Genomic DNA, 55,894 nt, shown 5'->3' with positions numbered 1-55,894 from the left:
TCGGAGAATTCACATGGCTTGGTTCGGATGGAAGTCCGGGCGCGCGGTGGCGCGTCCGGCGTTGGGGCGTGTCGGTGGGGTGGCGCGCCCGATCGGCGAATGGCCGCAGGGCTATGAGGCGCAGGTGCGCGCCGGCTATTGCGCGAATGCGATTGCGCAGCGCGCGGTGAAGCTGGTCGCGGAGGGCGTCGAGGGTGCGCCACTCGACGCCGACGATGCGCGGCTGCGCGCGCTGGCGGGCGGGCGCGGCGTGCTGGAGGCAGTGACGGCGCAATTGCTGTTGCACGGCAATGCCTTCGTGCAGGTGCTGCGCGATGGTGACGGACAGGTGGTGGAGCTGTTCGCGCTGCGCCCCGAGCGGGTGAGCGTCGAGCTGGGCGCCGACGGCTGGCCGGGGGCGTATCTGTACCGCGTCGGGGTGCGGACGACGCGGCTCGACCCCGGCCACGTCATCCATATCCGGCGCTTCAATCCGGTCGACGATCATTATGGGCTCGGGTGTCTTGGCGCGGCATCGGCGGCGATTGCGATCCACAATGCGGCAGCGGCGTGGAGCAAGGCGCTGCTCGACAATGCCGCGCGGCCGTCGGGTGCTTTGGTCTATGATGCCGGCGACGGGTCGGTGCTGAGCCCCGAGCAGTTCCGGCGGCTGCGCGAGGAGATGGAACAGGGCTTCGCGGGCGCCGCCAATGCCGGGCGGCCGATGCTGCTGGAGGGCGGGCTGAAATGGCAGGCGATGAGCCTGACGCCGGCCGATATGGACTTTGCCGGCACCAAGGCGGCGGCGGCGCGCGAGATCGCACTGGCGTTCGGCGTGCCGCCGATGCTGCTGGGGCTGCCGGGTGACAGCACGCACGCCAATTACAAGGAGGCGAACCGCGCGCTGTGGCGGCTGACCGTGCTGCCGCTGGCGGGCGCGATCCTGTCGGCGCTGCGCGACGGGCTGGCGGCGGACTTTCCCGATGCGCGGTTGCAGGTCGATCTCGACCGGGTGCCGGCGCTGGTCGAGGATCGCGCGCAATTGTGGCGGATGGTCGCGGAGGCCGACTTCCTGTCGGCGGACGAGAAGCGCCAGATGGTGGATTGGTCGTGAGCGCTGCCGGGGGGAGCGTGCTGGCGCAATTGCTGGCGCAGGGCTGCGACGAGGGCGCGGAGGTCGCGACCTTGCGGGCGATCGTCGAGGAGGCGGGCGAGTTGGGCGCGGTGCGTGCGCTGACGCGGCTCGGGCTCGCTGACGAGGGCGCTGCGGGGGATGTCGCGGAGTTGCGCGAGCTGTTGCGCGCGTGGCGCGATGCCAAACGCTCGGCGTGGCGTGCGCTGGCGGCATGGGTGATGCGCGTGGTGTTCGCGCTGTTGCTCGCGGGGATTGCGGTGCGGCTGGGGCTCGACGGGCTGCTGAAGCCGGGGGCTCTGAAGTGAGGATCGCGGGGTACGCGGCAGTGTTCGATGCTGTCGACCGCGCGGGCGACGTCTTTCGACCCGGCGCCTTTGTCGACGCCATGCCGGTGCCGCTGTTGATGCAGCATCGCGGCGCGCCGGTCGGCACGGTGATCGCGATCGGCGAGGATGCGCGCGGGCTGCGCGTCGAGGCGGCGGTCGAGGACGGCGAGGTGGCGCGGCTGGTGCGCGCGCGGGCGTTGCCGGGGCTGTCGGTCGGATATCGCGCGCGGGCGGTGCAGCAGGGCGCGTGGCGCGCGATCCTGCGCGCCGAGCTGATCGAGGTGAGCCTGGTGGCGGTGCCGATGCAGCCCACCGCGCGGATCGAGACGATCATCGACCTTTGAGTTTTGCGGGGCCCGCGGGGGGCTCCTTTCATGGAGAAGAGCATGAGCGATACGGTGGTGGCACGCCCGGTGCTGGATGGCGCGCGCGTGGGCGGTGGGGCGGCGTTCGACGGCTTCGTGCGGTCGGGGATCGTGGTCGAGCAGAAGGCGTTCACCGGCGCGACCGGGGACCAGGGCGGCTATGCGGTCCCGAAGGAAATCGATGCGCAGATCGACGCGGTGCTCAAGAGCGCCAGCCCGATCCGCAGCATCGCGAACGTCGTGCAGGTCGGCTCGGCCGGGTATCGCAAGCTGGTGACGACCGGCGGCACGCCGTCGGGCTGGGCGGCGGAGACCGACGCGCGGCCAGTGACCGCGACGCCGACCTTCGTCGAGATCGCGCCGCCGATGGGCGAGCTGTACGCCAATCCGTCCGCGAGCCAGGCGATGCTCGACGATGCGCTGTTCGATGTCGAGGGTTGGCTGGCCGGGGAGATCGCGGCCGAGTTCGCCAAGGCGGAGGGCGCGGCGTTCGTCGGCGGCAATGGCGTCAACCGACCACGCGGGTTCCTGCAGGCGCCGACGGCGGCGGCGGGAGACGCGACGCGCAGCTTCGGGACGCTGCAATATGTGCCGACCGGCACCGCGGCGGACTTCGGTTCCAATGGAGCGGAGCGGCTGATCGATCTGGTGCAGGCGCTGCGCGCGCCATACCGGCAGGGCGCGACCTTCGTGATGAACGCGGCGACCGCGGCGCGCATCCGCAAGTTCAAGACCAGCGACGGGCAGTTCCTGTGGCAGCCCGGCATGGCGGCGGGGCAGCCGGCGAGCCTGCTCGGCTATCCGGTGGTCGAGGCCGAGGACATGCCCGACATCGCGGCGGGCGCGCATGCGGTGGCGTTCGGCAATTTCCGGCTCGGCTATCTGATCGCTGAGCGCAGCGAGACCAACGTGCTGCGCGATCCGTACAGCAACAAGCCGTTCGTGACCTTCTATGCGACCAAGCGCGTCGGCGGGTGCGTGTCGAACAGCGAGGCGATCAAGTTGCTGAGGTTCGCCGCCGCCTAGCCTGCGATTGCGCAAGCGATCGCAGGACCCGGCACGGCCGGGCAGCGGAGGGCGGCAAACGCCGTCCTTCGTCTGACGGCGTTGCCGCATTGGTGAGCGGGACGGGTGCGTGGCGAGATGAACCCCGGCCTGCGCCGGGGTGACGGGAGTTTTGACATGACATTGGTGGCGGGAGCGCCCGGCGTGGTGACGCTGGGGGCGGGGGATCGTGCGCTTGCGCTGGCGGCGGTGCGCGCGGAGTTGCGGGCGGCGACGATCGACGACGATGCGTTGGCACTTGCGTTCGTCGAGGCGGCGCTGGGACTGGCGGAGCAGTTCACCGGACAGGTGTTGATCGTGCGCGAGCTGGTGGCGGAGCTTGGTGCTGCAGCGGGGTGGCAGGTGCTGCCCGCCGCGCCGGTGCGCGCGATCGTCGCCGACGGCGTGGCGGTCGATATCGATGCGCAAGGGATCGGCTGGGTGAAAGGCGATAGCGCGTTGCGAGTCACCTTCACCGCAGGAGTGGCGAGCGGCTGGGCGGAACTGCCTGCGCCGCTGCGGCAGGGAGTCGCGATGCTGGCGGCGCATCTGTTCAGCGATCGTGCCGGGAGCGCGCCGGTGCCGGCGGCGGTCAGCGCCTTGTGGCGGCCGTTTCGCAGCATCGCGCTCGCGCAGCCGGTGCACGCATGAAGCGCGCGGTGGAGCGGTTGCGCGCGCGGGTGGTGGCGCGGCTGCGCGACGTGTTGCCCGAGGCGGAGATCGTCACGCGTGACGATGGCGTCGAGATCGGCGCGCGCGGGCTGAAGCGGCGCTGGGTCGAGGACCCGTCGCTGGCGTGGTGGCGGCACTGATGCGCGCGGCGGTGCTGACGCGGCTGCGCGCGCAGGTGGCGGTGACGCGGGTGTTCGAGAGCGCGGCGGAGAAAGGGGCGGTGCCGTTCCTGACGCTGCGCGACTGGAGCGAGAGCGACTGGGGAACGAAGGACCGCGCCGGGCGCGAGCTGCGCATCGGCGTGGCGGTGCGCGACGCGGGCGAAACCGGCGCGCGTGCGATGGCGCTGGCGGCGGACGCGCAGGCGGCGCTGCTGTCGCTGCCGGGCGTCGCGGGGTGGCGCGTGGTGACGGTGGTGCCGGTGCGCAGCGTGCTGGTGAGCGAGAGCGCGGGGCGCTGGTCGGCGCTGGTCGACGTGCGGGTGCGGATCATGGCGGAGGATTGAGATGGCGGCGGAAAAGGGCAGTGCGTTCCTGCTGAAGGTCGGCGATGGCGCGACCCCGGTGACGTACCGGACGGTGGCCGGGCTGCGCACGACGCAGCTGAGCGTCAACGGCGAGGCGGTGGCGGTGACCAGCAAGGATTCGGGCGGGTGGCGCGACCTGCTGTCGGGCGCGGGGGTGCGGTCAGTGAGTGTCGCCGCGGCGGGGGTGTTCACCGGATCGGCCGCGGAGCAGCGCGTCAGGGCCAGCGCGCTGGCGGGGACGCTCGACGATTATCGGCTGACGTTCGAGAGCGGCGAGACGATGACCGGGCGGTTCCTCGTCACGCGGCTCGACTATGCCGGGGATTACAATGGCGAGCGCAGCTACACGCTCGCGCTGGAAAGCTCCGGCGCGGTGGTGAGCGCATGAGCCCGGTTCCCAATCACGTTCGGGGCGAGGCCGCCGTGCGGGTGGCGGGGGAAATGCTGGTACTGCGCCCGACCTTTGCGGCGCTGGTGGCGGCGGAGCAGGAACTGGGGCCGCTGTTCGCACTGGTCGAGCGGGCGGCGGAGGGGTTGCTGCGGCTTGAGGAGCTGGTCGGGCTGTTCTGGCATTGCCGGCATGAGGCACCCTCGGGCTTGACGCGCGAGGCGCTGGGCGAGGCGGTGGTGGCGGCTGGCGTGCGTGCAGCGACCCCGGCGCTGAAGGTGTTGCTGACGCAGATCCTGGCGGGGCGATGACGACCTTCGCCGAAGCGGCGCGGCGGCTGGCCGGGTTGGCGGGAGCGGTGTTCGGGTGGCGGCCGGACGATTTCTGGCGCGCTACCCCCGAAGAATTGGCGGCGCTGGTGCGCGCGTGCGCGCCCGATGCGGCGACGCCCCCCGATGCCGCGACGATCGCGGCGATGCAGGAGGCTTTTCCCGATGGATGACGAGATCGAGCGGCTGGTGATCGGGGTGCGCGCCGACACCGGCGGGTTCGCGCGCGACGTGGCGGCGATGCGCGCGACGCTGGAGGGCGGACTTGGCACAGGGGCGGAGCGCGCCGGGCGGGCGGTGGAAACCGCGCTGGCGCGCGCGGTGCGCACCGGCAAACTGGGGTTCGACGATCTGAAGTCCGTCGCGCTGCACGCACTGGGAGAGATCGCAGCGGCGGCGCTGAGGGACGGTGTTTCGAGCGTCCTGGGCGGCGGCGGCGGGCTGACGCGGGTGCTGGGTGGGCTGCTGGGCTTGCCGGGACGCGCGACCGGCGGGCCGGTGAGTCCGGGGCGTGCCTATCTGGTCGGCGAACGCGGGCCGGAGGTGTTCGTGCCCACCACCAGCGGGCAGGTGGCGGTGCCGGCGGGTGGCGGTGCGCGTGACGTGCGGATTGCGATCACGATCAACGCCGGTGGCGCGGGAGCGCCGGAGGCGATGGCGCGATCGAGCCGGCAGGTGGCGCGCGCGGTGCGAGCGGCGCTGATGGAGGCGGAGTGATGGCCTTCTGGCTGACCGACACGCGCGCCGGGCAGACGACGGGTCTGATGACGCGCTTCGATCCGGTTTACTGGACGGTCGACTTCCCGCGGCCGATGATGGCGGCGGTGACGACGCTCGCCGCCGACGCTTTGCGTGTCGATGCGGTGTTCTACAACCGCAACGATCTGGCCGGGCTGATCTGGGAAAGCGCGGACCGGCACGACCATCCGCTGCTGCGCTACGATATGGTGCGCGACTATCGCGCATGCCGGCTTTCGTTCCGTTGGCGGTCGGCGGGGGTGCTGGCACTGGATGCGGTCAACGGCCCGGTGCTGACGATCGAGGGGCGCGATGCCGGCGGACGGGCGCGGTCGTGGTATGTGCGACTGTGGAATTATGCGCGCGGCACCCCGGAGGATGCGCGGGTCACGATCGACTTTGCGACGCTCGACGGCGGGTTCGTGCTGCCGGGCGAGCGCGATCCAGTGTGGGCGGGTGATATCGACCGGATGTTCGTGTCGCTGGTTGCGCCCGGCTATGATGCGGCGGGCGGGGCATTGGCGCAGCCTGTCGAGGCGTGGGTCGAGTTGAGTGACATCGCGTGCGACGGTGCGGGCGCGATGGTCACGATCGGCGACGTGGTGCTGCCCGAGCACGATCTGCGGATAGCAAGCGGCTATGACGACAGCTATCACCTGACGCCCGAGCGATTGCTGCGCAACATGCTGCAGCTCGGCTATCGTGGCGCGATCGTCCATTACGTCGGGATGAGCCACTATTTTCGCCTGAAGGGCGGGATGGTGGAAGGTGCGCTGAACGTGGCGTGCGCGGCGTGGCACCGCGACTTCGCGGCGCGGGCGAAGCGGCTGGGCTATGAGCTGATCTGGTCGCTGTCCTACGAATTGTTTGATGCGCATTGCCCGGCGGCGTGGAAGCAACGGGCAGCCGACGGATCGCCGGCGCTGACGGGGTGGGTGCCGCCCTCGACGTTGCTGTCGCCGAGCAACGCGGCGGCGATGGCGTATCTGCGGGGCATCGCGCTGGCGTTCGTCGCGATCGGTGCGGCGGCGGGGCTCACGCCACGCTTCCAGGTCGGCGAGCCGTGGTGGTGGGTGCTGCCCGATGGGCGGCCGTGCCTGTACGACGACAGTGCAACGGCGGCGTTCGCGCCGGTGGCGGTCGCGAGCGTGCGCGGCGCCTTGAGCGAGGCACAGCGCGCGACGCTGGATCGCGCAGGGGCGGCATTGGCGGCGTCGACGGCGGCGCTGGTCGCGGCGGTGAAGACGGCGGCGCCAGGGTGCGTCACGTACCTGCTCGCGTACCTGCCGACGGTGCTCGACATCGCAGCGCCCGAGGTGCGGCGGATGAACCTGCCGACCGGCTGGGTCGCGCCCGCCTTCGATGTCCTCCAGCTGGAGGATTACGACTGGGTGACCGGCGGTGACACTGCCGCGAGCGTGCGCGGCGCGGCGGAGGCGACGCGGCGGCTCGGATATCGGCCCGCGCAGCAGGAGTATCTCGCCGGGTTCGTGCTGCACGGCGCGGATCGCGGGCAATGGCGCGCCATCGTGACTGCGGCGGGCGCGGCGCAGGCGCGCGGGGTGGCGGGCGTCTATCTGTGGGCACTGCCGCAGGTGCTGCGCGACGGGCTGGTCTATTGGCAGGAGGAGGATGCGGTGGACGCGTTCGATGACGTGATGTTCCCGCTCGCGCTGGGGCGTGAGGTGGAAGTGACCCCGACCTTCTCGACGGGCGTGACGACCAGCGCGGGCGGGCGCGAGACGCGGCGCGCCGGCTGGGCGGAGGCGCGCACCCGCTATGACGTCGGACCGGGGGTGCGCAGCGAGGCGGACGTCGCGGCGCTGCTGGCATTCTTTCGCGCGCGGATGGGCGCGGCGCGCGGCTTCCGGTTGCGCGACCCGTTCGACTGGCGCGCGACCGACGAGACGATCGGGACCGGCGATGGCGCCACGCGACACTTCGCGCTGGTGCGGCGCTATGGCGCCGCGACACGGCGGATCACGCGGCCGGTGGCGGGGAGCGTGCGCGTGACGGTCGCCGGGGTGGCGACCAGCGCCTTCACGCTGTCTGCGGGCGGCATCGTGACGCTGGACACCGCACCGGCTGCGGGCGCGGCGGTGGCGGCGTCGTTCGACTTCGACGTGCCGGTGCGCTTCGCCGAAGATCAGCTGAGCGTCACGCGCGCGACCTATCTGGCCGGCGCTGCGCCGTCCGTGCCGCTGATCGAGGTGCGGGAGGCATGAGCGACCAGTTGGTGACGCAGGCGCTGTGCTGGCGGGTCGAGCGGCGCGACGGCGTGCTGCTCGCGCTAACCGACCACGATCGCGACCTGACGGTGGACGGCGTGACCCATCGCGCTGCGCCGGGCATGCTGCCGTCGGCGATCGCGCGCGGGGAAGGATTGGACGCCGATACGATGGCGGTGAGCGGCGCGCTGGGCGTCGGCGCGTTCCGGCGCGACGATCTGCTGGCGGGGCGCTGGGACGGCGCGCGGGTGGTGATCGTCGCGGTCGACTGGAGCGATCCGGCGGCGCCGGCGGTGCCGCTGGGCGAGGGGCGGATCGGTGAAGTCGAACTGACCGAGCAGGGCTTTACCGCCGAGCTGCGCGGCGTTCAGGCGCAGCTGGAGCGGCCGGTCAGCGAGGTGACGTCCCCCGCCTGCCGCGCGACGCTGGGCGATGCGCGCTGCCGCGTGGCGATGGCGGGGCGGCGGCGGTTCGCGCGGATCGTGGCCGATGCGGACGCGGCGGTGACGCTCGATGCGGTCGAGCCCGTCGACAATGCCTATGGCGAGGGCGTGCTGCGCTGGTTCGGCGGCGCGAACGCCGGGCTGACGAGCGCGATCGAGCGGTCGGCGGGGGCGGTGCTGACGCTCCGCGCCGCCCCGGTGTTCGCGGCGACGCCCGGCGTGCTGGTCGAGGTGGTGGAGGGATGTGACCGGCGGCTGGCGACGTGCGCGGCGCGGTTCGGCAATGTCGCGAATTTCCGTGGCGAGCCACATCTGCCGGGGGTCGACCTGCTGACCCGTTATCCGGGCGGATGAGCGCGGGCGAGCGGGTGCTTGCCGCCGCGCAAGAACTGGTGGGCGTGCGGTTTCGGCTGCAGGGGCGCGATCCGGCGCTGGGGCTCGATTGCGTCGGGGTCGTGGCGGAGGCGCTGCGGCGCGCGGGAGCGGCGGCCGCGATCCCGCGGAACTATGCGGTGGCGCGTGGGCGGTTGCCCGTCGGCGCGGTGCCGGCGGATTTCGTGGTCTGCGACGGCGGCGTGGTGGGGGACGTGCTGTTGTGCCGGGTGGCGGCGACGCAGCTGCACCTGGCGGTGCGCGCATACGACGGGATCATCCATGCCGATGCACTCGCGCGGCGGGTGGTCGCGCGACCGGGAGCGGTGCCGTGGCCGCTGGAGAGCGCATGGCGCTGGATGCCAGAGGGAGGGTAGAATGGCGACATTGGTGCTGACCGCGGTCGGCAGCGCGCTTGGCGGTCCGGTCGGCGGGGCGATCGGCGGTGTGTTGGGCAACGCGATCGATCGCAGCGTGCTGGCGCCGTCACCACGGCGTGCGGGAGCGCGGCTGAGCGACCTGAAGGTGCAGACATCGTCATACGGCACGCCGCTCCCGCGGATCTTCGGGACGATGCGGGTCGCGGGATGCGTGATCTGGTCGACCGATCTGATCGAGACGCGCAGCGTCGCGCGCGGCGGCAAGGGACGCCCGGGCGTCGAGGGATTTCGCTACGCCGCCTCGTTCGCGGTGGCGCTTTCGGCCCGACGGATCGACGGGATCGGACGCATCTGGGCGGAGGGCCAGTTGCTGCGCGGTGCGGCAGGCGACTGGAAAGTGCCGGTGACGATGCGGCTGTATCGTGGTGACGAGGCGCAGGCCCCCGACCCGCTGATCGCCGCGCTGGAGGCCCATGCTCCCGCGTATCGCGGCCTTGCCTATGCGGTGTTCGAGAACCTGCCGCTGGAGACGTTCGGCAATCGCATCCCGTCGCTGAACTTCGAGGTGGTCGGCGACGCCAGCGCTCCGTCGATTGGTGCGATGGCGGCGGCGCTTGGCGAGGGAGTGGTCACAGGCGCGGGGCCGGGCGTGACGCTGCCCGGCTATGCGACCGGTGCGGAGAGCGTGGCAGGCGCGCTGGACCTGCTGGCGACGATCGCAGGGGGCTGGTGGGTGCCGGCGGGCGAGGCGTTGCGGCTGGCGGATGCGTCGGGTGCGCCGCTGTCGATCGCGGCGGACGCGGGGCTGGTGGAGCGGCGGCAACCGATCGAGACGGTGCCGCAGCGGGTGCGCATCACCTGTTACGATCCCGCGCGCGACTATCAGATCGGTGTGCAGCAGGCGGCGCGGCCAGGTGGCGGCTGGCGCGAGGAGGCGCGGGAAGTGTCCGCCGCGCTCGACGCAGCGCAGGCGCGCGGGCTGGCGCAGGCGGTGCTGAAGCGTGCCGAGCGCGCGCGCGTGACCCGGCGTGTGACGCTCGATACCACCACGATCGGGATCGCGCCGGGTGATGCGGTGCGCTGCGCGGGCGAGACGGCAGTGTGGCGGGTGTCGCGTGTCGAGGTGAGCGGCCAGGCCGTTTCGCTGTCGCTGGTAACGACCGAGAGCGGTACGGCCGCGCTGCCTGCCGACGCGGGACGGGTGGTCGGCGCGCCCGACCGTCCGATCGCGAAGTCGGTGCTGGTCGCCGCCGAATTGCCGCCGCTCGACGACGCGCGGGGCGAGACGCTGCGCGTGGCGGTGCTGGCGAACGGCACGGACCCGGGATGGCGCGGCGCGGCCTTGCTGGCGAGCGACGACGCCGGCGCGACATGGGCCGAGGCCGGCGGTACGGCTGCTCCGGCGGTGGTCGGGCAGTTGGCGAACTCGGCGGCGGCGGGTTCCGCCTCGCTGCTCGACCGCCGCGTGACGCTGGAGGTCGAGCTGGCGCATGACGCGCTGACGCTGATGTCGATCGACGATGCGGCGTTGGACCGCGGCGGCAACCTTGCGCTGCTGGGCGATGAGCTGATCCAGTTTCGCGATGCCGAGCAACTTTCACCGCGTCGTTGGCGACTGTCGACCCTGCTGCGGGGGCGGCGGGGGAGCGCGGCGCAGGCGCACGCTGCAGGCGCGGACTTTGCGCTGCTCGAACCCGCATGCGTCGCGACGGTCGCGGTGGCGCACGCGCAGCCCGGCGACACGATACGGTTGCTGGCAAGCGGGGCCGGCGATCCGGAGCCGGTGGGGGTAACGGTCGCGCTGAGTGGCCGGTCGCTCGCGCCCCCGGCACCGGTGAGGGTGCGCGCCGCGAGGCGGAACGATGGGCTCCACCTGCGCTGGGTGCGGCGGAGCCGGTTCGGCTGGCGATGGCGCGATGACGGTGAGGTGCCGCTCGGCGAGGAGCAGGAACGTTATCGCGTGACGATCGGGGAGGGCCCAACGGCGCGGGTGATCGAGAGCGACACGCCCTCGCTGACCGTACCGGCCGCGATGGTGCCGGCGGACGCAATGCAGGTGGCGGTGCGGCAATTGGGTACGTTCGGCGCCTCGGCCGCAACCATCAGCTTGATCACGGGAGAATGATGATGACCGATGAGGATAGTGCGCGGCTGGGGCTGCCGTTGCTGGCGGCGGGACAGGCGCAGAAGGAGCTGTGGCATAACGAGGCGCTGACGCTGCTCGACCTCGCGGTGCAGGCGACCGTCGAGGAGATCAACCGCAACGCGCCGCCCGCTGCACCACAGCCGGGGCAATGCTGGATCGTGGGTGGTACACCCACCGGTGCATGGAGCGGGCAGGCGGGGGCGATCGCAGGCTGGACGGTGGGAGGCTGGCGCTTCGTGGCGCCACGTGCAGGCTTGCGCGTCCGCCATCTTCCGAGCGGACAGACCGCGGTCTGCGACGGAAGTGGCTGGCGGATCGGGGAAGTTCGGGCTTCCAGCGTGCTGGTCGACGGGGTGCAGGTGGTGGGTGCGCGCGCGGCGGCGATCACCGTGCCAACCGCGGGTGCGACAATTGATGCGGAACTTCGCGGCTGCGTCGACGCAATCTTGATTATGCTGCGAAAACATGGGCTTATTGCGAGTTAGCAGTGAGCGACGCGGCGTTTTTGGTGTGGCAAATGCATCACAGTCGGTGCTATTTGTCGTCTTGTTACGAAACCATCCTTTCGATAGTGAGTTTGCGCTGTCCGTAGTGACACCATGGAAAGGGGATTATGATGCGTAAGCTTGCCATGATCATGGCGCTTGCCTCCACCGCCCTCGCCACGCCCGCGCTCGCGCGCGACAAGGCGTGGTATGTAGGCGTTGAAGGCGGTGCGATGATCGTCGAGGACATCGACTGGAGCGTTACCGGCGCTACCAACACCACCGGCCGTAGCGGCACCGCCACTGTCGATCACGACTATGGCTGGGACGTCGACGGCGTCGTCGGTTACGATTTCGGCGCGTTCCGCCTCGAAACCGAAGCCGGCTATCGTCGTGCGAGCATCGACAGCCTTCGCACCACTGCCGGCGTTCCGGTTGGTGGCAATGCGCTTGCCAACCCGGGCACCTATGATGGCGTCGGCGGCCGTACTTCGGCGCTGAGCTTCATGGTCAACGGCCTGCTCGACTTCGGTGAAGACGACGGCCTGCAGGGCTTCGTTGGCGGCGGTGCGGGTGTTGCCCGCGTCCAGGCGCGCGCGTCCTCGCCGAACAACTTCCGCTTCCTCGACGATTCGGACACCGTCTTCGCCTGGCAGGCGCTGGCCGGCATCCGTGCGCCGCTGAGCGAGAACGTCGACGTTTCGCTGAAGTATCGCTTCTTCAACGCCGACAACGTCAAGCTCGCGGACGCCTATGGCAGCGCGTACGACGGTCGTTTCCGTTCGCACAGCCTGCTGGGTGGCGTGACGTACAACTTCGGTGCGCCGGAAGAAGCGGCTCCGCCGCCGCCGCCGCCGCCGCCGCCGCCGCCGCCGCCCCCGCCGCCGCCGCCTCCGCCGCCGGAAGTGGTCTGCTCGCCGGGTCCGTTCATCGTGTTCTTCGAATGGAACAAGTCGGACGTCACCCCGGAAGCAGCGTCGATCCTCGACAATGCGGTCACCCAGTACCAGAGCTGCAACAACGCGCAGGTCATGCTGGCTGGTTACACCGACACCTCGGGTTCGGCGAAGTACAACGTGGGCCTTTCGCAGCGTCGTGCAGACGGCGTGAAGGCGTACCTCGCGTCGAAGGGTATCCCGGACGGCGTGATGACGACCGAAGCGTTCGGCGAGACCAAGCTGCGCGTCGAGACCGCCGATGGCGTCCGCGAAGTGCAGAACCGTCGCGTCGAGATCACCTACGGCCCGGGTTCGGGTCAGTAAGGTCGATCACTTCGGTGACCGAAAGAGGGAGGTCGGCGCAAGCCGGCCTCCTTTTTTCGTTGCGGGAGGTTTGGGCGAGGCGTTGGCGCGCCAGCGTTTTTTCTAAAGGCTGGGGTAAGCGCCCGTCATTGCGAGCGTAGCGAAGCAATCCGGAGCCGGTTCAGGACGCCCTGGATCGCTCGTGCCGCTCGTAACGAAGGCGTGCAGACTCTAGCTATTCGCGCTGCCGGCTTCGGCACCGATAACCTCTGCCAACCAGTCAGGGATGCGCGCATCACCCAGCGCGTCGGTACGACGAAGCGTGACCATCAGGCCGAGGTCGGGATAGGTGGAACGCTTGCGCGGATCGGCGTTGTCGATGGGCGCGACGACCAGGCGGCGACGAACCTTGTCGCGATGGTGCATCCGGGCGGTATTCTCCTGACCGACGTAGCAGCCCTTGGTGAAGCTGACGCCGCCAAGCTCGCGCGCGTTCGCCTCCAGCCACAGCGTCTCGCCCGCGCCGAGATCGGCCACGCCCTCCGCTATCCCCAGCGACAGGCGATGCGCGTGCCAGCCGCTCGCCGCTGGGGCGGCGGGTGCCAGCCAGCGCGTGCCGAGCGCCGGCAGGCGCGGATCGGGAGCCTGACCTGCGACGTCGCGGGTCCAGTGCACCGCCAGCCCCTCCTCCGGCGTGATCGTGATCGCGCGGCGCAGACGGTACATTGCCAATCGACGCGCGATCGCGTCGCGCTGGTCACGCTCGACATCGAGCAGGATGTCGGCGCCATCGGCCCAGACGATCATGTCGAACAGCGCCTTGCCCTGTGGCGTGAGCAGCCCCGCCCAGACGGGAAGCGCTCCCGCGACATCGTTGGTCAGCAGGCCCTGCAGAAAGCCGCGTACATCCTCGCCGGACAGCCGCAACAGCGCGCGGTCGGCCAGCATCGTCGCCGGGGTGGTATCGTTCATGGCACCAAGGTAGGGAGGGCGTCGACCCCGCGAAAGAGCCGGAAAGGGCTAACGATGGCGACCTACGATCTCCTGCTGACCGGTGGCACGGTGCATACCCCGGGTGGTCCCGTGGCCGCCGATGTCGGTGTGCGCGATGGGCGGATCGTCGCGATCGGCGCGCGCGGCGATGCCGGGCGGACGATCGACTGTACCGGGCTCGACATCCTGCCGGGTGTCATCGACACGCAGGTGCATTTCCGCGAGCCGGGGCTGGTCCATAAGGAAGATCTCGCCACGGGCAGCGAGGCGGCGGTGATGGGCGGCGTGGTGGCGGTATTTGAAATGCCGAACACCAAGCCCAACACCGACTCCGCCGAAGCAATCGAGGACAAGCTGACCCGCGCCAAGGGGCGGATGTGGTGCGACCACGCCTTCTACGTCGGCGCGACCAACCATAATGCCCGCGACCTTGCCGAGCTGGAGCGGCTGCCGGGCACCGCGGGGGTGAAGATCTTCATGGGCGCGTCGACCGGCGACCTGCTGGTCAGCGAGGATGCGCGGCTCGCCGAGGTGCTGGCGAGCGGGCACCGCCGCGTCGCGATCCATGCGGAGGACGAGGACCGGATGAACGCGCGCGCTGGCGAGCGCGTCGAGGGTGATCCGTCGTCGCACCCGGTATGGCGTGACGACGAGAGCGCGCTGCTCGCGACGACGCGCATCCTGCGGCTGGCGCGGGCGGCGCGACGGCGGATCCACGTCCTGCACGTCACCACACCCGCCGAGCTGGAGTTGCTGGGCCAGAACAAGGATATCGCCACGTGCGAGGTGACGCCGCAGCATCTGACGCTGGCTGGCGAAGAAGCCTATCCCCGGATCGGGACGCTGGCGCAGATGAACCCGCCGATCCGCTCGGGCGCGCACCGCGACGGGTTGTGGTACTGGCTCAACCAGGGCGTGCCGGACGTGATCGGTTCCGACCACGCGCCGCACACGCTGGAGGAAAAGGCCAAGCCCTATCCAGCGAGCCCGAGCGGGATGCCGGGCGTGCAGACGCTGCTGCCGCTGCTGCTGGATCATGCCGCGCACGGCCGGCTGACGCTCCAGCGCGTGATCGAGCTGACCAGCGCTGGTGCGCAGCGGATCTTCGGGCTGACCGGCAAGGGGCGGATCGTGGCTGGCTATGACGCCGACTTCACGATTGTCGACCTGAAGAAGCGCTGGACGATCGAGCAGCGCTGGCTGCGTTCGCGCGCGGGCTGGTCACCGTTTACTGGCATGGAACTGACCGGCAAGCCGATCGGCACGATCGTGCGCGGGCAGGTGGCGATGTGGGAGGATCAGCTCGGCGACGTGCCGCAGGGGGCGCCGATCCGCTTCGAGACGACCGGCTTTCCCGGCGGGCGCTGACGCCGCCGGTCAGGCGCGGGTCAGAAGGGCAGCCACTTCGAGGTTTCGGTGAACTTCATATAGCCGACGTTCACCCCCGCGCGCCAACCCACGCCGAGCCGGACCGGGATCAGCACGACATTCCCCTTGCGCAGATAGGTGGCGGCGAACCCCCCGACGAAATACAGCCGTCCCTCCGCGCCGGGGAAGCGCGTGAACAGTTCGTGCGAGTCGTAGAGGTTGTACACCAGCACGAACACCTTGTTGGCGTCGCCGCCAACATCGAAGCCGACCGACGGCCCGGTCCAATAGACCGGCCGCTGCCCCTCGACCTTGTGGGTCATGATCCCGGAGCCATAGCGGACGCCAAGAATGAACGCGCCCGACGCCTCTCGCCCGGCGATATAGGCGTTGGGCTCGCCCTGATCCTTCAGAATGTTCTCGATGATCTGCGCAAACCCCTCCGCGCCCTTGCCGAACACGCCCTCGCCAGCGGCGATCAGGTCGTCGCGCTTGTAGGTCGAGGCGGCGGTAGTGGTGGCGTCAGCGCGCGTCTCCGACCCGGTGGGGGGCGGCACCGCCTGCGGAAGCGGCGTGGGCGCCGGCTCCTGCGGCGGCGTGGCGGGAAGCGGGCGGCCAGAAGCAGGCGCCGTGGGCGTACGGACGCTGCGCGGCGGCGAGGGCGTGGTCACGTCGCCGTCGATCGCGGCATTGGGATCGATGGTGCGCACCTGCGCCGCTGCGCCGAGCGGCGCGCCGATAAGCGCGGCAACTAGCATCGCCGCCGTGATGCTGCGCTGTGCACTCCGCTTCATACCTGCCCCCTCGATCATCGCATCGGTATAGTCTGTGCGGTGCTGTCGCGGCAATGAACGGCACGACGACCGGAGTCGCAGACGCGATGTGCGGAAATCTTCCGCACCCGGTTGATCGCGGCGATCCGCCTCGCTATAGCCGCGCCCTACGCCGGCCCGGAGACGTGGGTGAGTGGCTGAAACCAACGCTTTGCTAAAGCGTCGTACGGGAAACCGTACCGAGGGTTCGAATCCCTCCGTCTCCGCCATATCGCCAGCCAACACACCGCTTTGTGGCGTTTCATGACAGGATGTAGTCCTCATCCTGTGCGTCTCGCTGGAAAACGACCCTACAAAAAGCTGTACGGATCGACGTCCACCGCAACGCGCACCTTTGCGGCCCACTCCAAGGCGCCGAGCCAGTCCCGAATCACATCCTGCACATCGAGTGCGCGGCGTGCATGGACGAGCAGCCGGAAGCGGTGTCGCCCGCGCAGCATCGCCAGCGGGGCGGGGGCGGGGCCGTAGACCTCCATCCCGGCGACGCGCGGTGCGGCGCGGCCGATCGCGCGCGCGGTGTCGTGCGCCGCGCCCTGATCCTCGCTCGACACGATGATGGCGGCATAGCGACCGAATGGCGGGGCGCCGGCCTCCTCGCGCGCCTCGGTCTCCGCCGCGTAGAAAGCGTCGGCGTCGCCAGTAATCAATGCCTGCATCACCTGCGCCTTGGGGCTGTGCGTCTGGATATAGACATGGCCGGGCTTCGCGCCTCGTCCGGCACGTCCCGACACCTGCCGGATTTGCTGGAAAGTCCGCTCGGCCGCGCGCAAGTCGCCGCCATCGAGCCCGAGGTCGGCGTCAATCACTCCGACCAGCGTGAGATTGGGAAAGTGATAGCCCTTGGTCACCAATTGCGTGCCGACGACGATGTCGATGTCGCCCGCCTCCATCCGCGCGACGAACTCGGCAGCCTTGGCGGGGCTCCAGATCGTGTCGGAGGTGACGACCGCAGTGCGCGCCGCCGGGAACAGCGCTGCGACCTCGTCGGCGATCCGCTCGACGCCGGGGCCGCACGCGACCAGCGTATCCTCGTTCTGGCACTCCGGGCAGAGTCGGGGCACCGGCTCGATATGCCCGCAATGATGGCAGGCGAGCCGCCGCGTCAGGCGATGCTCGACCATCCATGCGGTACAGTTTGGGCATTGGAAGCGGTGCCCGCAGGTTCGGCACAGGGTCAGTGGCGCATAGCCGCGACGGTTGAGGAACAGCAAAGACTGCTCGCGGCGTTCGAGCGCTTGCTCCATTGCCTTGACCAGTCGCGGGCTGATCCAGCGCCCGCGCTCGGGCGGTTCGGCGATCAGGTCGATCGCCTCGATCGTCGGCATCTGCGCGACCCCGAAGCGCCCTGGCAGCTTCACTTCGGCATATTTTCCGAGCGTGACCTGATGCCGCGTCTCGATCGCCGGGGTCGCGCTTGCGAGGATCACCGGGCACGCCTCGAACAGCCCGCGCATCACCGCGACGTCGCGCGCGTGATAATGGACGCCGTCCTCCTGCTTGAAGCTGGTTTCGTGCGCCTCGTCGACGACGATCAGCCCGAGGTTCGCGTAAGGGAGGAACAGCGCCGAGCGCGCACCGACCGTCACCCGCGCCTCGCCGCTGGCGATCGCGCGCCACGCGCGACGGCGTTGCGTTGCGCGCAGCCCGCTGTGCCACGCCACCGGCTCGCAGCCGAAGCGATCGTGGAAGCGCTTGAGGAACGGCTCGGTCAGCGCGATTTCGGGGAGCAGCACCAGCACCTGCCTGCCTGACCGTATGGCGGCCGCGACCGCCTCGAAATAGACTTCGGTCTTGCCCGATCCGGTCACGCCGTCGAGCAGCGTGGGGCGGAAGGAGGCGGCGGTCACGCCCTCCACCAGCGTGGAGGCGGCGGCGCGCTGGTCGTCGGACAGCGTCGGCGGGGCGTGGTCGGGGTCGGGGACCGGATAGGGGCTGTCGATATCGACGGGCACGCCCTCGAGCGCGCCGACCTTGACCAGCCCGCGGATCACCGCGTCGCTGACATCGGCGATGGTCGCCAGCTCGCGGATCAGCCCCTGCCGGTCGCCGATCCGCTCGAGCGCCTGTTCGCGCTGCGCCGTCATCCGTTCGGGAACCTGGCCGGTGACGCGATATTCGACGACGCTGCGCCCGCCCTCCAGCGCGGCGGTCGAGGACAAGGCCATCCGCACCACCGCGGCGGGCGGTGCGAGATAATAATCGGCGGTCCATTCGATCAGCCGCCGCAGCGGCGCGCGCAGCGGCGGCACGTCGGCGACCGCGAGCAGGTTGCGGAGACGGTTGTCGCCGACCTCGGCGTCGGAGGGCATCCGCTCCGCCTCCCAGGCGACGCCAAGCAATTGTCGCGGGCCGAGCGGCGCGACCACCACCGACCCCGGCTCGACCGTCATGCCGTGCGGCACCCGGTAATCGAGCGGGCCGAGAGCGGAGTTCAGGACGATGACGCGCGCGCGGGAGGACATTGCCGCCCATATGGGGCCGCGGCGAGTCGGAGGGAAGCGGCCGGATACAAGGTCGGTCGGGCCGCCCTAGCCGACGGGTTCCATGTCCCGGGTTCCGACGCGTCCGCGCTTGGCGGCGTAGAGGATCGAGTCGGCGCGGCGGGCAAAATCGCGCAAGGACTGACAATCCTCGTCAAACGATGCAATCCCGACCGAGCCTGCGCTCGTCATCGTTACGCCACTCACCTCGACGGGCACGCGCAGCACGTCCTCGAGACGGTCGCGCAGCCCGGCGATGTCGCGGGTCAGCGCAGGGTGTTCGACGATCACCGCAAATTCGTCCCCGCCGATCCGCGCGGCAACGCTCTGCATCAGCCACGGCTCGGACAGCGCCTTACCGGTCAGCCGCAACACGTCGTCGCCGGCCCCATGGCCAAGCGTGTCGTTTATCGCCTTGAAGCCGTCGAGATCGATCAGCGCGAGGTGCAGCGGCGTGTCGTTGTGACGCGCCCGCTCCATGGCGGCCTGCAATTCGCGGTCGAACGCCGCACGATTGGCGATGCCGGTCAGCGAATCCGTATCCGCGGATCGGCGCAGTTGCTGTTCGAGCGCATATCGCTGCGTCACGTCCTGAAACACCCCGACCAGCGCCACCATGCGCCCGTCGACAATCTCCGGGTCGGCCATGGCGCGTACGCGTCGCAGCCGGCCGTCGGCGGTGATGAAATCCGTTTCGATCGAGAAGGGCTGGCCTTTCGTAATGGCGTTGTCCAGCGACTGCTGCACATAAGTGCGGCTATGTTCGGGATAGAAACGCATCGCATCGTGCAGCTGTGGTTTCTGACCGACCGGCAGCCCGTGGATGCGATAGACGTTGTCCGACCAGTCGAGTGAACCTTCGGCGATCGAAAGCCGCCACGACCCGATCTCCGCGATCTGTTCGGCCTGACGGAAGATCTGGTCCTGTCGCCCAAGCCGCGTGACCAGTTCCTCGCCGGTGGTGGCGATGTGGATCGCCTTCAGCGCGGTGCGTCGCGCTTCCAGCAGCGCTTCGGCCAGCGTGGCGAGATGCGCCAGGGCCGCCAACTCGCGCGGATCGGCCGTCCGCGGCGCGGTGTCGACGACGCACAGCGTGCCGACCGCACGGCGGATACCGTCGGGGTCGGCAACCCGCAGCGGCGCGCCGGCGTAGAAACGCACGCCCACGTCGGTGACGAGCGGGCTGTCACGAAATCGCTCGTCGCTCAGCGTGTCGTCGATGACGGTCAGTTGATCGTCGATCACGGTACGGTCGCAAAAGGCGGTGCCGCGCGCGAAGGTCATCGCGCCGAGCGTTGTGCGCGCCTTGACGAACAACTGGTCATTATCAACCAAATTAAGCAGCGCGGTGGAGCAGCCGAGCAACTCCGCCGCCAGCGCGACCAGCGCATCGAACTCGCGTTCGGGCGCGGTGCCGAGCAACGCGAGCGCCTGCAGGGCGGCGGCGCGCGCCGTTTCGGCATGGCGATCGTAACGGACGGTGGCGGGCAACATGGCGAACATCTAGCAATGATACTGTTAATTTTGATTTGCCATTCTCCTTCACGTGCGGGAGATGCGACGGGGTGAGCGATTTGTCGGGTCCGTTACCGCTACCGACGCAATGGTCGGTGCATCTGGCACGCGATCGCCGCCGCTCGGAGCACACCGTGCGGGCCTATCGCGCAACGGCGGAACGATTGCTGGCGTTTTTGGGTGAGCATTGGGGCGAGGCGATCGACCGTATCTCGCTGTCTCGTGTCACCGCTGGCGACCTGCGCGCTTATCTGGCATACCGACGGGCCAAAGGGCTGTCGAATGCCTCCGCTGCGCGCGAGCTGTCCGCAGTGCGTGGATTTCTTGATTGGGCGGGCGGTATCGGCGCGGCACCGCGAATGAAAGGGCCACGCGTCAAGAAAGGAGTGCCGCGCCCGATCTCTCCCGATGAGGCGGTGGCGCTGGCCATCGACGTCATGGAGGAGAGCGACGAGCCGTGGGTGGCGGCGCGCGACTGGGCGGTGCTGCTGCTGCTTTATGGTGCTGGACTGCGGATCGGCGAGGCGCTCGCGCTGACCGGCGCGGCGCTGCCACTTGGCGAGACGCTGCGCGTGACCGGCAAGCGTGATCGAACGCGCATCGTGCCGCTGTTGCCGCCGGTGCGCGCGGCGATCGAGGATTATGCGGCGCGGGTGCCGTGGCCGATGGCGCGCGACGCACCGCTGTTTCGCGGGGTGCGCGGCGGGGCGCTGGATGGAGGAATCGTGCGGACGCGGGTGCGCGCGGCGCGCGCACGGCTGGGGCTATCGGAACGGACGACGCCGCACGCCTTGCGGCACAGTTTCGCGACGCACCTGCTGGGGCGCGGCGCGGACCTGCGGGCGTTGCAGGAACTGTTGGGTCACGCGAGCCTCAGTTCTACACAGGTCTATACCGGGGTGGATGCAGCGCATCTGCTCGACGTGTACCGCGCGGCGCATCCGCGGGGGTGAGTCAGCTCCGCGGCTTCCACGTCGCGACCCGCCACCCGTACCAGCCGAGCGCCAAGACCGTCATGGCGATCCCGAACGGGCCGACATAGCGGTCGAGTTCGGCGAAGCGGCTGCCGAGATAGAAGCCCGCACCCGCCAGCACGCCGTTCCAGATGATGCTGCCCGCGAAGGTCATCACCAGAAAGCGCGGCACCGGCATTGCCGCCATGCCTGCGGGCAACGAGATCAACGTGCGGAACGTCGGCATGAAGCGAAAAACGAAGATCACCCAACCGCCATGATCGTGGAGGAAGCCGCGGACGCGTTCGACGTCCGTCCAATCCATGGTCAGCCAACGGCCATGTCGCTCGACGAACGGGCGAAAGCGCGCGTAGCCGAGCCGCCGCCCGATCGCATACCAGAAGACGTTGCCCGCGGTCGTCCCGGCGGTGCCCCACAGCAGCAAGGGTACGATGTCCATCTGCCCGCGCGCGACCGCGATCCCGCCGAGCCCCATGATGACCTCGGACGGGATCGGCGGGACGACATTTTCGAGCGCCATCAGCAGGAAGATGCCGAGATAGCCGCCCGCGACGATCCAGTGGATGATGAAGTCGGTCACGCCGCGGCCAACGGCCCGGTCAGCGTGCGCGTTCCTTCAGCCGGCGGTCGACCGCGTCCCAGATCAGCCCGGCGACGTCGGTGCCGTCGAACTTCTCGATCGCGACGATTCCGGTCGGCGAGGTGACGTTGATCTCGGTGAGCCATTCGCCGCCGATCACGTCGATCCCGACGAAGATCAGCCCGCGCTTCTTCAGCTCCGGCCCGAGCGCGTCGCAGATCTCGCGCTCGCGCGGGGTCAGCTCAGTCTTCTGCGCCGAGCCGCCGACCGCGAGGTTCGAGCGGATCTCGCCTTCGCCGGGCAGACGGTTGATCGCGCCCGCGACCTCGCCGTCGACCAGCACGATGCGCTTGTCGCCCCTCGCCACCGCGGGGAGGAACGCCTGCACCATATGCGGCTCGCGCCACGTCTGGTTGAACACCTCGATCAGCGCGGACAGGTTCTCGCCCGCCGAGCGGACGTGGAAGATCGCCTTGCCGCCATTGCCATGCAGCGGCTTCACGACGATCTCGCCATGTTTCGCGAGGAAGGCGCGTGCCTCGTCAAGCGAGCGCGTGACCAGCGTCGGCGGCATGAAGCGCGCGTAATCGAGCACGAACACCTTCTCGGGCGCATTGCGGACGCTGACCGGATCGTTGACGATCAGCGTGCGGTCGGCGATCCGCTCCAGCAGATGCGTCGCGGTGATATAGCCGAGATCAAAGGGCGGGTCCTGCCGCATCAGCACGACATCCGCCTGCTCGCCGAGATCGAGCGCCACGGGCTCGCCGAACGCGAAGTGGTCCCCCGCGCGCCGCTGCACCGTCACCGGGTGCGCCTTCGCCCAGACGCGCCCCTCGCGATAGTTGAGCGCATCGGCGGTATAGTGGAACAGGCGATGCCCGCGGGCCTGCGCCGAGAGCATCAGCGCGAAGGTGCTGTCGCCCGCGATGTTGATCTGATCGAGCGGGTCCATCTGGACGGCGACGGTGAGCGGCTGGGTCATGGGCGCGGATGTAAGGCGCGGGGCGGCAGCTGTCAGTAGCCGATCCACGCATTCTCGATATGGCGCGGGCGCGTGCCCGGGGCGAGCAGGATCACGTCGACGCGAATGTCCTCCCCGGCATCGGCGTAGCGCGGCATCAGCAGCTCCGCAGCGGCGGCGACGCGCGCAAGGCGACGCTGATCAATCGCGTGGTCGAGTTCCGCAGGCGTACGGCGCGCCTTGACCTCGACGAAGGCAACCAAAGCGCCGCGTTTGGCGACAAGGTCGACCTCACCGGCGGGCGTGCGGACGCGACGGTCGAGGATCTGCCAGCCCTTCAGTCGCAGCCACCACGCCGCCAGTCGCTCGCCGCGCCGGCCGGCTTTCTCCGCGACACGGCGGCTGGCGGAGGAGCGGGGTCGGGGCGGGCGCATCGCGACGGAGGATGGCGGCGGGATCTTGCCGAGGCAAGCCGTGACCATCGCCAAATACCCGCCTTCAACATGTCGGGACACGTCGCCGATGATTCTCGAATTGTCATCCCATGGCCGCACGGATAAGGACTTCCCCTGCTTTTCCGGGGGGACAAGTCGGTGAATTTACCTGATTCCGTGCGCGCATGACGGCGTCGGTTCTTGAGGCGCCCGAGCATGTCGCCAGCACGGGCGTTTCGGCGCCGGCGCTTGTCCACCCGGTCAAATATCGCGGCGATATCGATGGGCTTCGCGCCCTCGCCGTCACGACGGTCATCCTCTACCATCTGTTTCCGTGGCGTCTGCCGGCCGGTGGGGTGGGCGTCGACATCTTCTTCGTCATTTCCGGCTATCTTGTCGGAGGGATGGTGATCGCCAGTCTGGCGACCGGCTCTTTCTCGTTCAGCGATTTCTACCTTCGCCGCATCCGGCGCATCCTGCCGGCCTTTCTGGTCATGATCCTGTGCACCACTGCGGTCGCGGCGATGCCGCTGTACCCGTGGGAACTGACGAGCCTCGCCAAAAGTGCGCTGGCGGCGTTGCTGTGCGCCTCGAACATCTTCTTCTATTTCACGTCCGACTATTTTGCGGCGGAAAGCAATACGCTGCCCCTGCTGCATAGCTGGTCGCTGGGCGTGGAAGAGCAATATTATATCGCCTTCCCCTTCGTCATCATGGCGGCGATGAAGATGCGGCGGGGCTGGATCAACCAGGCGCTGGCCGTGACGATCCTCGTCTCGCTGCTGTACAGCGCCGCTCAGGTGAAGACCAATCCGGTTGGGGCGTTCTATCTGCTTCCAAGCCGCTGGTGGGAACTGGCGCTGGGCGCGCTGGCGGCGCAAGCGCCGAGGCACTGGTTCGCCGCGCCAACGGTCAGGTTCGTCGTCGGGGTGATCGGGCTCGTGTTGATGGCAGGATCGCTCCTGCTCGTCCGGCCGGATCAGGGCTTCCCCGGCCCGGTCCTTTTGCCGGCCTGCACAGGCGCTGCGCTGTTTCTCGTCAGCGGCAGCGCGGGGCTTTCGCTTGCGCACAGGCTCATGGCGCTGGCACCGGCGCGCTACACCGGGCTGGCGTCCTACTCGCTATATCTTTGGCACTGGCCGATCATCGTTCTCTACAAGCAGTTCTTTTTCATCGAGCGGCTTGGCCTGCGGGAGGCGATCCCGATCCTTGCCCTGACGCTCGTCCTCGGCTTCGGATCGTGGCATTTCGTGGAGCGGCCATTCCGATCCCGCATGCCGCCGCGCCAGTTGCTGATGCGAACCGGCGCGCTGTTCGCGCTTGTCGCCTTGTTGCAAGGCACCTTCCTGCTCGGGCGCGGCTTTCCGCAGCGCTTCCCCGCGAAGGCACTTGCGCTCGCCAGCATGACGGAGGCGCCCGATCGCTTCCCGATGCCGTCCCGTCACTGCTTCCTGGCCGTTCCGGACACGCTGGCCCAATATGATCCGCGTTGCCTGGGCAGTGTCACGGGCAAGCCGGACTGGCTTCTGGTCGGCGACAGCCATGCCGCGATGCTGTGGAGCGGTCTTGCCACCAATCTGCCGCAGATCCATTTCCAGACGGCCGTCGTGTTCGGCTGCGAAATCTACCTGAACCCACAGCCCGACGGGCGGATTTGCAACGATCTGATGCACAAGGCACTGGTCGACCATATCGATCAGAAACCGCCGGCGGCGCTGGTTCTCACCTGGCGCTGGCCGCAGGTCGATGAAGCCGGTCTACAGGCGTTGTTCGACCGTCTGCGGCGCAAGAACGTCCAGCTCATCGTAATCGGTCCGACGCCGGAATATGGCATGGCCGTGCCACGCCTGATGGCCGAAAGCCTGCGTCGGCAAGAGCCGGATCTCCTGTACAAAAACCTCACGCCGCGCATCTGGGGCAGCGACGATCAGCTTCGTCGTGTGAGCAAGAGGATCGGGTTCACCTATCTGTCGCCGCTCACCACCATGTGTCGTACCGATCGCCAGTGCGATGTCACGGATGAGCGCGGAAACATGCTCTACTTCGACAACAATCACTATGGTCGGCTGGGCTCGGCTTTCGCGATCAGGAAGCTGATCGAAGCGGATCGGGCGAACGGATCGCCGCTGGCCCGCGCGGTGCAGTCGTCGGGCGCCAGCTGGGTCGCGCCAGGGCCGTGAACTGGCCCCAAATTCAGCTTCGGCGGATCAGCGCACGGGCCAGGCGGCGATCCTCCAGCGAGTAATAGAGCCAGATCGCACCGTCCGCGATTACGACCGAGGCGGCAAAGGCGATGTCGGTGGCGGTGCGGTCGTCGACCGGGGGCGGCGTGACGAGCGGCTGGATGCCGCGCGCCACGACCTTCCGGTAATCGGCATCGAAGGCAACCCAGCCGATCCGCCAGCGTGCGTCGCGGGTCGCACCGTTGTAGAACATCACCGGCATGGCCGGATCGTCGGTCAGCAGCGGGCCGGTCGAGAGATGCCAGTCATCCCAGCTTTCCTCGCGCGGCATGAACGGAGTTGGCTGTTCCTGCCACGGCCCGGCGGGTCCGGCGCCGACCGCCAGCCCGACGCGCGACGCCTCGTCGGCGGCATATTCGTAGAATAACCGCCAGCGACCGTCGGGGGTGCGATCGATCGTGGCTTCCTTGGTATTGCCCTCCGACTTGGTCGACGCGAGGGCGACGCCGCTCTTGGTCAGGCGGTCGAGCGTCGGGCCGGTCGCATAGGACAGTTCGCTATGCGCATGATCGGCGCGCACGCCCGAATAATAGACGACATAGCCGTCATCGCCGCGGATCACGGTCGGGTCCTCGACGCCGCCCGCGTCATTGTCCTCGGGGCCGGGCACGAGCGACGGTCGGGGAAGCATCGTGAAATGTACGCCGTCGTCGCTCCAGCCCCCCCAGATCTGGCCGGTGTCGGTGAGCGGGGCATCGGCCTTGACGACCGCGCGGACCATGATCCCCCAGCGGCCATCCGGCTCGCGCCAGATATAGGGGCTCATCAGATCGCGGGACATCAATTCGGGCGGGCCGTCGAGCGACACCTTCTCGATCCGCTTGACGTTGAAGTCGAGCGCCACGTCGTTGCCGACGACGATATCCTTCAGGTGCGGATCGCTGATCGCCTCTCCGTTCATGCGCCGAGCGCCTGCATCAGCGACAGGCCGCCGTCGATCACGATCCGGGCGCCGGTGATGTAGCGCGCGTGATCGGAAGCGAGGAACACCGCGAGGTCAGCCACTTCCTCCGGCTTGCCGGCGCGGCCGAGCGGGATGTTCTTCTCCAACGTCTGGCGATAGGCATCGTCCTGCTGCGCGCGCGCATTCATCGGGGTCAGGATCATCCCCGGCTCGATCGCATTGACGCGGACGCGGTTGGGCGCTTCCTCGATCGCCAGCGTCTCGACCAGATTGGAGAGCCCGCCCTTCGCGGCACAATAATCGGCGCCGCCGGCACGCACCGCATAGGCGTGAATCGAGGAGATGTGGATGATCGCGGCATCGCTAGATGCAGCCCCGCGGCCGGTCAGGAAGCGACGCGACGTGAGGAACGCGCCGGTCAGGTCGGTGTCGAGCAAGCGGCGCCATTGATCGAGCGTCATCGCGCGCACGGTGACCCCGCTCATGTTCAGTCCCGCCGAGTTGACGAGCACGTCGGCCGGGCCCCATTCGCTTTCGACGGTGGCGAAGGCGGCTTCGACCGAACGTTCGTCGTCGACATGCGCCTGCACGGTCAACGCGGTACCGCCCCCTGCGCGGACAGCGGCGGCGGTCGCCTCGGCGGCGTCACGATCCGAATAATAGAGGATCGCGACGCGGTCGCCGAGCTTGCCGAACGCCGCCGCGCACGCCGCGCCGATCCCCGATTCCGCTCCCGTCACGACAATCGTTCGCTGGGTCACGCGCTGCGCCTTCCTTCAATGGATGCAGCGCCTAACGCGCATCAGCGTAAACGTCTCCCCGGGGAAACCCGGACCTTCCTTGTAAACAAAAATGGAATCTTTAAGCCTCTCCGCAGGCGGCGACTTTGGGCGCACGACGATGGTGGGAGAGTGAAGATGCGTTGGGCACTGAGCATCGCGGCGGCACTGGTGGCGATGACGCCGGGCGCCGCACTGGCGAAGGACAACAGCCTGACCGCCGCCGAGCGCGCGCAGGGCTGGAAGCTGTTGTTTAACGGGCGTGACCTGTCGGGATGGCAGGCGTTCGGCGGTGGCCCCGCGCCCGCGACCTGGACGGTGCGCGACGGGACGTTGCTGCTTACCAAGGCCGACGGCAAGATGAGCGGGACCGATCTCGTCACCGCCGATCCCTATGGTGCTTTCGAACTGACGCTGGACTGGAAGGTCGAGAAGGGCGGGAACAGCGGGGTGCTGTATCTGGCGCGCGCCGTCGACGGTGCGCCGCTGCTGTACCAGACCGGGATGGAGATGCAGGTGCTTGACGATGCGGGTCATTCCGACGGCAAGATCCCGACGCATCGCGCGGGGGCGCTCTACGACATGACGGTGCCGCCGGCCGGCGTCTCCAAGCCGGCGGGAAGCTGGAACCATGCGCGGCTAATCGTCCAGAACGGGCGTATCCGCCAATGGCTTAACGGTACGCCGACCGCCGACGTCTCCTATGGCGATGACGCGTGGCGGCAGCGGGTGGCGGGGTCGAAGTTTGCGAAGATGCCGCACTTCGGCACCTTCGATAGCGGGGTGATCGGATTGCAGGATCACGGCGAGCCGGTGGCGTTCCGCAACATTAAGCTGCGCCGTATCGGCGCGTCCGCGACGGGGGCCGGCAAGTAATGGCGAGGTCACCGAAGGTTGCGGAAAGCGCTGTCGATGTTGTCATCGTCGGCTCCGGCGCGGCAGGTGGGATGGCGGCCTATACGCTGACCAAGGCCGGCGTGCGCTGCCTGATCCTCGAGGCCGGGCGCGATTACGATCCGCAGGCCGAGGTCAATATGTTCGCGCCCGAAAGCGACGCGCCGCTGCGCGGGACTGGCACCCCCGACAAGCCGTTCGGTTATTTCGACGCGACCGTCGACGGTGGCTGGCAGATCGACGGCGAGCCCTACACGATGACCGAGGGCAGCGACTTCCGCTGGTGGCGCCCGCGGATGCTGGGCGGGCGCACCAACCATTGGGGACGACACGTGCCCCGATTCGGCGCCTATGACTTCAAGCCCTTCTCACGCGACGGGCTCGGTGCGGACTGGCCGATCGGCTATGACGATGTCGCGCCCTTCTATGACCGTGTCGAGCGGATGATCGGCGTCAACGGCGGCAAGATCGGGCTGGAGAACCATCCCGACTCGCCCGACGGCTGCCTGATGCCGCCGCCCAAGCCGCGCGTGCCGGAAATGCTCATTACCGCGGCGGCCGAAAGCCTCGGCATCCCGGTGCGCGCGGCGCATACCGCGGTGCTGACGCGCGACATGCCCGACAAGGTCGCGCCGCGCAGCGCGTGCTTCAACGCCACGCCGTGCACGCGCGGCTGCACGATCGGCGCGATGTTCCAGACCACCACCTCGCTGCTGCCGATGGCCAAGGCGACCGGCAAGTTGCGCGTCGTCACCGACGCGATGGTGTCGCGCGTCGTGATGGGCACGCGCGGTCGCGCGGCCGGGGTCGAATATGTCGACCGCAAGACCGGGCAGCGCCATCAGGTGACCGCGCGCGCGGTGGTGCTCGCGGCGGGCACCGGCGAGACGACCCGGCTGTTGCTCAATTCGGGCGAGGCGGGCCGCGGGCTCGCCAATTCGTCGGGCCAGCTCGGGCGCAACCTGACCGATTCGACCGGCGCGTCGTTCCGCGCCTTCATCCCCGGCCTTGCCGGACGTCCACGCTACAACGAGGACGGGATCGGCGGGCAGCATATCTATATCCCGTTCTGGCTGTACGAGCAGCAGAAGCGCGGCGAGCTGGACTTCGCGCGCGGCTATCATTTCGAGATCGGCGGCCGTTTCGGCGTCCCCGCCGAGGCGGCGCTGCCCCGCGTCTGGGGCAAGGATCTGAAGCAGGCGGTGCGCAACGCGTCGGGCGCGACGATCAACCTGACGCTGCGCGGCGAGATGATCCCCAACAAGGATACGTTCTGCGAGATCGATCCGACCATGAAGGACAAGTTCGGCATCCCGGTGCTGCGCTTCGCGTTCCGCTGGTCGAAACACGAGGTCAATCAGGTCGCACACGGCCGCCGTGCCGCGCATTCGGTGTTCAAGCGGCTGAACGGCACGATCCTCGATCCCGACCTGCCGCCCGAGCAGATCATGACCGCGGGCGGCGAGATCATCCACGAACTCGGCACCGCGCGAATGGGGGCCGATCCGAAATCGTCGGTGGTGGACAGTTATGGCCAGACGTGGGACGTTGACAATGTCGTGCTGATGGACGGCGCGACCTTCGCGTCGGGGCCGCACAAGAACCCGACGCTGACGATCCTCGCGCTGGCGTTGCGTGCGTCGGAACGGCTCGCCACCCGTCTGTCGTCAGGAGCGCTGGCATGACCTTCACCCGCCGTACGACTCTGCAATGGTTCGCCACCGCGACCGCGCTGTCGATCGCCCATCGCGGGGTGGCTGCCGCCGTCGCGCCACAGGCGACCGCCGCGCCGCCCCCGTTCAAGGTCGTCGAGTGGCCGGCGAGCATCACGCCGCTGTCGGCCACCAAGGGCTATGGCCGCGATCCCGATCTGACCGCGCCCAAGGTGCCGTGGCCGCTGACGCTGACCCGGCCGCAGCGCGCGACCGTCGATATGCTCGGCGATATGATCCTGCCTGCCGATGGCGCTTCGCCGGGGGCGGGGACGCTGGGGGTTGGGGCCTTCATCGACGAATGGATCAGCGCGCCCTATCCGCAGCAGCAGGAGGATCGTGCGAAGGTCATCGCCGGGCTGGCGTGGATGGATGCGCAGAGCCGCGTGCTGCACGGCGGCGCGTTCACCGCGGCGACGGCGGCGCAACGCGCGACGCTGCTCGACGCGTTGACCGTCGAGACGCCGGGCGCGGCGATGGTGCAACCGGTTGCGTTCATGGACCGGCTGCGCAACCTGTTCGTGCTCGGCTTCTACAGCCTGCCCGAGGGCAAGGCCGACATGGGCTATATCGGCGACCAGCCGACCGAGGGGCCGTATCCGGGGCCGACGGCCGAGGCGCAGGCGCATTTCGCGGCGTTGCTGGCGTCGTTGAAACTGTCGATGCCGCCTGCGTCGTCCCGGGTCTGACCCGGGACTCCACTTCGTGGCGATCGGGTGGAAGCGGTACTGCCGAAGATGGTCATGGCGAGCGGAGCGAAGCAATCCGGGGCGTCCTGATCCGGCTCAGGATTGCTTTGCTCCGCTCGCCATGACGGGTGGCTGCGGCGTCGGTTCGCCTTGATCAGTGGCCGCTCCCGGGGGGGAAGGGCCTGTCTGAAACAATGCTTACCGCGCCACGCCGATCACGGCGGTCGCGGTATAGCCGGTCGACGGACTGCCGGTGAAGGTCGGCGTCATCTGGGTTAATTGGGCGGTGGTGTTGTCGCCGAACACATTGTCGCTCGACAGCGCCACGCGCGCGAAGTTGCTGCTGCTGGAGGGGTAGGTGCTCGTGTCCGCATAGACGGTGCTGCACGCGCCGGCCGGCAGCGCGAACTGGCTGGTGAGGATCGCATAGCGCCCGCCGAGCGCGTTCGAGAGCGTCGAGAAGACCTCGAAATGGATGTGCGGCCAGCGTCCATCGTAGCAGGCGGGAAAGATGGTGGTGAAGGTCACCTGCCCGTTGGCGTCGGTCACCTGCACGCCGCGCAGGTAGCTCTCGTTCGGAATCGAATAGAGCGAATAGAGGCCGTTGCGATCGCAATGCCACAGATAGACCGCATAGCCGGCGAGCGGCGCGCAGGTCGCGTTGACGTTGACGACGGTGATCGTGAAGGTCACCGCCACGCCGGTCGCGACGGTGGTGGTCGTCAGGAAGCTGGCGCGGATGTCCGAGCGGACGATGCCGGTCGCGGTCAGCACGTTGCTGGTCGATCCCGACGCGCTGTTGGTGCCGTCCGCCGGATAGGGGCCGCCGGTTTCCTGCGGATCGGCGATGCAGGTGCCGGTCGCGGTGCTGGTCGGTGTTGGTGTCGGGGTGGGCGTCGGAGTCGGCGTGGGCGTCGCGGTGGTCGACGTCGTCGTGTCGGTGCTGGCGGCGTCGCTGCCGCCGCAGCTGCTGAGGAAGGCGACCGTGCCGGCGCCCGCGAACCATTTTAACGCGCGTCGCCGCGCCATCAGCATGTCGATCTGCTGAAGGTCCTCGGCGAGGCTGTGGCCGTGCGAATGGTCGTGGTCGGTCATGATTGTTAGCTCCCGCTTTGCTGGAAACCAACTGCCCGCGCTTCTTCACGTCCATATGTCGGCGCGCCGCAACTTTGTTGCAGCCTGTTGCAGGAGAGAAGTTGCAGGGCGCGCCCCCGAGTGAAGGGGAGCCGTTATCGCTACGCCGACAGCGGCAGCACCACGCGCGCCTGTGCGCCGGTCGCGCCATTCCCCAAGGTCACGGCGCCGCCATGTGCGGTGGCGATCGTGCGGACGATCGCGAGGCCGAGCCCGGTGCCGCCGGTCATGCGGTTGCGCGAGGGATCGCCGCGCACGAACGGCTGAAACAATCGTTCGGCCAGCGCCGGGTCGATGCCGGGGCCGACATCGTCGATCGTGATCGTGACGCGCCCGTCGTCGACGGTCCAGCCGACGGTCGCGCGCTCGCCATAGCGCATCGCATTCTCGACCAGATTGGCAAACAGCCGGCGCAGCGCGCCGCTGTCCCCGCGCACGATCGCGCGCGGGCCACCGGTGGATTCGACGGCGGCGCCGGTATCCTTGAGGTCGTAGACCAGACTGTCGATCAGGCTGGCGAGATCGAGTCGCACCAGCATCGTCGCCGCGGCATCGTCGCGCGCGAAGATGAGGGTCGCGCCGATCATCGCGCGCATCTCCGCGATATCGGCAGCCGCCTTCGCGCGCGCGGCTTCGGGCAAGCCCTCGACACGGAAGGCGAGCCGCGCGAGCGGGGTGCCAAGATCGTGCGCGATCCCGGCGAGCATCGCGGTTCGTGCCTCGGCATGGCTGGCGAGCCGCGCGTGCATCGTCGAGACCGCGCGCGCGAGGTCGCGGATCTCGCGTGAGCCGCCGGGCAATTCGGGGAGCGGCGCGCCGGTGCCGGCGCGATCCGCCGCCGCGGCGAGCTGTCGCAGCGGGCGGGTCAGCGCGCGGGCGAGCCACCAGCCGGGAATCGACAGCAGCAGCAGCGCCGCCAGCAGCGCCATCAAGGTGCGAACGTGCCAGCGCGTCAGCCATGGCGGCTGCTGGCTGCGGACCATCCACCAGCCACCGTCCTGCCGCCAGCCGAAGGTCCAGTCGCCAGAAAAGGCCTCGCCCTCGCTGCGCCCCGGCTCGGTGAAGGCGCGGATGTCGGCGAGCGGCGCGCGCAACACCGCGGCAAGGCGCGCGGCGGCCTCCGCATTGGCGCGCTCGTCGGCGCGCGGGCCGGGCGGGGTGGCGAGCCGCTCGCGCTGGAGCGGCATCGGGCCGTGGCGGAAGCCGCCGCCGCCATCGGGGGGTCCCGGATGATCGCCGCGGCCCGGCGGCAATCCGCCGAACCCGAACGGCGGGCGCTCGCCCTTCAGCGCGCGCGCGATCCCGGTCAGGCTGCGCGGCGGTTCGAACGGCGGCGGGCCGGAGAAGGTGACCGCGAAGGAGAACATCGCGGTGACCAGCACCGACACCACCACCAGCACGAAGATCGGCCGGGCGAGCGGCCGGCTGCGGTCAGCGCTGCGCGACATCGGCGGCGAACATATAGCCTTCGTTGCGGACGGTGCGGATCAGCTCGTCGCCGCCGCGCCCGTCATTGCGCGCCAGCTTGCGGCGCAGCCGGCTGACCTGCACGTCGATCGCGCGGTCGAAATGCTCGGCGGTCGGGCCGCGTGCGTGATCGAGCAGGAAATCGCGGGTCAGTACGCGGCGCGGATGGTCGACGAAGGTCATCAGCAGGCGGAACTCGCCGTCCGACAGGTTGATGACCACCTCGTCGGGATCGAGCAACTGCCGGCCGATCGGGTCGAGCCGCCAGCCCTGGAAATGCTGCCACGGGCGCACGACCGCGCTCTGCCGGATGCCTGCCTCCGGGGCGGTCGCAGCCGCGCGGCGAAGAACCGAGCGGATCCGCGCCAGCAGCTCGCGAGGGTTGGCGGGCTTGGCGATATAATCGTCGGCGCCCATCTCGAGCCCGACGATCCGGTCGACCTCCTCACCGATTACCGACATGATGATGACGGCGGGCGGCGCGGAACGGTCGAGCCCGCGCAGCAGCGTCAGCCCGTCCTCGCCGGGCATCATCACGTCCAGCACGATCAACGCATAGTCGTTCGCCGCCATCGCGCGGCGCATCGCGACGCCATCCTGCGCGACGTCGACGGTGTAGCCGTGGCGCGCGAGGAAGTCGGCGGTCAGCTCGCGAATGTCGGGGTCGTCGTCGACGATCAACAGTCGCGCGGCGCGGTCCGTCACGTCACCGGCATCGAGGCAGGGTTGAAGCATGGAGCCGCCATCGCCCCCAGACGTATCGCGCGCGTTTCACGGTTGCAACAAAGCGGCGCGGCGGGATACTCCCCGGCGTCGTGAGGATCGCGATCATCGATACCAGCACCACGCGCGCCGCGATCATCTCGGAAGGATTGCGCGACGCCGGGCTCGTCGACCTGGTGGTGATCGACCCCGCCGGGCCGCTGGTCGCGCAGGTCGAGGCGAGCGCGCCGGAGGTGGTGCTCATCAACCTCGAAAACCCCAGCCGCGATCTGCTGGAGGATTTCTTCGCGATGTCGCGCGCGCTGGCGCGGCCGATCGCGATGTTCGTCGACCAGTCGGACGCGCAGACGACGATGGCGGCGGTCGATGCGGGCGTGTCGGCCTATGTCGTCGACGGGCTGGCGCGGCAGCGGATCAAGCCGGTGCTCGACCTCGCGATCCGCCGCTTTGAGGCCTTTTCGCGGTTGCAGACCGAATTGGCGGAGGCGAAGTCCGCGCTGGCCGACCGGCAGACGATTGATCGCGCCAAGGCGATCCTGATGAAGCGCCGCGGGCTGGACGAGCCCGCCGCCTATGCGCTGCTGCGCGGTCATGCGATGAAGTCGAACCGCCGGATCGCCGAGGTGGCGGAGGCGATCGTGACCAGCGAGGCGCTGATGGGAGACCTGCCGTGAGCGCCGAGACCTTCCGCATTGGTTTCGTGCCGCTGGTTGATGCCGCTTTGCCGATCCTTGCGCACGAACTGGGCTTCGCGGCAGCGGAGGGCGTGCGGATCGAGCTGGTGCGCGACGTGACCTGGGCGACGGTGCGCGACCGGTTGCTGTACGGTCACACCGACGCCGCGCATCTGGTCGCGCCGCTCGCCATCGCGACCGCTTTGGGGCGCGACCGGCCGGCGGTGGCGCTGACGGTGCCATTCGTGCTGGGACTGAACGGCAATGCGATCACCTTTTCGACCGCGCTTGGCGAAGCGTGCGGGCTGGGCGATGCGCTCGGCGATCCGGTCGCGCTCGGCGCGGCGCTGAAGCAGGTGGCGGCGGCGCGGCGGGCGGCGGGGCGACCGCTGCGCTTCGGGGTGGTGCACCGTTATTCCAGCCACAATTACATGCTGCGCTACTGGCTCGCCGGGGTCGGCATCCGCCCCGATGAAGACGTGACGATCACTGTGACCAGCCCGACCTTCGCCGCGGACGCGCTGGCGGCGGGCGAGGTCGACGGCATCTGCGTCGGCGAGCCGTGGAACGCGATCGCAGTCGATCGGGGAGTCGGGCGGATCGCGCTGGCGACCGCGCAGATCTGGCGGCGCGGTGTCGAAAAGGTGCTGGCGCTGCGATCGGACACCGCCGCCGAGCGCCCTGAGGCGGTCGCCGCGCTGCTGCGCGCGCTCCACGCCGCCGCCGAACATTTCGTGCGCCCCGACACCGCGCAGGACAGCGCCGCGCTGCTCGCGGGACGCGATTATTGCGACGCGCCGGTCGAGGCGATCCTGCGCGCGATCACCGACCGCATCCGCGTGACCCCGGACAGCGCACCGGTCGCGTATCCGGACTTCATGTTCCAGTATCGCGAGGCCGCCAACTTCCCGTGGCGCAGTCAGGCGGCGTGGCTGTACGCGCAGATGGTGCGTTGGGACGGGCTGCGTTTCTCGGAGTCGGATGCCGCGACCGCGCAGTCGGTGTTCCGCCCCGATCTGTACCGCGCCGCGCTGGCCGGTTCGGGCGCGCCGCTGCCCAACGCCAGTTCCAAGCTGGAAGGCGCGCTCGACGCGCCGATCGGCGCGGGATCGACGCAGGGACGGTTGCTGCTGGGGCAGGACCGCTTCTTCGACGGCTGTGCCTTCGATCCCGACGACATCGCCGGCTATTTGGCGCAGCTTCCGTAGGATCGGTCGACAATAGCGCCCACTTGCCCTTGCCGTCATCAAGTCCGGGGCGAAAAGAAAGGACAAACTGATGGGAGGCGGTCGGCACGCCTCGCCGATGATGCTGCGCGTGCGAAGGGGGCTTGCGTCGGCGACGCGAATCAGGCAGCTTCGTGACCGTCGGGCAATGATGCCGGACACGAGATAGCAGCGACCGCCTCTCCAACGCCGGGGAGGTCCACGCTGGCGGAACGGGGCGATAACGCCCCTTATCCGTACCGAGGCAACGACGCCGCCAGGACGCACCCGCAAGGGTCGCCGTCCTGGCGGCTTTTTCTGTTTGGAGCACGAGCGATGGCGACGGCGTTCTGGGATCGCGGACAAGATGGGGAGACGCAGGCGGCAGGCGGCTTCTGGGCGAGCGGGCATAGCCCGACGCTGATCGCCGCGTTCCTGTATTTCGATCTCGCCTTCATGGTGTGGGTGCTGCTGGGGCCGCTCGCGCCCGATATCGCCGCGGCGCTGGGGCTGAGCCCGGCGCAGAAGGGGCTGATGGTCGCAGTGCCGACGCTCGCCGGAGCGGCGCTGCGCGTCGTCAACGGGCTGCTGGTCGACCGGCTCGGGCCGAAGCGCTCGGGCGCGATCAGCCAGCTGATCGTCATCTTCGGGTTGCTCGCGGCGTGGATGCTGGGGGTGACCAGCTTTGCGGGCACGCTGGCGCTGGGCGTGATCCTCGGTTTCGCCGGTGCGAGCTTCGCGATCGCGCTGCCGCTCGCCAGCCGCTGGTACCCGCCCGAGCATCAGGGCAAGGCGATGGGGTTGGCCGGCATGGGCAATTCGGGCACCGTGCTCGCCGCGCTCTTCGCGCCCGCACTGGCGGCGCTGTACGGGTGGAACGCGGTGCTGGGGCTCGCGTGCATTCCGCTGACGATCGTGTTCCTGATCTACATGACGCTCGCCAAGGACGCGCCGGGCGCGCCCGCGCCGAAGCGGCTGGCCGAATATCTCGCGCCGCTGCGGCAGGCGGATGCGTGGTGGCTGATGGCCTTTTACGCGGTGACGTTCGGCGGCTTCGTCGGTCTGGCGGCGAGCCTTCCGATCTATTTCACCGATCGCTTCGCGCTGAGCACCGTCCACGCCGGCTATGCGACCGCCGCCTGCGTGTTCGCGGGGTCGCTGGTGCGGCCGATGGGCGGCGCGCTGGCGGACCGGATCGGCGGCGTGCGCACGCTGAGCATCGTGTTCCTGCTCGCCGCACTGGCGCTGGTCGGGGTCAGCCTGTCGGCGGGCTTCGTTGGGGCGCTCGCGTGCTTCGTCGCGGCGATGCTGGCGCTGGGGGTCGGCAATGGCGCGGTGTTCCAGCTGGTGCCGCAGCGGTTCGCCGCCGAGATCGGGGTAATGACCGGGCTGGTCGGCATGGCCGGTGGGGTGGGCGGCTTCTATCTCGCCTCGTCGCTGGGGCTTGCCAAGCAATGGACCGGCAGCTTCGCGCCCGGCTTCCTGATCTTTGCCGCACTCGGGCTCGCCGCGCTCTTCGGCCTCACGATCGTCAAGCACGGCTGGCGCGCGCGCTGGGGCACCGCCGCCGGCGTGCGGATCTGATCCACCGGACACGGACAGGACAAGCATATGAAACACGAACCCATCCGCCTCGGCGCGGCCGACACCCGGCCGCACATGATCGTGATCGGCAACGGCATGGCGGGGTGCCGCGCGGTGGAGGAATTGCTGGCGCGTGACCCGACCCGCTATCGCATCACGATCGTCGGGGCCGAGCATCATGTGAACTACAATCGCATCATGCTGTCGCCGGTGCTGGCGGGCGAGAAGACGTTCAACGAAATCGTGATCAACGATCACGACTGGTATGCCGACAACGGAATCACGCTGCTGGCGGGCGATCCGGTGATCGCGATCGATCGCGTTGCACGCACCGTCACGACGCGCGGCGGGATCACGATCGACTATGACCGGCTGCTGATCGCGACCGGCTCCGATCCGTTCATCATCCCGGTGCCGGGCAAGGATCTGCCCGGCGTGATCGGCTTCCGCGACATGAACGATGTCGGCACGATGCTGGCCGCCGCCGAAAAGGGCGGACGCGCGGTAGTGATCGGCGGCGGGCTGCTTGGGCTGGAAGCCGCGCACGGCCTCGCGCTGCGCGGGATGACCGTCACGGTGCTGCACCTGATGCCGACCTTGCTCGAACGCCAGCTCGACGAGGCCGCGGCGTGGCTGCTGCGCACCGCGCTGGAGGCGCGCGGGCAGACGATCCTGACCGGCGCGGACACCGAAGCGATCCTGGGCGAAACGCACGCCACCGGCGTGCGGCTGAAGGACGGGACCGAGCTGCCCGCCGATCTGGTGGTGATGGCGGTCGGCATCCGCCCGTCGGTGGCGCTGGCGCGCGCTGCCGGGCTCGACGTCGGGCGCGGGATCAAGGTCGACGACCATATGGTCACGTCCGACCCGCACGTGCTCGCGGTCGGCGAGTGCGTCGAACATGACGGGCAGGTCTATGGCCTGGTCGCGCCGTTGTGGGACATGTGCCGCGCGCTGGCGGACGGGCTGGTCGAACAGCCGAGCGGCTATCGCCCCGCGCCGACCGCGACCAAGCTGAAGGTCGCGGGGCTCGACGTCTTTTCGGCGGGCGATTTCTCCGGCGGTGACGGCGCGGAGGACATCGTGCTGCGCGACGCCAGCCGCGGCATCTACAAGCGCGTCGTGGTGCGCGGCGACCGGATCGTCGGCGCGGTGCTGTACGGCGATACCGCCGACGGCAATTGGTATTTCGACCTGCTCAAGAAGGGCGAGAATATCGCGTCGATTCGCGACGCGCTGATCTTCGGGCAAGCCTTTGCCTCGGGAGGGGGGCAGGCGGACCCTAATGCGGCCGTTGCGGCGCTTTCCGACGAAGCGGAAATTTGCGGCTGCAACGGCGTGTCCAAGGGCAAGGTGGTGGCGTGCATCGACGGCGGCGCGCACAGCATCGACACGGTGCGCGCCGGGTGCAAGGCCTCGGCGAGCTGCGGGTCATGCACCGGGATCGTCGAGAGCCTGTTGTCGCTGCGGCTTGGCGGCGAGGTCAAGGCCGGGCCGAAAACGATGTGCAAATGCACCAGCTTCGGTCACGATGACGTGCGCCGCGAGATCGTCGCGCAAGGGATGCGCGCGATCCCCGAGGTGATGCAGAAGCTGCACTGGTCGACTCCCGACGGTTGTTCTTCGTGCCGCCCGGCGCTCAATTATTATCTGCTCTGCGCGCTGCCGGGTGAGTATGTCGACGACCAGCAGAGCCGCTTCGTCAACGAGCGGATGCACGCAAACATTCAGAAGGACGGCACCTATTCGGTGGTGCCACGCATGTGGGGCGGGCTGACCAGCCCCAAGGAGCTGCGCGCGATCGCCGACGTGGTCGAGAAGTTCAACGCGCCGATGGTCAAGGTGACCGGCGGGCAGCGGCTCGACATCTTCGGGATCAAAAAGGAGGATCTGCCCGCAGTGTGGGCGGACCTCAACGCCGCCGGGATGGTCAGCGGCCATGCCTATGGCAAGTCGCTGCGCACCGTGAAGACCTGCGTCGGCAGCGAATGGTGCCGGTTCGGCACGCAGGATTCGACCGGGCTGGGGGTGAAGATCGAGCGTGCGACCTGGGGGTCGTGGATGCCGCACAAGTTCAAGATCGCGGTCAGCGGCTGCCCGCGCAACTGCGCCGAGGCGACGATCAAGGACTTCGGGATCGTCTGCGTCGACAGCGGCTATGAACTGCATGTCGGCGGCAACGGCGGGATCAAGGTCCGGGCCACCGACCTGCTATGCAAGGTAGCGACCGAGGCGGAGGCGATCGAGATGTGCGCCGCCTTCATCCAGCTCTACCGCGAGGAAGCGCGCTATCTGGAGCGCACCGCGCCGTGGATCGAGCGGGTCGGGCTGGCGTACCTCCAGTCGCGGTTGCTGCCCGATGCCGAAGCGCGCGGGGCGCTGGCGGCGCGGTTCTTCCATTCGCAGCGCTTCTCGCAGGACGACCCGTGGGCGCAGCGTGTCGCGGGCGCCGAGCGCGAGCATCATGCGCCGATGGCGCGCTTCCAGCCGCAGGAGGAAATGGCATGATTGGCGAGTGGCTCGACATCGGCCGCGTGGACGAAATTCCGCTGCGTGGCAGCCGGACCGTGCAGGTCGCGGGCGGCGACGACATTGCGGTGTTCCGCACCGGCGAGGATCAGGTCTTCGCGCTGCGCGATCGCTGCCCGCACAAACACGGGCGGCTGTCGCAGGGGATCGTGCACGGCGGCGCAGTGGCGTGCCCGCTGCACAATTGGCGGATCTCGCTGTCGACCGGCGAGGCGCTGGGCGAGGATCGCGGCTGTACCCCGGTTGTGCCGGTGAAGGTGACCGCGGGCCGCGTGCTGATCTGCCGCGCCAGCACGCTGAAGGCGGCGGCATGAGCGCGCCCGAAAGCCCTCTCCCCCTCGGGGAGACGGTTTGGGTGAGGGGCAGATGTCTTACCGAGACCGACCTCTCTGCGAGCCACCGACCCCTCACCCAACCCTCTCCCCACGGGGGAGAGGGCTAGATGAAGATCAAAACCACCTGCGCCTATTGCGGGGTCGGTTGCGGCATCGTCGCCACCTCGACCGGCGACCGTAGCGTCCACATCCAGGGCGATCCCGATCACCCGGCCAATCACGGCCGCCTCTGCTCCAAGGGCACGCACCTCGGCGAGACGGTCGGGCTCGACGGACGCCTGCTCCACCCGATGGTCGGGCAGCGGCGCGCGACATGGGACAAGGCGCTCGACCTCGTCGCGAAGCGCTTCCGCGACACGCTCGCGCAATATGGGCCGGACAGCGTCGCCTTCTACGTCTCGGGGCAGTTGCTGACCGAGGACTATTACGTCGCGAACAAGCTGATGAAGGGCTTCATCGGCAGCGCGAACATCGACACCAATTCGCGGCTGTGCATGTCGAGCGCGGTGGCCGGGCACATGCGCGCGTTCGGCGAGGACGTGGTGCCCGCCAGCTATACCGACCTCGATGCCGCCGACCTGATCGTGCTGGTCGGCTCGAACACCGCCTGGTGCCACCCGATCGTCTATCAGCGGATCCGCGCGCGCTGTGCGGCGGGCGCGACGCTGGTGGTGATCGACCCGCGTCGCACCGAAACCGCCGATGAGGCCGACCTGCATCTCGCGATCCGGCCGGGCAGCGACGTCGCGCTGATGAACGGCGCGCTGGCATGGTGCCGCGACGTGGGGGCGGTCGACGAACGTTATCTCGCCGATCACGTCGCGGTGCCGGACGATTTCTGGGCGTCGCTGGGCACGGGGCATGACCTGTGGTCGGTGGCGCGGACCTGCGAGGTGCCGGCGGTCGAACTGCGGCGTTTCTACGAAGTGCTGGCCGCAACGCCGCGCACCGTGACCTTGTTCAGCCAGGGGGTGAACCAGTCGCTGGCCGGCACCGATCAGGTCAATGCGATCCTCAACCTCCACCTCGCCACCGGGCGGATCGGCAAGCCGGGCGCCGCGCCCTTCTCGATCACCGGCCAGCCCAATGCGATGGGCGGACGCGAGGTCGGCGGGCTGGCGACGACGCTGGCGGCGCATCGCGACTTCGCGCCGGAGAACCGTGAGGTGGTGCAGCGCTTCTGGGCGTCGCCGACGATCGCGCGCAAGCCGGGGTTGAAGGCGGTCGACCTGTTCCGCGCGGTCGGCGAGGGACGGATCAAGGCGCTGTGGGTGATGGCGACCAACCCGGCGGTGTCGATGCCCGACGCCGGGCGGGTGCGCGAGGCGCTGGCCGCCTGTCCGTTCGTGGTGGTGTCGGACGTGATGGCCGACACCGATACGGGTGCGTTCGCGCATGTCCGCCTGCCAGCGGCGGCATGGGGCGAGAAGGACGGCACCGTCACCAATTCGGAGCGGATGGTCAGCCGCCAGCGGGCGCTGTTCCCGCTACCCGGCGAGGCCAGGCCCGATTGGTGGATCGTCGCGCAGGTCGCGCGTCGAATGGGGTGGAAGTCCGCCTTCGCCTATGATCGACCCGCCGATATCTGGCGCGAGCATGTGCGGCTGTCACGCTACGAGAATGACGGCGCGCGCGTGTTCACGCTGCCTGCGACGGGCGGGGGCAATGCGGGTTATGACGATCTCGCGCCGTTCCGCTGGGGCGGCACGCCGTTCGCGGACGGGCGCTTTTCGATGCCCGATGGTCGCGCGCGGCTGATGGCGGTGGTGCAGAAGCCGCTTGCCGCGCCGCTGCCGAACTGGCCGTTGACGCTCAACACCGGGCGTTATCGCGATCACTGGCATAGCATGACGCGCACCGGGCTCGCGCCGCGACTGGCGCGGCACCGGGCCGAGCCGCTGGTCGAGGTCCATCCGGACGATGCCGCGCGCTTCGGCATCGCCGATGGCGGGCTGGCGCGCGTCGCGACCCCGCAGGGCGAGAGCGTCTACCGGGCGAGTGTCGTCACCACGCAGCGCGCGGGCGAGCTGTTCGTGCCGATCCACTGGACCGATCGCACGTCGACCGGCGGGCGCACCGGGCTACTCCCGCGCCCGCTCGCCGATCCACATTCGGGGCAACCGGGGTTCAAGGCGACTCCGGCGAGTATCGCGGCGGTGGCGACCCGCTGGCGCGGCTTCGCGCTGTTCGCGGGTGAAGCCGCGCGGCGGCCGGATGTGCTGTGGGCGACCCGCGTCGCGGTGCCGGCGGGAACACTGTGGGAGCTGGCCGACGAGCGCGCACCGGATGGCCTCGACGCGCTTCTGCCCGCCGGCGAGCGCGTCGAGGCGGTCGATCCGGCGCGCGGCACGCGGCGCGTCGCGGTGCTGAAGGAGGGGCGGCTGGTCGCGGCGCTATTCATCACCGAGCGCGGCGAACTGCCCGCGCGCGACTGGCTGATCGAGCAATTGTCCGCGCCGTTTGCGGCTTCGACCGTGCTTGCGGGCCGCGCGCCCGGGGTCGCGGTCGAGGGCGGCGCGATCGTTTGCGCCTGTTTCGATCTCGGCATGCGCACGATCGTCGCGGCGATCCGCGAGCAGCGCCTGACCGATGTCGCCGCCGTTGGCGCTGCGATCGGCGCCGGCACCAATTGCGGCTCGTGCCGCCCCGCGCTCGCGCGGCTGATCGCCGAGGAGAAGACCGATGCCGCATGACGACTTCCCGCCCGCCAGCGTGTGGCTGGTCGGTGCCGGGCCGGGCGACCCCGAGCTGCTGACGCGCAAGGCGGCGCGGCTGATCGCGGCGGCGGACGTGATCTTCTACGATGCGCTGGTCGGGCCGGCGGTGCTCAATCTGGCGGCACCGCAGGCGGAGCGCGTCAGCGTCGGCAAGCGGTCGGGACGCCATTCCAAGGATCAGGCGACGATCGACGCGCTGATCGTCGCGGCCGCGCTGGCCGGGCAGCGTGTCGTGCGATTGAAGGGCGGTGATCCGGCAATCTTCGGGCGCACCGCCGAGGAGGTCGCCGCGTGCCGCGCGGCGAGCGTGCCGGTGCGGATCTGCCCGGGGATCACCGCGGCGAGCGCGGCGGCGGCGGCGGCTGGGACCGCGCTGACCTTGCGGGGCGCGGCGCGGCGGCTGACCTTCGTCACCGCCCATGCGCGCGCGGGCGAGCCGCTCGACCTCGATTGGGTCGGGCTGGCAGCGGAGGATGCGACGCTGGCGGTCTATATGGGCAGGGCCGCGGCGGCGACAGTCGCGCAGCAACTGATCGCTGCCGGGCGCAGCGCGGACACGCCGGTGACGGTGGTGGTCAACGCCTCGCTGCCCGGCGAGCGGATCATTCGCGGGAAATTGTCGTCGCTGGCGTTTCTGGTCGAGACGATCGGCGACCGCGATCCGGCGATGTTGCTGATCGGCGAGGCGGTGCGGGCACCGGCGCGCGGGGCGATGCAGCAATTGTTCGCGGCGGTGCAGGCGTGACCGGCGGGTGGCGCGCGCTGGCGACGCCGGCCTGCGGCTGGGCGCGCTTTTTGGCCTATGCGGCACTGTGCTGCGCGGCGTGCCTGCCGGGAGTGTACATGCGGTAAGGACGGGCGGCGGGATGACCCGCCGCCCGGATAGGATCAGAACGAGAAGCGGACGCCCGCGTCGTAGCGGGGACCGAAGTTCTGGTAGGTCAACAGCTGGTTATCGAAGCGACCGGTGGTGAAATACTTGGCGTTGAACAGGTTGGTGCCTTCGACGAAGACCTGCACCTCCGGTGTGACGTTGACCGCGACGCTGCCGTCGAACTGACCGTAATCGCGCACGAAGATCGGCTCGTTGCCCGACCCGCCCGCCAGCTGGCGCAGGAAGCGCTCGCGACGGTTGTAGGCGATGCGCGCCGAGATGCCGTACTTTTCGTAGAAGACGGTACCGTTCTGCGAATTGCCGATCCCTTCGGCCGCGAACGACTGCCCGATCTGGTTGACGTCGAAGTCGCGATTGGTGCTGACGAAGGTCGCGTTGGCCTGCACGCCGAAGCCGCTCAGGACGCCCGGCAACCAGTCGAAGGTGTGCACCAGGTTCAGCTCGAGCCCCTTGATCTCCAGCGACTGCGCGTTGCGCGGACGCCGCACGCTGAATTCGCCGAAGAACTGGCCTCCAACCTGCGTGATCAAGCCACCGGCCGGCAGGCGCACGCCCTGCGCATTGCCCGCATTGAGGATCGGGAGGCGTTCAATCCCGAAGCTCTGTACGATGAAGTCGCTGATCCTCTTATAGAAGACCGCCGCGGACAACGTCGTCGTCCGGGTCGGGTACCATTCGACCGACAGATCGGCGTTGTTGGCGCGATACGGCTTCAGCTCAGTATTGCCGCCGTTGGCGCTCAGCGTTGCCGGACGCAGCGTGTCGGTGTTGAAGGTCGGCGCCAGATCGCCGATCGCCGGGCGCGTCAGCGTCTTGTACGCTGCGACGCGCACCTGCAGCTGCGGTGTCAGGTTCAGCCGCACGTTCGCATTCGGCAAGAAGTTGCTGTACGACGACTGACGGGACACCGGCAGACCGGACGTGCTGTCGAACACCCCGACGTAGATCGTCGGATCGGTCGGCGGATTGCCGCCGGTCGGCGTCAGATCGACCAGCTGCCGCTGCTGCCCGAACGAGCTGAGTTCGGTATATTCGTAGCGCGCACCGACGTTGACGAACAACGGCATGCTGCCGATGTTCGACTCGAAGTCGACGTCGGCATAGCTGGCGTACACCGTCTCCTTGACCCGTGCCGACGGCTGCGGGGTCGCCGCATAGCCATTGGCGCGCGCATAGCGTGCCGCGGTCGTGCCGGGCGCCAGCTTCTGCGCGGTGTCGAGCGCCGAGGTGGCGGCCGCGCTGGTCAGGAAGTTGAGATAGGCGCGCGGATCGAAGGTCAGGAAGGTGAGCGGCACCGACCCGCTCTTCGCACCGAGCGAGTTCATCGTGAACGACGACAGCAACGACGGATCGGCGAGCGTCGGATAACCGCAATAGATGCAGCCAACGTCGTCCGCCGAGGTGACCGGCACGTTGTTCTTGTCACGCGTGGTGCGTGCCAGGCCGAAGCGGAACGCCTTGAGGACGCCATCGACTGGTTTGAACTCGTTGTTCCAGCGATATTCCGTCACCTTCTCGGTGATGTCGTTGCCGTTGACGCCCGCGATGTGCGTGCGGCCGAGCGCCGGGTTGGTCAGCACGCCCGACGTGTAGCCGGTGGTCGAACCGATCCCGCCGTTCTCGGCTTGCTGGAAGGAGTAAGGCGTCGGCGACCCGATCACCGCGAAATACGACTTGCCGCCACCGGCGTTCTTGGCGCGCGACCAGCTGGCGTCCAGCGTCATCTTGAACTGGTCGGTCGGCCGCCATTCGACATTGCCGCCGGCTTCCCAGGTCGTGGTCTCGCGGACCGCGCCCGACGAGATGAAGTCGGCATTGCCGTTGGTGGTCAACGAGGTGATCGTGCGGTTCGAGTCGATCGCCGCCGCGGTATAGCTCGACGGCTCGAACCAGCTGCCCAGCGCGCGCGTCGTCGAGTCGCTCTTGAACTTGTTGTACAGACCGTCGACCGTGAAGGTCAGCGTGTCGCTGGCCTCATATTGCGCGACCAGTGTCGCGCCCAGCCGGGTGCGCGTGTCGCGGGCGTTGCCGACGTCCTGGTTGCGGGGTGCGTAGACGTTGGTGAACAGCGGCGCGCTGGTCGGTCCGACCGTCGTATTGGGCAGGTAGCCGCCGTTGCTGACCGAATCGACCGACGCGATACGCTTCTGGTACGAGATCGAGCCGAGCAGGCCGAGGCGACCGTCGGCGAACGTGTCACTCAACAGGCCGAACAGCTGCGGGGTGAACTTCTCGCTGTTCTTCTCGTACAGCGCCTTGGCGGTGAAGATCCCCTTGAAGCCCTTCAGATCGAGCGGGCGCGGGGTCTGGATGTTGATCGTCGCGCCGATCCCGCCGCTCTGCAACGGTGCCTGCGCGCTCTTGTAGACCTGCGCGCCGCTGATGAGCTCGGCCGGGATAAGGTCGAACGAGAAGGAGCGGTTGAAATTGTCCGAGGCGAAGCTGCGGCCGTTGAACAGCACGGTGTTGAACTGCGGACCCAGGCCGCGCACGGTGACCGACTGACCTTCGCCATTGTTGCGGTCGATCGCGACACCCGGGATGCGCTGCAACGATTCGGCGACGTTGGCGTCCGGGAACTTGCCGAGGTCTTCGGACGAAATCGCGTCGAGGATGCCCGACGAGTCGCGCTTCTGCGCGGCGGAGGAGGCGATGCTGGCGCGGATGCCGGTGACCACGATGTCGTCGGCGGTCGGGTCGCCCGACGTGGCGATGCCGGCACCCTGCGGCGGCACGCTTTCCTGCGCGAGCGCCGGCGTGGCGACGATCAACGCGCCGATGGCGCAGCCCATACCTGCCGTGATATGCCGAAAGCCACGTGCATGCCGGTGCCGAAACGTCATCCTTATCCTCCCATGTCGTCCCGCCTTGGATCTGCGGGTTCGCCATGATGTCTAGTAATATAATCATACACCGGCAATATGGCTTTTGTAACGATTGCGAACTAAGCGGCAGGGAGAGGGAAATGTGCAACACTGCCGGGGGCTGCGATCACGCGATCCAGCGGGTTGTGGTGGTCGGCGGCGGTTCGGCGGGATGGATTGCGGCCTGTCGGCTGGCCGCAGCAGCGCGGCGGAGCGGGAGCGACGTGAGCGTGACGCTCGTCGAGTCAGCGCAGGTGCCGACCGTTGGCGTGGGTGAGGGCACCTGGCCGACGATGCGCAATACGCTCGCCAAGATCGGCATTTCCGAAACGGCGTTCGTGCGGGCATGCGACGCCGCGTTCAAGCAGGGTGCGCGATTTGTGGGCTGGGCGGACGGCACCGCAGGCGATGGCTATTACCATCCGCTCAATCCGCCCGTCGGCGCGACCGAGATCGATCTGGCTCCCTATTGGCCATCTGCGCCAGGCGGCGCGGACTTTGCCGAATGGGTCGATTTCCAGGCGTCGCTGTGTGATGCCGGGCTTGCCCCCAAGGCGATCACCATGCCCGAATATGCCGGGCAGGCGAATTATGCCTATCACCTCGACGCCGGCAAGTTCGCGACGCTGCTCCACGAACATGCCACGAAGGCTTTGGGCGTCGAGCATGTCGTCGGTGATATCGTAAGCGCCGAGATGGCGGATAACGGCGACATCGCCGGCGTGGTGCTCGCCGACGGACGCACGATCGAGGGCGACCTGTTCGTCGATTGTTCGGGATTTGCCGCATTGTTGATCGGGGGCGTGTACGAGGTGCCGTTCCGTTCCTGCGCGGACGTCATGTTCGCCGATCGCGCGATCGCGATGCAGGTGCCGTACGACGATCCCGACGATGCGGTGACCTGCCACACCGTGGCGACCGCACAGACATCGGGGTGGATCTGGGACATCGGGCTGTGGACGCGGCGGGGGATCGGCCATGTCTATAGCAGCGCGCACCAGAGCGACGACGATGCCGAGGCGACGTTGCGCCGCTATATCGGGCCGGCGGCAGAAAAGCTGTCGGCGCGCAAGCTGCGCATCGAGGCGGGGCATCGCGAGCGGTTCTGGCAGAACAATTGCGTTGCGGTCGGGCTGTCGGCCGGGTTCGTCGAGCCGCTCGAAGCGTCCGCGCTGATGCTGATCGAGGCGTCGATGGATGCGATTGCCGATCGCCTGCCGCGCACCCGCAGCGCGATCGACACCGCCGCGCGCCAGTTCAATGCCGCCTTCACGCATCATTGGGCGCGGATCGTCGAGTTCCTGAAGCTGCATTATGCGATCACCCGGCGAACCGACAGCGCGTTCTGGCGCGACCACGCCGATCCGAAGACCTGGCCGGACGGGCTGGCGGAGCGGCTGGCCCTGTGGCGCGATCATCCGCCCGCGCCGCAGGATTTCGATCATGCGCGTGAGGTGTTCGGCTGGCCCAGCTATCAATATGTGCTGCACGGGATGAACTATCCGACCCGCTATTCGCGCCCGGACACCGCGCCGGAGGCGGCGCTCGTGCAACGCTGGCTCACCCGCAACGAGCGGATGCGCGCCGATGCGATGCAGCGCCTGCCGAAACATCGCGACCTGCTGCGCGCGGTGCGCGACCATGGAATGCAGGCGGTATGACGCGGTTGCGCGCGCTCGATCCGGCGCGGCATGGCGCGTTGCGCCTGGACCGGTCACGCGGGGCGGCGGAGCGGCGGCTGGTGCCGGTCGGGCGCAGCGAGATCGCGCTGCTGGCGGCGGACATGCCGTTGCTGCTCGCCAAGGACGGGCAGACCGGACGGTTCGAGCTCATCGCGCTGGTCGGGCTAAGCGAGCCGGCCAATTTGTTCGTCTCGTCCGCGGGTTATCATGCCACAAGCCAGCCGCGTGCGGCCGGGCTGACCGCGCTGCGGCTCGACGCGGCGGGGGGGCTGGCGGTGGACGAAGCGGACGGGTCGCTGGGGTCGACCGGCGAGCCGCTGTTCGTCGACGGGCACGCCGATCGTTGGCGCGATGGGCTGGAGGCGGCGCTGGCCGATGTCAACGCCGGGCGGGCGCTGGCGGAAAGCTATGCACGGCGGGCACTTCTGCGGCCCCTGTCGGTGACGCTGACGATGGCCGACGGGCAGGAGCATGGACTGGATGGGCTTTACGGCATTGCCGAAGCGGCGCTGGCCGGGTTGGCGGACGCTGAGGTGGTGGCGATGCATCGCACCGACGAACTCGCCCCTGCGGCGGTGCTGACCGCATCGCTGGCGCAGGTCGAGCGCTTGCGGCAGCTACATAACGCTCGGTTTTCTCAGCAGATTGCCGCCATCAGAATGGCAATCGCCGAGTGACGGCATATTTCAGAAAATGGTGCTGCCGGTGAGGATTGAACTCACGACCTCAGCCTTACCAAGGATGCGCTCTACCACTGAGCTACGGCAGCACTTCCCACGTCGTCCGCGGGAGCGGGCCTAAGAGCCGAGACGGGCGGCGTTGTCAAGCGCGTTCGGTGCGGGTAGCGGATATTTGCGATGAGCGAGCAGGACGAACGCGCCGCGCGGCTGGCCGCGCAACTCAGGGCCAATTTGCGGCGGCGCAAGGCGCAGGCGCGGGAGCAGGCTGAGCCGCTGCCGGACGCAAAAGGCGGGGAAAAGGAGCGGCCCTGAGCGTGGCCGGTCACGCAGGGAGCGGCAAGCAGCGTGATTCGAGCCACTTGCGGTCGGCTTCGTCGAGCAGCGGGGACAATGCGCGCGCCACAATAGCATGGTAATTATCGACCCAGTGCCGCTCCGACGCCGATAATAGCCCCGTGTCGATCAGGTCGGGATCAAGCGGTGCCAGGGTCAGCGTCTCGAACGCCAGCATCTCCGCCTCGCCATCCGCGATCGTGCGCGGGACGACCAGCAGCAGATTCTCGATCCGGATGCCGTATGCGCCGGCCTTGTAATAGCCGGGCTCGTTGGAGAGGATCATGCCGGGGCGCAGCGGCTCGGACGGGCCGGAGCCGGGATAGCTCGGCTTGGCGATCCGCGCCGGGCCTTCGTGGACCGACAGGAAGCTGCCGACCCCGTGACCGGTGCCGTGCGCATAGTCGAGCCCGGCCTGCCACAAGGGTCCGCGTGCAAGCGCATCGAGCTGTGCGCCGGTCGTGCCGTGCGGAAAGACCGCGGTGGCGAGCGCGATATGCCCCTTCAGCACGCGCGTGTAGCGGTCGCGCATTTCGGGCGTCGGCGCGCCGATGGGCACGACCCGGGTCAGGTCGGTGGTGCCGTCATCATACTGGCCGCCAGAGTCGATCAGGTAGAGCTGGCCGGGCTCGATCGCGCGGTTCGATTCTCCGGTCACGTGGTAATGCGGCAGCGCGCCGTTCGGGCCGGTGGCGCTGATCGTGTCGAACGACAGATCGCGGAGCACGCCGGTTTCCGTTCGGAAGTGCAGCAATTGCGCCGCCGCCGACAATTCGGTCTGCCCGCCACGCGGCCCGGCGTCGGCGATCCAGCGCAGGAAGCGCGTCACCGCCGCGCCGTCGCGCAGCGACGCGGCGCGGTGGCCGGCGATCTCGACCGGGTTCTTGCACGCCCGTGGCACGACGGTCGGGTCGCGCCGCGCGAGCGTCGTGCCGCCGCCCGCCTCGACCGCATCGAAGATCGCCGCGACGGTCAGCGCCGGATCGATCGCGACGGTCTTGCCCGCGAAGGTACCGAGCGCACCCGCGAACGCCGCGCGATCGTGGAGCCGCACCGCATTGCCGAGATGCTCGCGCACCGCCGCGCCGACCTTTCCGGGGGCGACGAACAGGTCGGCGGTGCCGTCGGCATGGACGATCGCATAGGAGAGCGCGACCGGCGTGTGATCGACGTCGCCGCCGCGGACGTTGAAAAGCCAGGCGATCGAGTCGAGCGCGGCGACGACGAAGGCATCGGCGTGCTCCTCGCCCAGCCAGTCGGCGACCGCAGCGCGCTTGGTCGCGGAGGAGACGCCGGCCAGCGCCTCGGGCTGGACGATCACCGGCGCGGGCGATGGGGCGGGGCGGTCTTGCCACACCGCGTCGATCGGATTGGCATCGACCGCGACCAGCGTGACGTTCTTGGGGGCGAGCGCGCCGCGCCACTCGTCGATCGCGCCGCGCGGGTGGAGCCACGGGTCGTAGCCGATCCGCGCGCCGGCCGGGGCGTGGTCGGCGAGCCAGCCGGCGATGCTCTCCTCGGGGACGCCGACAAAGTCCCAGTCGGCCGCGTCGACCTGTTCGCGGACCTGGATCGTGTAGCGTCCGTCGGTGAAGATCGCGGCGCGTTCCGCCAGCACGACCGCGCTGCCCGCCGAGCCGGCGAAGCCGGTGAGCCAGGCAAGGCGTTGCGCATAGCTGCCGACATATTCGCTCATATGCTCGTCGGTCAGCGGGACGATGAAGCCGTCGATAGCGGCGGCGGCAAGCTGCGCGCGCAGGGCGGCGAGGCGGTCGGTGTGGGACGTCATGGAGGCGTGGTGCCATAGCGGCAGGGCGCAGTCACGCGTGCGTCTTCTTTCCGGCGGGCGGTGGAGCGTCGCAGCAATCCCGCGATGATGGGAAGGGCTGCGGTGAAACCTGCGTCGCCCCTGCGGAGACAGGGGCCTATGTCTGTGTCGTGTGTCGCGCCATCTGACACAGGCGCGATGGCTCTTGTGTCAGATCCTTCACGGTACGCGACAGACATGGGCCCCTTGCCTTCGCAGAGGCGACGGTTCTTTCTTCGTCGTCGCGGACTTTGTTTGGGGTGACGCAGGGGAGAGGGAAGCGCGAAGGGGCCATCCCGCCGACTCTTGATGCGGTTGGCGCGTGCTGTCATCATGGCGTCACGCCGCGGCGCGAAAGCACGCGGCACGACCAAGCAAGGTAAGGGAGACGTTTTGACGTGTTCCATCCCGACCTGATGCGGCACCCGGACTCCTGTCCGACCTTGGTGCTCAATGCCGATTATACGCCGCTGTCCTATTATCCGCTGAGCATCTGGCCGTGGCAGACCGCGGTGAAGGCGGTGTTCCTCGAACGCGTCGACATCGTCGCGCATTACGAGCGCGAGGTGCACAGCCCCAATCTGACGATGCGACTGCCGTCGGTGATCGCGTTGCGACAATTCGTGAAGCCATCGCAATTTCCGGCCTTCACGCGCTTCAACCTGTTCCTGCGCGATACCTTCGCCTGCCAATATTGCGGCAGCCATGTCCGCGACCTGACGTTCGATCACGTCGTGCCGCGCGCGCAGGGCGGGCGGACGACATGGGAGAATGTCGTCACCGCCTGTGCCCCGTGCAATCTGAAGAAGGGCGGGCGGACGCCCAAGCAGGCGGCGATGCCGCTGGCGATCGAGCCGATCCGGCCGACCAGCTGGCAGTTGCAGGAACATGGGCGTCGCTTTCCGCCAAATTATCTGCATGAGACGTGGCACGATTGGCTATACTGGGATGTAGAGCTGGACGCTTGATGGAGACGTGACGGACATGCGGGTGATGGTGGTGGTTGCAGGCGCACTGGCGCTTGCCGCATGTTCGAAGCCGGCTGAGCCTTCGCCCGAGGAGCAGGCGGCGCTGGCCAATTACGTACCGCCGTTCGTGATGTCGCGGCTCGACTTCGGCGGGGTGGTGGAGCGCCGCTTTCGCCGGCTCGACGTCAACAACGACGACAAGCTGACGCGGAACGAGGTTTCCAAGCGGCTGCTGCCGCGCTTCGACCAGATCGACCGCAACAAGGACGGCGCGATCTCGAACGAGGAATGGAGCGCGTGGATGATGGCGCGGTTCGATGCGCAGGACATCAACCGCGACGGCACCGTGACCAGCGACGAGCGCGAGCGCGCGCGCGAGCTGAAGCAGGTCGATCTGCCGACGCCGGCCGAAGAGCCCGCCAATACGACCGCGCCGCGCAACTAAAGATCGTCTACGATCGTGTCCGGGCAGCAAACAATCGTTGACCCCGCCCTTGCGGCAGCGCAGCAAGGCCGCATGAGCACGCTGCCCCCGATCACGAACAATCCCGATGTCCGCTATCTCGGCCGTGTGCTGGGCGATGTGATCCGCGCCTATGGCGGGGAGACATTGTACGAGCGGACCGAGGCGATCCGCTCCGCCTCGGTCGAGCGGCATCGCGGCAACCATCAGGCGTCGGCGGATGCCGAGCTGGGCGCGCTCGACATCGACGAGACGCTCGATTTCGTGCGCGGGTTCATGCTGTTCTCGATGCTCGCCAATCTTGCCGAGGATCGGCAGGGGATTGCGGCGGAAGAGGGCGCGGATGTCGCGGCGGCGTTGGCGCGGCTGAAGGAGGCGGGGGTCGGCGTCGATCGCGTCCGCGCGTTGCTCGAACAGGCGCTGGTCGCGCCGGTGCTGACCGCGCACCCGACCGAGGTGCGGCGCAAGAGCATGATCGACCACCGCAATCGCATCGCGCAACTGATGGCGCTGCGCGATCGCGGGGTGGAGACGACCGCGGACGGCGATCTGGTCGACGAGGCGATCGTGCGGCAGGTGGCGTTGCTGTGGCAGACGCGCGTGCTGCGGCGCGAGCGGCTGTATGTGGTCGACGAGGTCGAAACCGCGCTGAGCTATCTGCGCGACGTGTTCCTGCCGGTGCTGCCGGCGCTCTACCAGCGCTGGGACCGCGCGCTGGGCGGGCGGGTGCCGTCCTTCCTGCGTCCGGGAAGCTGGATCGGCGGCGATCGCGACGGCAACCCGTTCGTTACCGCCGACTCGCTGCGCACCGCATTGGCCAAGGCGGCGCAGGCGGTGCTGGGCTTCTACCTCGAACAATTGCACGCGATGGGGGCGGAGCTGTCGATCTCGGCGCATCATGCGACGGTCGATGCGGGCGTGCAGGCGCTGGCCGATGCGAGCGGCGATACCTCCGAGACGCGCAGCGACGAGCCGTACCGGCGTGCGCTGTCGGGGATCTATGCGCGCACCGCCGCGACCTACACGAAGCTGACCGGTCAGCCGGCGCCGCGGCCGGGGCCGTTGAAGGGCGACCCTTATCCCGACCCCAAGGCGCTGCGCGCCGATCTGATCGCGATTGCCCGGCCCTTGTCGGACGGCGGCGACGGGCTGCTGGGCAGCGGCGGGGCGATCGGGCGGCTGATCCGTGCGGTCGACGTGTTCGGCTTCCACCTCGCGACGCTCGACCTGCGCCAGAACAGCGCGGTGCACGAGCGCGTCGTCGCGGAGATGCTCAAGGTCGCGGGGGTGTGCGCCGATTATGCCGCGCTCGACGAGGATGCGCGCGTCATGCTGCTGCGGCAGGAACTGGCGACGCCGCGCCCGCTGACGACGCGCTTCGCCGAGTATTCGGAGGAGACCGCGGGCGAGCTGGCGATCGTGCAGGCCGCGGCCGATGCGCATGCGACCTACGGCGCGGCGGCAATCCGGCAATATATCGTGTCGATGACCAAGTCGGTGTCGGATCTGCTCGAAGTGCAGCTGCTGCTCAAGGAGGTCGGTCTGTATCGGCCGGGGCCGCCGGCCAGCGCGGCGATCATGGCGGTGCCGCTGTTCGAGACGATCGAGGATCTGGAAGCCGCGCCGGCGATCATGAGCGAATGGTTCGCGATCCCCGAGGTGCGCGCGATCGCGACCGCGCGCGGGCATCAGGAAGTGATGATCGGCTATTCGGACAGCAACAAGGACGGCGGCTATCTGACCTCGACCTGGCAATTGTCGAAGGCGTCGACCGCGTTGAAACCGGTGTTCGACGAGGTCGGCGTCGGGATGCAGCTGTTCCACGGGCGCGGCGGCGCGGTCGGGCGCGGTGGCGGCAGCAGCTTCGCGGCGATCCGCGCGCAGCCGCCGGGGACGGTGCAGGGCCGCATCCGCATCACCGAACAGGGCGAGGTGATCGCGGGCAAATATGGCACCCGCGAGAGTGCGGCGACCAATCTGGAGGCAATGGCCTCGGCGACGCTGATCGCGAGCCTCGAGCCCGAGGCGCTGTCGAACGGCGACAACGAGACATTCGCGGCGGCGATGGACCGGATGTCGGGCGACGCGTTCCGCGCCTATCGCGGGCTGGTGTACGAGACCGAGGGCTTCCGCACCTTCTTCCGCCAGATGACGCCGATCGCCGAGATCGCCGGGCTCAAGATCGGCAGCCGTCCGGCCAGCCGCAAACAGTCCGACGCGATCGAGGATCTGCGCGCGATTCCGTGGGTGTTCAGCTGGGCGCAGGCGCGGGTGATGCTGCCGGGCTGGTACGGCGTCGGGCAGGCGATCGCGGCGTTCGAGGATCGCGCGTTGCTGCGCGACATGGCGCAGGGCTGGCCGCTGTTCGCCGCGACGCTGGCGAACATGGAGATGGTGCTCGCCAAGTCCGACATGGGGCTGGCGGAGCGCTATGCCGGGCTGGTCGAGGATCAGGCGTTGCGCGACCATGTGTTCGGGCGGATCCGCGACGGCTGGAAGCAGACGCATGACGGGTTGCTCGACGTGACCGGGCAGGCGCATCTGCTGGAGAAGCATCCGGCGCTGGATGCGTCGATCCGGCTGCGGCTGCCGTACATCGAGCCGCTCAACCTGTTGCAGATCGAGCTGATGAAGCGTCATCGTGCCGGTGAGGAAGACGAGCGCGTGCGGCAGGGCATCCTGCTGTCGATCAACGCGATCGCGACCGCGTTGCGCAATTCGGGGTAAGGCATGGACTGGCACGCGTGGTGGGTGTTCGCGGGCGCGTCGGTGGTGATGGCGATCATCCCCGGGCCGGGGGTCGCCAGCATCATCGGCTTCGCGTTCAGCTCGGGTAGGCGCACCGCGCTCGCCTCGGTAGCGGGGATGGCGGTCGGCAACATGATCGCGATGACGGTGTCGCTGGCGGGCGCGGGCGCGGTACTGGCGTCGTCGGCGCTGGCGTTCACGATCCTCAAATGGATCGGTGCGGCGTATCTGATCGTGATCGGGACGCTGGCGATCGTGCGCAGCGGCGCGGCGGCGGGCGCTGACGATGTGCCGCGGCGCGTGGTAAGCCCGCGCGCGGCGTTCGCGACCAATGTCGCGGTCGGTACCTTCCATCCAAAGACGATCCTGTTCTTCGTCGCCTTCGCATCGCAGTTCATCCGCGCCGATGCGCCGTTCGTGCCGCAGGCAGCGGTGTTGATCGCGACCTTCACGCTGATCGCGGGGGTGAGCGACAGCCTGTACGCGCTCGCCGGGTCGCGGGCGTCCGGGTGGTTGCGACATCCGCGCGCCCGTGTGTGGACGCAGCGCGCGGGTGGCGGCACGGTGCTGGGCGCGGGCCTTGCGATGGCGGCGATGCGCGCGCCGCGCTGACCGGTTGCGAACGACGGCGAACTGTCGCACCGGTGGCCACCAATAATAAGATTATAAGTGCGCTGATGTTGTTCGATCGCCGTGCGATCCTGGGGGCGCTTGGGGCGGCCCCCTTCGCCACATCTGCGGTGGCGACGAAGCATGACGATCCGTTGCTCTTCGCCTATTTCGGTACCGGCAGCGACGAGGCGACGGGCTTACGCTTTGCGATCAGCGACGATGGACTGGCGTTCCGGAATCTCGCTGGCGGCGCGAGCTTTCTGCGCCCCGTGGTCGGCGAGGCGAAGCTGATGCGCGATCCATTCCTGTTCCGGG

52 protein-coding genes and 2 tRNA genes (1 of these 54 running past the window's edge) are annotated in these 55,894 nt (G+C 68.9%); 39 read left to right on the top strand and 15 right to left on the bottom strand.

Going from position 1 to position 55,894, the window contains the following annotated elements; genetic code table 11:
• The first annotated feature begins 13 nt into the window (after positions 1-13).
• From ACI2JO_RS16240 to ACI2JO_RS16160, 17 genes are all read left to right on the top strand, one after another.
• On the top strand, positions 14-1,093 hold the full coding sequence (locus ACI2JO_RS16240) for a phage portal protein (protein ID WP_404721657.1): 1,080 nt from the start codon (positions 14-16) through the stop codon (positions 1,091-1,093).
• The gene (locus ACI2JO_RS16235) at positions 1,090-1,419 is read left to right on the top strand and encodes a DUF6127 family protein (RefSeq protein WP_404721656.1); all 330 of its coding nucleotides are present in this window, start codon (positions 1,090-1,092) and stop codon (positions 1,417-1,419) included. Before ACI2JO_RS16240 ends, ACI2JO_RS16235 begins: the two co-directional genes overlap by 4 nt.
• Before the next feature lie 20 nt (positions 1,420-1,439).
• On the top strand, positions 1,440-1,784 hold the full coding sequence (locus ACI2JO_RS16230) for an HK97 family phage prohead protease (RefSeq protein ID WP_404721655.1): 345 nt from the start codon (positions 1,440-1,442) through the stop codon (positions 1,782-1,784).
• Between the two features lie 42 nt (positions 1,785-1,826).
• Positions 1,827-2,831, top strand: a complete 1,005-nt coding sequence (locus ACI2JO_RS16225) for a phage major capsid protein (RefSeq protein WP_404721654.1) — start codon at positions 1,827-1,829, stop codon at positions 2,829-2,831.
• A gap of 156 nt (positions 2,832-2,987) precedes the next feature.
• The gene (locus tag ACI2JO_RS16220; protein ID WP_404721653.1) at positions 2,988-3,500 is read left to right on the top strand and encodes a hypothetical protein; all 513 of its coding nucleotides are present in this window, start codon (positions 2,988-2,990) and stop codon (positions 3,498-3,500) included.
• On the top strand, positions 3,497-3,661 hold the full coding sequence (locus ACI2JO_RS16215; protein ID WP_404721652.1) for a hypothetical protein: 165 nt from the start codon (positions 3,497-3,499) through the stop codon (positions 3,659-3,661). Before ACI2JO_RS16220 ends, ACI2JO_RS16215 begins: the two co-directional genes overlap by 4 nt.
• Complete coding sequence (locus ACI2JO_RS16210; protein ID WP_404721651.1) at positions 3,649-4,026, top strand: DUF3168 domain-containing protein; 378 nt, start codon at positions 3,649-3,651, stop codon at positions 4,024-4,026. The genes ACI2JO_RS16215 and ACI2JO_RS16210 overlap by 13 nt, the downstream gene beginning before the upstream one ends.
• A gap of 1 nt (position 4,027) precedes the next feature.
• A complete protein-coding gene (locus ACI2JO_RS16205) occupies positions 4,028-4,435 on the top strand; it encodes a phage tail tube protein (RefSeq protein ID WP_404721650.1) in 408 nt (135 codons plus the stop codon).
• Complete coding sequence (locus ACI2JO_RS16200; RefSeq protein ID WP_404721649.1) at positions 4,432-4,746, top strand: gene transfer agent family protein; 315 nt, start codon at positions 4,432-4,434, stop codon at positions 4,744-4,746. Before ACI2JO_RS16205 ends, ACI2JO_RS16200 begins: the two co-directional genes overlap by 4 nt.
• Positions 4,743-4,937: a phage tail assembly chaperone gene (locus ACI2JO_RS16195; protein ID WP_404721648.1), complete on the top strand. Its 195-nt coding sequence runs from the start codon at positions 4,743-4,745 to the stop codon at positions 4,935-4,937. Before ACI2JO_RS16200 ends, ACI2JO_RS16195 begins: the two co-directional genes overlap by 4 nt.
• Positions 4,930-5,481, top strand: coding sequence for a tail tape measure protein (locus ACI2JO_RS16190; protein WP_404721647.1), 552 nt, complete (start codon positions 4,930-4,932; stop codon positions 5,479-5,481). The genes ACI2JO_RS16195 and ACI2JO_RS16190 overlap by 8 nt, the downstream gene beginning before the upstream one ends.
• On the top strand, positions 5,481-7,727 hold the full coding sequence (locus ACI2JO_RS16185) for a DUF2460 domain-containing protein (RefSeq protein ID WP_404721646.1): 2,247 nt from the start codon (positions 5,481-5,483) through the stop codon (positions 7,725-7,727). Before ACI2JO_RS16190 ends, ACI2JO_RS16185 begins: the two co-directional genes overlap by 1 nt.
• Positions 7,724-8,527: a DUF2163 domain-containing protein gene (locus tag ACI2JO_RS16180; RefSeq protein WP_404721645.1), complete on the top strand. Its 804-nt coding sequence runs from the start codon at positions 7,724-7,726 to the stop codon at positions 8,525-8,527. The genes ACI2JO_RS16185 and ACI2JO_RS16180 overlap by 4 nt, the downstream gene beginning before the upstream one ends.
• Positions 8,524-8,922 carry a peptidoglycan endopeptidase gene (locus ACI2JO_RS16175; RefSeq protein ID WP_404721644.1) on the top strand — a complete coding sequence of 133 codons (399 nt, stop codon included), beginning with the start codon at positions 8,524-8,526 and terminating at the stop codon, positions 8,920-8,922. Before ACI2JO_RS16180 ends, ACI2JO_RS16175 begins: the two co-directional genes overlap by 4 nt.
• A 1-nt stretch (position 8,923) precedes the next feature.
• Complete coding sequence (locus tag ACI2JO_RS16170) at positions 8,924-11,050, top strand: phage tail protein (protein ID WP_404721643.1); 2,127 nt, start codon at positions 8,924-8,926, stop codon at positions 11,048-11,050.
• Between the two features lie 2 nt (positions 11,051-11,052).
• The gene (locus ACI2JO_RS16165) at positions 11,053-11,556 is read left to right on the top strand and encodes a DUF2793 domain-containing protein (RefSeq protein ID WP_404721642.1); all 504 of its coding nucleotides are present in this window, start codon (positions 11,053-11,055) and stop codon (positions 11,554-11,556) included.
• Positions 11,557-11,687: 131 nt separating this feature from the next.
• Positions 11,688-12,818: an OmpA family protein gene (locus ACI2JO_RS16160; protein ID WP_404721641.1), complete on the top strand. Its 1,131-nt coding sequence runs from the start codon at positions 11,688-11,690 to the stop codon at positions 12,816-12,818.
• Between the two features lie 210 nt (positions 12,819-13,028).
• On the opposite strand, the gene ACI2JO_RS16155 is transcribed toward ACI2JO_RS16160, so the two are convergent.
• Entirely contained in the window at positions 13,029-13,769 is a 741-nt protein-coding gene (locus ACI2JO_RS16155) for a YgfZ/GcvT domain-containing protein (RefSeq protein WP_404721640.1), read from the bottom strand.
• A 54-nt stretch (positions 13,770-13,823) separates the two neighbouring features.
• Here ACI2JO_RS16155 and ACI2JO_RS16150 point away from each other — a divergent pair, with 54 nt between their 5' ends.
• Positions 13,824-15,158, top strand: a complete 1,335-nt coding sequence (locus ACI2JO_RS16150) for a dihydroorotase (protein ID WP_404721639.1) — start codon at positions 13,824-13,826, stop codon at positions 15,156-15,158.
• A 20-nt stretch (positions 15,159-15,178) separates the two neighbouring features.
• Here ACI2JO_RS16150 and ACI2JO_RS16145 read toward each other — a convergent pair whose 3' ends face one another.
• Positions 15,179-15,952 (bottom strand): EipA family protein, encoded by a 774-nt coding sequence (locus tag ACI2JO_RS16145; protein ID WP_404721638.1) that lies wholly within the window; start codon positions 15,950-15,952, stop codon positions 15,179-15,181.
• Between the two features lie 158 nt (positions 15,953-16,110).
• On the opposite strand from ACI2JO_RS16145, the gene ACI2JO_RS16140 reads away from it, so the two are divergent.
• Positions 16,111-16,200, top strand: a tRNA-Ser gene (locus tag ACI2JO_RS16140).
• Positions 16,201-16,281: 81 nt separating this feature from the next.
• Here ACI2JO_RS16140 and ACI2JO_RS16135 read toward each other — a convergent pair.
• Both ACI2JO_RS16135 and ACI2JO_RS16130 read right to left on the bottom strand, forming a co-directional pair.
• Complete coding sequence (locus ACI2JO_RS16135) at positions 16,282-18,453, bottom strand: primosomal protein N' (RefSeq protein ID WP_404721637.1); 2,172 nt, start codon at positions 18,451-18,453, stop codon at positions 16,282-16,284.
• Between the two features lie 66 nt (positions 18,454-18,519).
• The gene (locus ACI2JO_RS16130) at positions 18,520-19,974 is read right to left on the bottom strand and encodes a diguanylate cyclase domain-containing protein (protein ID WP_404721636.1); all 1,455 of its coding nucleotides are present in this window, start codon (positions 19,972-19,974) and stop codon (positions 18,520-18,522) included.
• A gap of 62 nt (positions 19,975-20,036) precedes the next feature.
• Between ACI2JO_RS16130 and ACI2JO_RS16125 the strand changes: the two genes are divergently transcribed.
• On the top strand, positions 20,037-20,939 hold the full coding sequence (locus ACI2JO_RS16125) for a tyrosine recombinase XerC (protein ID WP_404721635.1): 903 nt from the start codon (positions 20,037-20,039) through the stop codon (positions 20,937-20,939).
• A 1-nt stretch (position 20,940) separates the two neighbouring features.
• Here the strand turns inward: ACI2JO_RS16125 and ACI2JO_RS16120 are convergent, their stop codons facing one another.
• Genes ACI2JO_RS16120 through ACI2JO_RS16110 form a run of 3 tightly spaced genes read right to left on the bottom strand, consistent with a single transcriptional unit; the run spans position 20,941 to position 22,938 of the window.
• Positions 20,941-21,540, bottom strand: coding sequence for a DedA family protein (locus ACI2JO_RS16120; protein WP_404721634.1), 600 nt, complete (start codon positions 21,538-21,540; stop codon positions 20,941-20,943).
• Between the two features lie 19 nt (positions 21,541-21,559).
• Entirely contained in the window at positions 21,560-22,525 is a 966-nt protein-coding gene (gene gshB, locus ACI2JO_RS16115; RefSeq protein WP_404721633.1) for a glutathione synthase, read from the bottom strand.
• Positions 22,526-22,557: 32 nt separating this feature from the next.
• The gene (locus ACI2JO_RS16110; RefSeq protein ID WP_404721728.1) at positions 22,558-22,938 is read right to left on the bottom strand and encodes a YraN family protein; all 381 of its coding nucleotides are present in this window, start codon (positions 22,936-22,938) and stop codon (positions 22,558-22,560) included.
• A 185-nt stretch (positions 22,939-23,123) separates the two neighbouring features.
• On the opposite strand from ACI2JO_RS16110, the gene ACI2JO_RS16105 reads away from it, so the two are divergent.
• A complete protein-coding gene (locus tag ACI2JO_RS16105) occupies positions 23,124-25,118 on the top strand; it encodes an acyltransferase family protein (protein ID WP_404721632.1) in 1,995 nt (664 codons plus the stop codon).
• Positions 25,119-25,131: 13 nt separating this feature from the next.
• Here the strand turns inward: ACI2JO_RS16105 and ACI2JO_RS16100 are convergent, their stop codons facing one another.
• Positions 25,132-26,082, bottom strand: a complete 951-nt coding sequence (locus tag ACI2JO_RS16100) for a glycosidase (protein ID WP_404721631.1) — start codon at positions 26,080-26,082, stop codon at positions 25,132-25,134.
• Positions 26,079-26,846 (bottom strand): SDR family NAD(P)-dependent oxidoreductase, encoded by a 768-nt coding sequence (locus tag ACI2JO_RS16095; RefSeq protein ID WP_404721630.1) that lies wholly within the window; start codon positions 26,844-26,846, stop codon positions 26,079-26,081. The genes ACI2JO_RS16100 and ACI2JO_RS16095 overlap by 4 nt, the downstream gene beginning before the upstream one ends.
• Positions 26,847-27,002: 156 nt before the next feature.
• Here ACI2JO_RS16095 and ACI2JO_RS16090 point away from each other — a divergent pair, with 156 nt between their 5' ends.
• The 3 genes from ACI2JO_RS16090 to ACI2JO_RS16080 are packed head-to-tail and all read left to right on the top strand — an operon-like array spanning position 27,003 to position 30,159.
• Positions 27,003-27,740, top strand: coding sequence for a DUF1080 domain-containing protein (locus ACI2JO_RS16090; protein WP_404721629.1), 738 nt, complete (start codon positions 27,003-27,005; stop codon positions 27,738-27,740).
• The gene (locus ACI2JO_RS16085) at positions 27,740-29,443 is read left to right on the top strand and encodes a GMC family oxidoreductase (protein WP_404721628.1); all 1,704 of its coding nucleotides are present in this window, start codon (positions 27,740-27,742) and stop codon (positions 29,441-29,443) included. Before ACI2JO_RS16090 ends, ACI2JO_RS16085 begins: the two co-directional genes overlap by 1 nt.
• Complete coding sequence (locus ACI2JO_RS16080; RefSeq protein ID WP_404721627.1) at positions 29,440-30,159, top strand: gluconate 2-dehydrogenase subunit 3 family protein; 720 nt, start codon at positions 29,440-29,442, stop codon at positions 30,157-30,159. The genes ACI2JO_RS16085 and ACI2JO_RS16080 overlap by 4 nt, the downstream gene beginning before the upstream one ends.
• A gap of 198 nt (positions 30,160-30,357) precedes the next feature.
• Here the strand turns inward: ACI2JO_RS16080 and ACI2JO_RS16075 are convergent, their stop codons facing one another.
• From ACI2JO_RS16075 to ACI2JO_RS16065, 3 genes are all read right to left on the bottom strand, one after another.
• A complete protein-coding gene (locus tag ACI2JO_RS16075) occupies positions 30,358-31,254 on the bottom strand; it encodes an intradiol ring-cleavage dioxygenase (RefSeq protein WP_404721626.1) in 897 nt (298 codons plus the stop codon).
• 140 nt (positions 31,255-31,394) lie between these two features.
• Entirely contained in the window at positions 31,395-32,741 is a 1,347-nt protein-coding gene (locus tag ACI2JO_RS16070; protein WP_404721625.1) for an ATP-binding protein, read from the bottom strand.
• Entirely contained in the window at positions 32,725-33,495 is a 771-nt protein-coding gene (locus tag ACI2JO_RS16065) for a response regulator (RefSeq protein WP_404721624.1), read from the bottom strand. Before ACI2JO_RS16065 ends, ACI2JO_RS16070 begins: the two co-directional genes overlap by 17 nt.
• 80 nt (positions 33,496-33,575) lie before the next feature.
• On the opposite strand from ACI2JO_RS16065, the gene ACI2JO_RS16060 reads away from it, so the two are divergent.
• The 7 genes from ACI2JO_RS16060 (at position 33,576) to cobA (ending at position 43,272) form a co-directional block, all read left to right on the top strand.
• Complete coding sequence (locus ACI2JO_RS16060; RefSeq protein WP_404721623.1) at positions 33,576-34,157, top strand: ANTAR domain-containing response regulator; 582 nt, start codon at positions 33,576-33,578, stop codon at positions 34,155-34,157.
• Positions 34,154-35,365, top strand: a complete 1,212-nt coding sequence (locus ACI2JO_RS16055; protein ID WP_404721622.1) for an ABC transporter substrate-binding protein — start codon at positions 34,154-34,156, stop codon at positions 35,363-35,365. Before ACI2JO_RS16060 ends, ACI2JO_RS16055 begins: the two co-directional genes overlap by 4 nt.
• A 333-nt stretch (positions 35,366-35,698) precedes the next feature.
• A complete protein-coding gene (locus tag ACI2JO_RS16050; protein WP_404721621.1) occupies positions 35,699-36,946 on the top strand; it encodes a nitrate/nitrite transporter in 1,248 nt (415 codons plus the stop codon).
• A 27-nt stretch (positions 36,947-36,973) separates the two neighbouring features.
• Positions 36,974-39,454 carry a nitrite reductase large subunit NirB gene (nirB, locus tag ACI2JO_RS16045; protein WP_404721620.1) on the top strand — a complete coding sequence of 827 codons (2,481 nt, stop codon included), beginning with the start codon at positions 36,974-36,976 and terminating at the stop codon, positions 39,452-39,454.
• Complete coding sequence (gene nirD, locus ACI2JO_RS16040; RefSeq protein WP_404721619.1) at positions 39,451-39,789, top strand: nitrite reductase small subunit NirD; 339 nt, start codon at positions 39,451-39,453, stop codon at positions 39,787-39,789. The genes nirB and nirD overlap by 4 nt, the downstream gene beginning before the upstream one ends.
• Before the next feature lie 128 nt (positions 39,790-39,917).
• On the top strand, positions 39,918-42,503 hold the full coding sequence (locus ACI2JO_RS16035) for a molybdopterin-dependent oxidoreductase (protein ID WP_404721618.1): 2,586 nt from the start codon (positions 39,918-39,920) through the stop codon (positions 42,501-42,503).
• On the top strand, positions 42,493-43,272 hold the full coding sequence (cobA, locus tag ACI2JO_RS16030; RefSeq protein ID WP_404721617.1) for a uroporphyrinogen-III C-methyltransferase: 780 nt from the start codon (positions 42,493-42,495) through the stop codon (positions 43,270-43,272). Before ACI2JO_RS16035 ends, cobA begins: the two co-directional genes overlap by 11 nt.
• Positions 43,273-43,415: 143 nt before the next feature.
• Here the strand turns inward: cobA and ACI2JO_RS16025 are convergent, their stop codons facing one another.
• Positions 43,416-46,214: a TonB-dependent receptor gene (locus ACI2JO_RS16025; RefSeq protein ID WP_404721616.1), complete on the bottom strand. Its 2,799-nt coding sequence runs from the start codon at positions 46,212-46,214 to the stop codon at positions 43,416-43,418.
• A gap of 173 nt (positions 46,215-46,387) precedes the next feature.
• Here ACI2JO_RS16025 and ACI2JO_RS16020 point away from each other — a divergent pair, with 173 nt between their 5' ends.
• Positions 46,388-47,947: a tryptophan halogenase family protein gene (locus tag ACI2JO_RS16020; RefSeq protein ID WP_404721615.1), complete on the top strand. Its 1,560-nt coding sequence runs from the start codon at positions 46,388-46,390 to the stop codon at positions 47,945-47,947.
• Entirely contained in the window at positions 47,944-48,645 is a 702-nt protein-coding gene (locus ACI2JO_RS16015) for a SapC family protein (protein WP_404721614.1), read from the top strand. The genes ACI2JO_RS16020 and ACI2JO_RS16015 overlap by 4 nt, the downstream gene beginning before the upstream one ends.
• 17 nt (positions 48,646-48,662) lie before the next feature.
• Here ACI2JO_RS16015 and ACI2JO_RS16010 read toward each other — a convergent pair.
• A tRNA-Thr gene (locus ACI2JO_RS16010) sits at positions 48,663-48,737 on the bottom strand.
• Positions 48,738-48,825: 88 nt separating this feature from the next.
• On the opposite strand from ACI2JO_RS16010, the gene ACI2JO_RS16005 reads away from it, so the two are divergent.
• Positions 48,826-48,960, top strand: a complete 135-nt coding sequence (locus ACI2JO_RS16005; protein ID WP_404721613.1) for a hypothetical protein — start codon at positions 48,826-48,828, stop codon at positions 48,958-48,960.
• 10 nt (positions 48,961-48,970) lie between these two features.
• Here ACI2JO_RS16005 and ACI2JO_RS16000 read toward each other — a convergent pair whose 3' ends face one another.
• Positions 48,971-50,770 carry an aminopeptidase P family protein gene (locus tag ACI2JO_RS16000; RefSeq protein WP_404721612.1) on the bottom strand — a complete coding sequence of 600 codons (1,800 nt, stop codon included), beginning with the start codon at positions 50,768-50,770 and terminating at the stop codon, positions 48,971-48,973.
• Positions 50,771-51,186: 416 nt separating this feature from the next.
• On the opposite strand from ACI2JO_RS16000, the gene ACI2JO_RS15995 reads away from it, so the two are divergent.
• The 5 genes from ACI2JO_RS15995 to ACI2JO_RS15975 all read left to right on the top strand — a co-directional run.
• Positions 51,187-51,756, top strand: coding sequence for an HNH endonuclease (locus ACI2JO_RS15995; protein WP_404721611.1), 570 nt, complete (start codon positions 51,187-51,189; stop codon positions 51,754-51,756).
• 16 nt (positions 51,757-51,772) lie between these two features.
• Complete coding sequence (locus tag ACI2JO_RS15990) at positions 51,773-52,201, top strand: hypothetical protein (protein WP_404721727.1); 429 nt, start codon at positions 51,773-51,775, stop codon at positions 52,199-52,201.
• Positions 52,202-52,273: 72 nt separating this feature from the next.
• A complete protein-coding gene (gene ppc, locus ACI2JO_RS15985) occupies positions 52,274-54,946 on the top strand; it encodes a phosphoenolpyruvate carboxylase (RefSeq protein WP_404721610.1) in 2,673 nt (890 codons plus the stop codon).
• 3 nt (positions 54,947-54,949) lie between these two features.
• On the top strand, positions 54,950-55,579 hold the full coding sequence (locus tag ACI2JO_RS15980) for a LysE family translocator (protein ID WP_404721609.1): 630 nt from the start codon (positions 54,950-54,952) through the stop codon (positions 55,577-55,579).
• Positions 55,580-55,644: 65 nt separating this feature from the next.
• Positions 55,645-55,894, top strand: partial view of a glycoside hydrolase family 43 protein gene (locus tag ACI2JO_RS15975; protein ID WP_404721608.1) — the start only. The gene runs 713 nt beyond the window's last position; the window shows 250 of its 963 coding nt (coding positions 1-250); its start codon is at positions 55,645-55,647; its stop codon lies beyond the right edge, outside the window.

Origin of the sequence: Sphingomonas sp. NPDC079357 (assembly GCF_044901155.1) — a bacterium.
Classification (GTDB): Bacteria; Pseudomonadota; Alphaproteobacteria; order Sphingomonadales; family Sphingomonadaceae; genus Sphingomonas.
This window is presented reverse-complemented; position numbering and strand designations above follow the sequence as displayed.

Bases quoted from the DNA above. Each gene is read 5' to 3' on its own strand.
- ACI2JO_RS16240 (WP_404721657.1), top strand. From the start codon at position 14: ATGGCTTGGTTCGGATGGAAGTCCGGGCGCGCGGTGGCGCGTCCGGCG.
- ACI2JO_RS16225 (WP_404721654.1), top strand. From the start codon at position 1,827: ATGAGCGATACGGTGGTGGCACGCCCGGTGCTGGATGGCGCGCGCGTG.
- ACI2JO_RS16220 (WP_404721653.1), top strand. From the start codon at position 2,988: ATGACATTGGTGGCGGGAGCGCCCGGCGTGGTGACGCTGGGGGCGGGG.
- ACI2JO_RS16215 (WP_404721652.1), top strand. From the start codon at position 3,497: ATGAAGCGCGCGGTGGAGCGGTTGCGCGCGCGGGTGGTGGCGCGGCTG.
- ACI2JO_RS16205 (WP_404721650.1), top strand. From the start codon at position 4,028: ATGGCGGCGGAAAAGGGCAGTGCGTTCCTGCTGAAGGTCGGCGATGGC.
- ACI2JO_RS16200 (WP_404721649.1), top strand. From the start codon at position 4,432: ATGAGCCCGGTTCCCAATCACGTTCGGGGCGAGGCCGCCGTGCGGGTG.
- ACI2JO_RS16195 (WP_404721648.1), top strand. From the start codon at position 4,743: ATGACGACCTTCGCCGAAGCGGCGCGGCGGCTGGCCGGGTTGGCGGGA.
- ACI2JO_RS16190 (WP_404721647.1), top strand. From the start codon at position 4,930: ATGGATGACGAGATCGAGCGGCTGGTGATCGGGGTGCGCGCCGACACC.
- ACI2JO_RS16185 (WP_404721646.1), top strand. From the start codon at position 5,481: ATGGCCTTCTGGCTGACCGACACGCGCGCCGGGCAGACGACGGGTCTG.
- ACI2JO_RS16180 (WP_404721645.1), top strand. From the start codon at position 7,724: ATGAGCGACCAGTTGGTGACGCAGGCGCTGTGCTGGCGGGTCGAGCGG.
- ACI2JO_RS16175 (WP_404721644.1), top strand. From the start codon at position 8,524: ATGAGCGCGGGCGAGCGGGTGCTTGCCGCCGCGCAAGAACTGGTGGGC.
- ACI2JO_RS16170 (WP_404721643.1), top strand. From the start codon at position 8,924: ATGGCGACATTGGTGCTGACCGCGGTCGGCAGCGCGCTTGGCGGTCCG.
- ACI2JO_RS16165 (WP_404721642.1), top strand. From the start codon at position 11,053: ATGACCGATGAGGATAGTGCGCGGCTGGGGCTGCCGTTGCTGGCGGCG.
- ACI2JO_RS16160 (WP_404721641.1), top strand. From the start codon at position 11,688: ATGCGTAAGCTTGCCATGATCATGGCGCTTGCCTCCACCGCCCTCGCC.
- ACI2JO_RS16155 (WP_404721640.1), bottom strand. From the start codon at position 13,769: ATGAACGATACCACCCCGGCGACGATGCTGGCCGACCGCGCGCTGTTG.
- ACI2JO_RS16150 (WP_404721639.1), top strand. From the start codon at position 13,824: ATGGCGACCTACGATCTCCTGCTGACCGGTGGCACGGTGCATACCCCG.
- ACI2JO_RS16145 (WP_404721638.1), bottom strand. From the start codon at position 15,952: ATGAAGCGGAGTGCACAGCGCAGCATCACGGCGGCGATGCTAGTTGCC.
- ACI2JO_RS16135 (WP_404721637.1), bottom strand. From the start codon at position 18,453: ATGTCCTCCCGCGCGCGCGTCATCGTCCTGAACTCCGCTCTCGGCCCG.
- ACI2JO_RS16130 (WP_404721636.1), bottom strand. From the start codon at position 19,974: ATGTTCGCCATGTTGCCCGCCACCGTCCGTTACGATCGCCATGCCGAA.
- gshB (WP_404721633.1), bottom strand. From the start codon at position 22,525: ATGACCCAGCCGCTCACCGTCGCCGTCCAGATGGACCCGCTCGATCAG.
- ACI2JO_RS16110 (WP_404721728.1), bottom strand. From the start codon at position 22,938: ATGCGCCCGCCCCGACCCCGCTCCTCCGCCAGCCGCCGTGTCGCGGAG.
- ACI2JO_RS16105 (WP_404721632.1), top strand. From the start codon at position 23,124: ATGACGGCGTCGGTTCTTGAGGCGCCCGAGCATGTCGCCAGCACGGGC.
- ACI2JO_RS16100 (WP_404721631.1), bottom strand. From the start codon at position 26,082: ATGAACGGAGAGGCGATCAGCGATCCGCACCTGAAGGATATCGTCGTC.
- ACI2JO_RS16090 (WP_404721629.1), top strand. From the start codon at position 27,003: ATGCGTTGGGCACTGAGCATCGCGGCGGCACTGGTGGCGATGACGCCG.
- ACI2JO_RS16085 (WP_404721628.1), top strand. From the start codon at position 27,740: ATGGCGAGGTCACCGAAGGTTGCGGAAAGCGCTGTCGATGTTGTCATC.
- ACI2JO_RS16080 (WP_404721627.1), top strand. From the start codon at position 29,440: ATGACCTTCACCCGCCGTACGACTCTGCAATGGTTCGCCACCGCGACC.
- ACI2JO_RS16075 (WP_404721626.1), bottom strand. From the start codon at position 31,254: ATGACCGACCACGACCATTCGCACGGCCACAGCCTCGCCGAGGACCTT.
- ACI2JO_RS16070 (WP_404721625.1), bottom strand. From the start codon at position 32,741: ATGTCGCGCAGCGCTGACCGCAGCCGGCCGCTCGCCCGGCCGATCTTC.
- ACI2JO_RS16065 (WP_404721624.1), bottom strand. From the start codon at position 33,495: ATGCTTCAACCCTGCCTCGATGCCGGTGACGTGACGGACCGCGCCGCG.
- ACI2JO_RS16050 (WP_404721621.1), top strand. From the start codon at position 35,699: ATGGCGACGGCGTTCTGGGATCGCGGACAAGATGGGGAGACGCAGGCG.
- nirB (WP_404721620.1), top strand. From the start codon at position 36,974: ATGAAACACGAACCCATCCGCCTCGGCGCGGCCGACACCCGGCCGCAC.
- nirD (WP_404721619.1), top strand. From the start codon at position 39,451: ATGATTGGCGAGTGGCTCGACATCGGCCGCGTGGACGAAATTCCGCTG.
- ACI2JO_RS16035 (WP_404721618.1), top strand. From the start codon at position 39,918: ATGAAGATCAAAACCACCTGCGCCTATTGCGGGGTCGGTTGCGGCATC.
- cobA (WP_404721617.1), top strand. From the start codon at position 42,493: ATGCCGCATGACGACTTCCCGCCCGCCAGCGTGTGGCTGGTCGGTGCC.
- ACI2JO_RS16025 (WP_404721616.1), bottom strand. From the start codon at position 46,214: ATGGGCTGCGCCATCGGCGCGTTGATCGTCGCCACGCCGGCGCTCGCG.
- ACI2JO_RS16020 (WP_404721615.1), top strand. From the start codon at position 46,388: ATGTGCAACACTGCCGGGGGCTGCGATCACGCGATCCAGCGGGTTGTG.
- ACI2JO_RS16015 (WP_404721614.1), top strand. From the start codon at position 47,944: ATGACGCGGTTGCGCGCGCTCGATCCGGCGCGGCATGGCGCGTTGCGC.
- ACI2JO_RS16005 (WP_404721613.1), top strand. From the start codon at position 48,826: ATGAGCGAGCAGGACGAACGCGCCGCGCGGCTGGCCGCGCAACTCAGG.
- ACI2JO_RS16000 (WP_404721612.1), bottom strand. From the start codon at position 50,770: ATGACGTCCCACACCGACCGCCTCGCCGCCCTGCGCGCGCAGCTTGCC.
- ACI2JO_RS15990 (WP_404721727.1), top strand. From the start codon at position 51,773: ATGCGGGTGATGGTGGTGGTTGCAGGCGCACTGGCGCTTGCCGCATGT.
- ppc (WP_404721610.1), top strand. From the start codon at position 52,274: ATGAGCACGCTGCCCCCGATCACGAACAATCCCGATGTCCGCTATCTC.
- ACI2JO_RS15980 (WP_404721609.1), top strand. From the start codon at position 54,950: ATGGACTGGCACGCGTGGTGGGTGTTCGCGGGCGCGTCGGTGGTGATG.